Source organism: Streptomyces sp. NPDC059224 (assembly GCF_042754285.1).
GTDB lineage: Bacteria > Actinomycetota > Actinomycetes > Streptomycetales > Streptomycetaceae > Streptomyces.
Window position 1 is genome coordinate 1 of the sequence record NZ_JBHZAN010000005.1, and the last position, 56077, is coordinate 56077.

Annotated in this window: 50 protein-coding genes and 3 tRNA genes; 22 read left to right on the plus strand and 31 right to left on the minus strand. The window is 72.1% G+C overall.

Going from position 1 to position 56077, the window contains the following annotated elements; genetic code table 11:
* Nucleotides 1-170 precede the first annotated feature (170 nt).
* The 5 genes from ACFXI4_RS06495 to ACFXI4_RS06515 form a co-directional block, all read right to left on the minus strand.
* Nucleotides 171-1226 carry a LacI family DNA-binding transcriptional regulator gene (locus ACFXI4_RS06495; protein WP_384988646.1) on the minus strand — a complete coding sequence of 352 codons (1056 nt, stop codon included), beginning with the start codon at nt 1224-1226 and terminating at the stop codon, nt 171-173.
* Nucleotides 1227-1320: 94 nt separating this feature from the next.
* The gene (locus ACFXI4_RS06500) at nt 1321-2778 is read right to left on the minus strand and encodes a GH1 family beta-glucosidase (protein WP_384988647.1); all 1458 of its coding nucleotides are present in this window, start codon (nt 2776-2778) and stop codon (nt 1321-1323) included.
* Nucleotides 2779-2939: 161 nt separating this feature from the next.
* Nucleotides 2940-3860 (minus strand): carbohydrate ABC transporter permease, encoded by a 921-nt coding sequence (locus ACFXI4_RS06505; RefSeq protein ID WP_362728895.1) that lies wholly within the window; start codon nt 3858-3860, stop codon nt 2940-2942.
* A 14-nt stretch (nt 3861-3874) separates the two neighbouring features.
* On the minus strand, nt 3875-4864 hold the full coding sequence (locus ACFXI4_RS06510; RefSeq protein WP_384988648.1) for a carbohydrate ABC transporter permease: 990 nt from the start codon (nt 4862-4864) through the stop codon (nt 3875-3877).
* Between the two features lie 198 nt (nt 4865-5062).
* Nucleotides 5063-6379 (minus strand): ABC transporter substrate-binding protein, encoded by a 1317-nt coding sequence (locus ACFXI4_RS06515; protein ID WP_384988649.1) that lies wholly within the window; start codon nt 6377-6379, stop codon nt 5063-5065.
* 604 nt (nt 6380-6983) lie between these two features.
* Between ACFXI4_RS06515 and ACFXI4_RS06520 the strand changes: the two genes are divergently transcribed.
* Nucleotides 6984-8411 (plus strand): GH1 family beta-glucosidase, encoded by a 1428-nt coding sequence (locus tag ACFXI4_RS06520; protein ID WP_384988650.1) that lies wholly within the window; start codon nt 6984-6986, stop codon nt 8409-8411.
* 78 nt (nt 8412-8489) lie between these two features.
* Here the strand turns inward: ACFXI4_RS06520 and ACFXI4_RS06525 are convergent, their stop codons facing one another.
* The 3 genes from ACFXI4_RS06525 to ACFXI4_RS06535 form a co-directional block, all read right to left on the minus strand.
* Complete coding sequence (locus tag ACFXI4_RS06525; RefSeq protein WP_384988651.1) at nt 8490-9962, minus strand: cellulose binding domain-containing protein; 1473 nt, start codon at nt 9960-9962, stop codon at nt 8490-8492.
* Nucleotides 9963-10071: 109 nt separating this feature from the next.
* A complete protein-coding gene (locus ACFXI4_RS06530) occupies nt 10072-11523 on the minus strand; it encodes a sensor histidine kinase (protein ID WP_384988652.1) in 1452 nt (483 codons plus the stop codon).
* Nucleotides 11520-12230, minus strand: coding sequence for a response regulator transcription factor (locus tag ACFXI4_RS06535; protein ID WP_384988653.1), 711 nt, complete (start codon nt 12228-12230; stop codon nt 11520-11522). The genes ACFXI4_RS06530 and ACFXI4_RS06535 overlap by 4 nt, the downstream gene beginning before the upstream one ends.
* A gap of 98 nt (nt 12231-12328) precedes the next feature.
* Here ACFXI4_RS06535 and ACFXI4_RS06540 point away from each other — a divergent pair, with 98 nt between their 5' ends.
* The gene (locus ACFXI4_RS06540; protein ID WP_384988654.1) at nt 12329-12847 is read left to right on the plus strand and encodes a hypothetical protein; all 519 of its coding nucleotides are present in this window, start codon (nt 12329-12331) and stop codon (nt 12845-12847) included.
* A 6-nt stretch (nt 12848-12853) separates the two neighbouring features.
* Here the strand turns inward: ACFXI4_RS06540 and ACFXI4_RS06545 are convergent, their stop codons facing one another.
* Both ACFXI4_RS06545 and ACFXI4_RS06550 read right to left on the minus strand, forming a co-directional pair.
* Nucleotides 12854-13726, minus strand: coding sequence for a spermidine synthase (locus tag ACFXI4_RS06545; RefSeq protein WP_384988655.1), 873 nt, complete (start codon nt 13724-13726; stop codon nt 12854-12856).
* Between the two features lie 36 nt (nt 13727-13762).
* Entirely contained in the window at nt 13763-14170 is a 408-nt protein-coding gene (locus tag ACFXI4_RS06550; RefSeq protein ID WP_384988656.1) for a hypothetical protein, read from the minus strand.
* 255 nt (nt 14171-14425) lie between these two features.
* Between ACFXI4_RS06550 and ACFXI4_RS06555 the strand changes: the two genes are divergently transcribed.
* Entirely contained in the window at nt 14426-15868 is a 1443-nt protein-coding gene (locus tag ACFXI4_RS06555; RefSeq protein ID WP_384988657.1) for a hypothetical protein, read from the plus strand.
* 130 nt (nt 15869-15998) lie between these two features.
* Here ACFXI4_RS06555 and ACFXI4_RS06560 read toward each other — a convergent pair whose 3' ends face one another.
* On the minus strand, nt 15999-16595 hold the full coding sequence (locus tag ACFXI4_RS06560; protein ID WP_384988658.1) for a histidine phosphatase family protein: 597 nt from the start codon (nt 16593-16595) through the stop codon (nt 15999-16001).
* Between the two features lie 210 nt (nt 16596-16805).
* On the opposite strand from ACFXI4_RS06560, the gene ACFXI4_RS06565 reads away from it, so the two are divergent.
* The 7 genes from ACFXI4_RS06565 to ACFXI4_RS06595 all read left to right on the plus strand — a co-directional run bounded on the left by ACFXI4_RS06565 (nt 16806) and on the right by ACFXI4_RS06595 (nt 23221).
* Nucleotides 16806-17759, plus strand: a complete 954-nt coding sequence (locus ACFXI4_RS06565; RefSeq protein ID WP_384988659.1) for a phosphatase PAP2 family protein — start codon at nt 16806-16808, stop codon at nt 17757-17759.
* Nucleotides 17656-18870, plus strand: a complete 1215-nt coding sequence (locus ACFXI4_RS06570; protein WP_384988660.1) for a hypothetical protein — start codon at nt 17656-17658, stop codon at nt 18868-18870. Before ACFXI4_RS06565 ends, ACFXI4_RS06570 begins: the two co-directional genes overlap by 104 nt.
* Entirely contained in the window at nt 18861-20450 is a 1590-nt protein-coding gene (locus ACFXI4_RS06575; protein ID WP_384988661.1) for a hypothetical protein, read from the plus strand. Before ACFXI4_RS06570 ends, ACFXI4_RS06575 begins: the two co-directional genes overlap by 10 nt.
* Nucleotides 20447-21787 carry an AAA family ATPase gene (locus ACFXI4_RS06580; protein WP_362718516.1) on the plus strand — a complete coding sequence of 447 codons (1341 nt, stop codon included), beginning with the start codon at nt 20447-20449 and terminating at the stop codon, nt 21785-21787. The genes ACFXI4_RS06575 and ACFXI4_RS06580 overlap by 4 nt, the downstream gene beginning before the upstream one ends.
* A gap of 274 nt (nt 21788-22061) precedes the next feature.
* On the plus strand, nt 22062-22427 hold the full coding sequence (locus ACFXI4_RS06585) for a hypothetical protein (RefSeq protein WP_362718518.1): 366 nt from the start codon (nt 22062-22064) through the stop codon (nt 22425-22427).
* Nucleotides 22428-22545: 118 nt separating this feature from the next.
* Nucleotides 22546-23157, plus strand: coding sequence for a bifunctional DNA primase/polymerase (locus tag ACFXI4_RS06590; protein ID WP_362718521.1), 612 nt, complete (start codon nt 22546-22548; stop codon nt 23155-23157).
* Nucleotides 23148-23221 (plus strand) — tRNA-Lys (locus ACFXI4_RS06595). The genes ACFXI4_RS06590 and ACFXI4_RS06595 overlap by 10 nt, the downstream gene beginning before the upstream one ends.
* Before the next feature lie 71 nt (nt 23222-23292).
* Here ACFXI4_RS06595 and ACFXI4_RS06600 read toward each other — a convergent pair.
* Complete coding sequence (locus tag ACFXI4_RS06600) at nt 23293-24507, minus strand: M6 family metalloprotease domain-containing protein (protein WP_384988822.1); 1215 nt, start codon at nt 24505-24507, stop codon at nt 23293-23295.
* Nucleotides 24508-24857: 350 nt separating this feature from the next.
* Here ACFXI4_RS06600 and ACFXI4_RS06605 point away from each other — a divergent pair, with 350 nt between their 5' ends.
* A complete protein-coding gene (locus ACFXI4_RS06605) occupies nt 24858-26774 on the plus strand; it encodes a putative bifunctional diguanylate cyclase/phosphodiesterase (protein WP_384988662.1) in 1917 nt (638 codons plus the stop codon).
* Here ACFXI4_RS06605 and ACFXI4_RS06610 read toward each other — a convergent pair.
* The 3 genes from ACFXI4_RS06610 to ACFXI4_RS06620 all read right to left on the minus strand — a co-directional run bounded on the left by ACFXI4_RS06610 (nt 26744) and on the right by ACFXI4_RS06620 (nt 29456).
* On the minus strand, nt 26744-27841 hold the full coding sequence (locus ACFXI4_RS06610; RefSeq protein ID WP_384988663.1) for an LLM class flavin-dependent oxidoreductase: 1098 nt from the start codon (nt 27839-27841) through the stop codon (nt 26744-26746). The two genes, ACFXI4_RS06605 and ACFXI4_RS06610, sit on opposite strands and share 31 nt — an antisense overlap.
* An 89-nt stretch (nt 27842-27930) precedes the next feature.
* Entirely contained in the window at nt 27931-28662 is a 732-nt protein-coding gene (locus tag ACFXI4_RS06615) for an aspartate/glutamate racemase family protein (protein ID WP_384988664.1), read from the minus strand.
* Nucleotides 28659-29456, minus strand: coding sequence for an aspartate/glutamate racemase family protein (locus ACFXI4_RS06620; RefSeq protein WP_362718531.1), 798 nt, complete (start codon nt 29454-29456; stop codon nt 28659-28661). The genes ACFXI4_RS06615 and ACFXI4_RS06620 overlap by 4 nt, the downstream gene beginning before the upstream one ends.
* Before the next feature lie 158 nt (nt 29457-29614).
* On the opposite strand from ACFXI4_RS06620, the gene ACFXI4_RS06625 reads away from it, so the two are divergent.
* Nucleotides 29615-30568 (plus strand): D-2-hydroxyacid dehydrogenase, encoded by a 954-nt coding sequence (locus ACFXI4_RS06625; protein WP_384988665.1) that lies wholly within the window; start codon nt 29615-29617, stop codon nt 30566-30568.
* Between the two features lie 23 nt (nt 30569-30591).
* Nucleotides 30592-31998 carry an amidase gene (locus tag ACFXI4_RS06630; protein WP_384988666.1) on the plus strand — a complete coding sequence of 469 codons (1407 nt, stop codon included), beginning with the start codon at nt 30592-30594 and terminating at the stop codon, nt 31996-31998.
* 12 nt (nt 31999-32010) lie between these two features.
* Here ACFXI4_RS06630 and ACFXI4_RS06635 read toward each other — a convergent pair whose 3' ends face one another.
* On the minus strand, nt 32011-32505 hold the full coding sequence (locus ACFXI4_RS06635; protein ID WP_384988667.1) for a DUF3830 family protein: 495 nt from the start codon (nt 32503-32505) through the stop codon (nt 32011-32013).
* 47 nt (nt 32506-32552) lie between these two features.
* Between ACFXI4_RS06635 and ehuB the strand changes: the two genes are divergently transcribed.
* The 6 genes from ehuB (at nt 32553) to ACFXI4_RS06665 (ending at nt 36823) form a co-directional block, all read left to right on the plus strand.
* Nucleotides 32553-33482 (plus strand): ectoine/hydroxyectoine ABC transporter substrate-binding protein EhuB, encoded by a 930-nt coding sequence (gene ehuB, locus ACFXI4_RS06640; protein ID WP_384988668.1) that lies wholly within the window; start codon nt 32553-32555, stop codon nt 33480-33482.
* The gene (ehuC, locus tag ACFXI4_RS06645) at nt 33479-34195 is read left to right on the plus strand and encodes an ectoine/hydroxyectoine ABC transporter permease subunit EhuC (RefSeq protein ID WP_384988669.1); all 717 of its coding nucleotides are present in this window, start codon (nt 33479-33481) and stop codon (nt 34193-34195) included. The genes ehuB and ehuC overlap by 4 nt, the downstream gene beginning before the upstream one ends.
* Nucleotides 34192-34842, plus strand: a complete 651-nt coding sequence (ehuD, locus tag ACFXI4_RS06650) for an ectoine/hydroxyectoine ABC transporter permease subunit EhuD (protein ID WP_362716099.1) — start codon at nt 34192-34194, stop codon at nt 34840-34842. The genes ehuC and ehuD overlap by 4 nt, the downstream gene beginning before the upstream one ends.
* Nucleotides 34832-35614, plus strand: coding sequence for an ectoine/hydroxyectoine ABC transporter ATP-binding protein EhuA (ehuA, locus tag ACFXI4_RS06655; RefSeq protein ID WP_384988670.1), 783 nt, complete (start codon nt 34832-34834; stop codon nt 35612-35614). Before ehuD ends, ehuA begins: the two co-directional genes overlap by 11 nt.
* 269 nt (nt 35615-35883) lie before the next feature.
* Nucleotides 35884-36642: an IclR family transcriptional regulator gene (locus ACFXI4_RS06660; protein ID WP_384988671.1), complete on the plus strand. Its 759-nt coding sequence runs from the start codon at nt 35884-35886 to the stop codon at nt 36640-36642.
* A 107-nt stretch (nt 36643-36749) separates the two neighbouring features.
* Nucleotides 36750-36823 (plus strand) — tRNA-Lys (locus ACFXI4_RS06665).
* 55 nt (nt 36824-36878) lie between these two features.
* On the opposite strand, the gene ACFXI4_RS06670 is transcribed toward ACFXI4_RS06665, so the two are convergent.
* From ACFXI4_RS06670 to ACFXI4_RS06690, 5 genes are all read right to left on the minus strand, one after another.
* Nucleotides 36879-38549, minus strand: coding sequence for a long-chain-fatty-acid--CoA ligase (locus ACFXI4_RS06670; protein WP_384988672.1), 1671 nt, complete (start codon nt 38547-38549; stop codon nt 36879-36881).
* Between the two features lie 42 nt (nt 38550-38591).
* On the minus strand, nt 38592-39092 hold the full coding sequence (locus ACFXI4_RS06675) for a DUF3592 domain-containing protein (protein ID WP_384988673.1): 501 nt from the start codon (nt 39090-39092) through the stop codon (nt 38592-38594).
* 129 nt (nt 39093-39221) lie between these two features.
* Nucleotides 39222-39827 (minus strand): lytic polysaccharide monooxygenase, encoded by a 606-nt coding sequence (locus ACFXI4_RS06680; RefSeq protein WP_384988674.1) that lies wholly within the window; start codon nt 39825-39827, stop codon nt 39222-39224.
* A gap of 114 nt (nt 39828-39941) precedes the next feature.
* A complete protein-coding gene (locus ACFXI4_RS06685) occupies nt 39942-41072 on the minus strand; it encodes an SPFH domain-containing protein (protein ID WP_384988675.1) in 1131 nt (376 codons plus the stop codon).
* Nucleotides 41073-41121: 49 nt separating this feature from the next.
* Nucleotides 41122-42423 (minus strand): peptidoglycan-binding protein, encoded by a 1302-nt coding sequence (locus ACFXI4_RS06690; RefSeq protein WP_384988676.1) that lies wholly within the window; start codon nt 42421-42423, stop codon nt 41122-41124.
* A 186-nt stretch (nt 42424-42609) separates the two neighbouring features.
* Here ACFXI4_RS06690 and ACFXI4_RS06695 point away from each other — a divergent pair.
* The 3 genes from ACFXI4_RS06695 to ACFXI4_RS06705 all read left to right on the plus strand — a co-directional run bounded on the left by ACFXI4_RS06695 (nt 42610) and on the right by ACFXI4_RS06705 (nt 47077).
* Nucleotides 42610-42683 (plus strand) — tRNA-Lys (locus tag ACFXI4_RS06695).
* A 492-nt stretch (nt 42684-43175) separates the two neighbouring features.
* Nucleotides 43176-45143 carry a glycosyltransferase family 2 protein gene (locus ACFXI4_RS06700; RefSeq protein ID WP_384988677.1) on the plus strand — a complete coding sequence of 656 codons (1968 nt, stop codon included), beginning with the start codon at nt 43176-43178 and terminating at the stop codon, nt 45141-45143.
* Entirely contained in the window at nt 45140-47077 is a 1938-nt protein-coding gene (locus tag ACFXI4_RS06705; RefSeq protein ID WP_384988678.1) for a galactose oxidase-like domain-containing protein, read from the plus strand. The genes ACFXI4_RS06700 and ACFXI4_RS06705 overlap by 4 nt, the downstream gene beginning before the upstream one ends.
* A 112-nt stretch (nt 47078-47189) precedes the next feature.
* On the opposite strand, the gene ACFXI4_RS06710 is transcribed toward ACFXI4_RS06705, so the two are convergent.
* The 10 genes from ACFXI4_RS06710 to ACFXI4_RS06755 form a co-directional block, all read right to left on the minus strand.
* Nucleotides 47190-48218 (minus strand): glycoside hydrolase family 6 protein, encoded by a 1029-nt coding sequence (locus ACFXI4_RS06710; RefSeq protein WP_384988679.1) that lies wholly within the window; start codon nt 48216-48218, stop codon nt 47190-47192.
* Nucleotides 48219-48561: 343 nt separating this feature from the next.
* Nucleotides 48562-49233: a class F sortase gene (locus ACFXI4_RS06715; RefSeq protein ID WP_384988680.1), complete on the minus strand. Its 672-nt coding sequence runs from the start codon at nt 49231-49233 to the stop codon at nt 48562-48564.
* A 15-nt stretch (nt 49234-49248) separates the two neighbouring features.
* Nucleotides 49249-49815 carry a hypothetical protein gene (locus ACFXI4_RS06720; protein ID WP_384988681.1) on the minus strand — a complete coding sequence of 189 codons (567 nt, stop codon included), beginning with the start codon at nt 49813-49815 and terminating at the stop codon, nt 49249-49251.
* A 118-nt stretch (nt 49816-49933) separates the two neighbouring features.
* Nucleotides 49934-50713, minus strand: a complete 780-nt coding sequence (locus ACFXI4_RS06725) for an HAD-IIA family hydrolase (protein WP_362731659.1) — start codon at nt 50711-50713, stop codon at nt 49934-49936.
* A 99-nt stretch (nt 50714-50812) separates the two neighbouring features.
* Nucleotides 50813-50944 (minus strand): hypothetical protein, encoded by a 132-nt coding sequence (locus tag ACFXI4_RS06730; RefSeq protein WP_384988682.1) that lies wholly within the window; start codon nt 50942-50944, stop codon nt 50813-50815.
* Between the two features lie 99 nt (nt 50945-51043).
* Nucleotides 51044-51838, minus strand: coding sequence for a phosphonatase-like hydrolase (locus tag ACFXI4_RS06735; RefSeq protein WP_384988683.1), 795 nt, complete (start codon nt 51836-51838; stop codon nt 51044-51046).
* 5 nt (nt 51839-51843) lie between these two features.
* Nucleotides 51844-52968 carry a TIGR03364 family FAD-dependent oxidoreductase gene (locus tag ACFXI4_RS06740; RefSeq protein ID WP_384988684.1) on the minus strand — a complete coding sequence of 375 codons (1125 nt, stop codon included), beginning with the start codon at nt 52966-52968 and terminating at the stop codon, nt 51844-51846.
* Between the two features lie 140 nt (nt 52969-53108).
* A complete protein-coding gene (locus tag ACFXI4_RS06745; protein ID WP_384988685.1) occupies nt 53109-53864 on the minus strand; it encodes a GntR family transcriptional regulator in 756 nt (251 codons plus the stop codon).
* Nucleotides 53865-53914: 50 nt separating this feature from the next.
* Nucleotides 53915-54856, minus strand: a complete 942-nt coding sequence (locus ACFXI4_RS06750) for a hypothetical protein (RefSeq protein WP_384988686.1) — start codon at nt 54854-54856, stop codon at nt 53915-53917.
* A gap of 82 nt (nt 54857-54938) precedes the next feature.
* The gene (locus ACFXI4_RS06755; protein ID WP_384988687.1) at nt 54939-56060 is read right to left on the minus strand and encodes an ROK family protein; all 1122 of its coding nucleotides are present in this window, start codon (nt 56058-56060) and stop codon (nt 54939-54941) included.
* Nucleotides 56061-56077 lie beyond the last annotated feature (17 nt).

Sequence of the window (56077 nt, forward strand, 5' to 3'; positions counted from 1 at the left end):
GACAGGACCCTCGACAAGTCCCATCGTTGCAGGTCAGCAGCACTCTCCATTTATTTGATCAAGACTCGGACAGACCCACTCGCGAAAGCGCGAGGCTAAACGACGACGCGCCTCGGTTCCGCGCCGAAGGCGACCGGGCCGGAACCGGGGGCGCGACGCGCCCCCGCCAGCTAGGACGAGGCGCGGATCACCAGTTCGGTGGGGAGTACCGCGTGCCGGCGTTCGAGGCCGCGGACGGCCGCGGGGCGGCGGTCGGCGATCTCCGCGAGAAGGAGGTCGATCATCGCGCGGCCCATCTCCACGATGGGCTGGCGGACACTGGTGAGCGGCGGGTCCATGTGGCGGGCGATGGCCGAGTCGTCGTACCCGACCAGCGCCACGTCGTCGGGGATACGGCGGCCCCGCTCGCGCAGCACCTGGCGGGCGCCGGCCGCCATCACGTCCGAACCGGCGAAGACGGCGTCCAGGTCGGGGCGCCGCTCCAGCAGCAGGGACATCGCCCGGCGGCCACCCCGCTCGGTGAAGTCACCGGGGACGATGAGGAGTTCGTCCACCTCCCGGCCCGCGTCCCGCAGGGCGTCGCGGTAGCCGTCGACGCGGCGCTGGGCGCCGTACACGTCGAGGCGGCCGGTGATGTGCGCGATCGTCCGTCGGCCACCGGTCAGCAGGTGCTCGACGGCCGACCGGCCGCCGCCGTAGTTGTCGGAGTCGACGGACGTCAGCGTCTCGGCGGCGGAGCGCGGGCCGCTGATCACGGCCGGGATCTCCAGCTCGGAGAGCAGGTCGGGCAGCGGGTCGTCGGCATGGACGGAGACGAGCAGGACGCCGTCCACACGGTGGGCGGCCAGGTACTGGGCGAGCCGTTGCCGCTCCCGGTCGCCGCCCGCGAAGATCAGCAGCAACTGCATCTCGGTGTCGGAGAGTTCGGCGCCGACACCGCTGAGCATGTCGGAGAAGTACGGCTCCGCGAAGAACCGGGTCTCCGGCTCGGGGACGACGAGCGCGATCGCGTCGGTGCGGTTGGCCGCGAGGGCGCGGGCGGCGGTGTTCGGGACGTAACCGAGCTCCGCGACGGCCGCCTCGACGGCGGCCCGGGTGGCGTCGCTGACCCGCGGCGAGCCGTTGATCACCCGCGACACCGTGCCGCGGCCCACGCCAGCGCGGACGGCGACCTCCTCCAGGGTCGGCCGCCGGACACCCCGGCCCCGCTCGCCCTTCACCGTCATGGTCGCCGCCTTCCGTTCGCAGCATTCAGGCCAGGAATGTAACAGCCGTGATCGGGCCGTTCCCGGCCCCGTCGTCTCCCGGAGCCGGGCCGGGTCAGCCTTGCTCGCCGGCGGCCGGAAGCGCGTTCTGGCGGATCACCTCCGCGTACCAGTGTGCGCTGGCCTTGGGGATGCGGCGCTGGGTGCCGTAGTCGACGTAGACGGCGCCGAAGCGCTTCGAGTACCCGTAGGACCACTCGAAGTTGTCCAGCAGGGACCACAGGAAGTAGCCGCGGACATCCGCTCCGTCGGCGACGGCCTGCCGGACGGCGTCCAAGTGTGCGTGCAGGTAGGCGATCCGCTGCGGGTCGTTCACCCGGCCCTCGGGCGAGACGTAGTCGTCGAAGGCGGCGCCGTTCTCGGTGACCATCAGGGGCAGCTCCGGGTGCGAGGCCGCGAGGGAGGTCAGCAGGGTGTGCAGCCCGCTCGCGTCGATCGCCCAGTTCATCGCCGTGAGCTGGTCGTTGGCCAGGTGGAAGGTGACGTCGTCGGAGCCCGTCCACGGGGAGTGGTCGCTCGCGCCGTGGCCGTCGTTGCGGGTGCCGGCACCGCCCTCGACGGCCGCGGAGACCACGGTCGGGGAGTAGTAGTTGACGCCGAGCAGGTCGATCGGACGGGAGATCTCGGCGAGGTCGCCGTCGTGCACCAGCTCCGCCCAGTCGACGAGGTGCGCGGTGTCGGCGAGCAGGTCCTCGGGGTAGGCCCCGTCCAGGATCGGGCCGGTGAAGATCCGGTTGCCGACCGCGTCGATGCGGCGGGCGGCCTCGGCGTCCGCGGCGCTGCCGGAGAGCGGGCGCACCTGGTGCAGGTTGAGGGTGATGGAGGTCTGCGCGGTCGAGGGCAGGTTCTCCCGCAGCGCGCCGACCGCCTTCCCGTGGGCCAGGTTCAGGTGGTGCGCGGCGCGCAGGGTGGCCGCCGGGTCGGTACGCCCCGGGGCGTGCACGCCGGAGCCGTAGCCCAGGAAGGCGCTGCACCAGGGCTCGTTGAGCGTGGTCCACACACCGACGCGGTCCCCCAGGGCGCGGGCCATGATCTCGGCGTAGTCGGCGAAGCGGTGCGCGGTGTCCCGCTGCGGCCAGCCGCCCGCGTCCTCCAGTTCCTGCGGCAGGTCCCAGTGGTAGAGCGTGGCGACAGGGGTGATGCCCGCCGCCAGGAGCTCGTCGGTGAGCCGCCGGTAGAAGTCCAGGCCGCGCTCGACGGCGGGCCCGCGGCCGGTGGGCTGGACCCGGGACCAGGAGACCGAGAACCGGTAGGCCCTCAGACCGAGATCCTTCATCAGCGCCACGTCGCCCTGGTACCGGTGGTAGTGGTCGGCGGCGATGTCACCGGTGTCGCCGTTGCGGACCTTGCCGGGGGTGTGGCTGAAGGTGTCCCAGATGGACGGCGTGCGGCCGTCCTCGGCGGCGGCACCCTCCACCTGGTACGCGGCGGTCGCGGCCCCCCAGACGAAGCCGGGCGGGAAGGAGGTGTGGGAGGCCGACTGGGCAGTGGCCTCGGTTCGTACGGCGGTCATGGTGAGAACGCTCCCGGAGTGGCGGGGGAAGGGGGGTCGGACGGGGTCCTGCTGCGGGGAGAGGCACCGGGGCGGGGCGCACGGAAAGGCGCGCCCGGCCCCGGGGTACGGCCCGCGCGCGGCGGGCCGTACGGGACGGCGGGCGGTTCGGCGGTGCGGCGTCAGCCCTTGACGGCGCCCGCCATGATGCCTCCGACGATCTGCTTGCCGAAGATCACGAAGACCAGCAGCAGCGGCAGGGTGCTGATCAGCGCCCCGGCCATGACGATGCTCTGGTCGGGCGTGTAGGAGGCGCTGAGCTGCCCGAGCGCGACCTGGAGGGTGGGGTTCTCCTGGTTCAGGGCGAGGAAGGGCCAGAAGAAGTCGTTCCAGGCCTGTACGAAGGTGAGCATGCCCAGCACCATCATCGCGGGCCGGGCCGCGGGCAGCACCACGTTCCACACGATGCGGATGTTGGTCGCGCCGTCCACCTTGGCCGCCTCGATGAGTTCGTAGGGCAGCGCCTCCAGCAGGTACTGGCGCATGAAGAAGACACCGAAGGCGCCGACCAGGGTCGGGAAGATCACCGACTCCAGTTTTCCGCCCCAGCCGATGTCCGCCATCATCATGAACAGCGGGACCACGCTGAGCTGCGGCGGGATCGTCAGGGTGGCGATGACCGCGGTCATCAGGGCGCCCCGGCCGCGGAACCGCATCTTGGCGAAGGCGTAGCCGGCCAGGGTGCAGAAGAACAGGGTCGCCGCGGTGATGCAGCCCGACACGATCACGCTGTTGACGATCGCCTTGCCCAGGTTGGCCTGTTCCCAGGCGGTCTGGAGGTTGCTCCACAGCCTGCCGCCGGGCAGCAGCGGCGGGGGGCTGTCGAGGACCCGCTGCTGGTCGTGGGAGGCGGCCACCAGCGTCCAGTACAGCGGGAAGATCGAGCCCAGGCCGACGACGACCAGGACGAGATAGGTGAGGGGGCCGCCCTTGAGCTGCTGCCCGGCGCCGAGCTTGAGTCGTATGCGGTTCCTGCCCGGGGCGGTGACCGGCGGCACCGGGTCGAGGCCCGGCGCGGTCTTGGTGGGGCTGGTCGTGGTCATCGATTTCGCTCCCGTCAGGCCGCGCTCTTGCGCACGAACCGGCCGACGATCCAGTTGATCAGGGCGATGAGCAGCAGCAGGACGAGCATGGCCCAGGCCACCGCCGCGGCCGGACCGAGATGCCCCAGCTTCCAGCCGTAGTTGTAGAGGTAGATGCTGAGGGTTTCGTACTGGTGCTCGTTGCCGCCGGTGGAGCCGAGCGTGCCGCCCTGGAGCAGCAGCGGCTCACCGAACAGCTGCATGGAACCGATCGTCGAGATGACGATGGTGAACAGGATCGTCGGCCGCAGCGAGGGGACGGTCACCTTGCGGAACTGCTGCCACCGGGACGCCCCGTCGATGGAGGCCGCCTCGTACAGGTCGGTGGGCACGGCCTGCATGGCCGCCAGGTAGATCAGCGCGTTGTAGCCGGTCCAGCGCCAGATCACGATGACGGAGATGGCGATCTTCGAGGTCCATTCCCCGTTGCCCCAGTCGGTGTTGCCGATGCCGACGAAGTGCAGCACCCAGTTGAGGATGCCGCCGTCGGCGCGGAACACCAGGGCGAAGACCAGGGCCGCGGTCGCCACCGACGTGGCGTACGGGGTGAGCACGACCGTCCGCCAGAACGTGCTGGCGCGCAGCTTGTAGTTGAGCAGGTGGGCGAGGCCCAGGGCCACGAGCAGCTGCGGGACGGTCGAGATGACGCCGATCAGGAAGGTGTTGGTGACGGCCGTCCAGAACTCCGAGTCCTGGAGGATCTTGGTGAAGTTGTCGAAGCCGACCCACTCCGACGTGCTGAGGCTCGTCATCTCCACCCGGTGCAGGGCGATCCAGCCCGTGTACAGGAGCGGGTAGAGCCCGAACGCGCCGAAGACGAGGAAGAACGGTGCGATGTACGCGTACGGGGACGCGAGGTCGTCGAAGCGCCACAGCCGGCTGCGCCAGGTGCCGCGTCCGTCCGCCGCGGCACCGGGGCCGGCGGGCGGGGTGGGGGCACCCCGTGTGGGGGTTGTCGTTGCCACGGGGGATTTCCTTCCTGGGGTTTCGGCCGGGGTACGGGGGCGGGGCGGGGGCGTCGGGGTTTTCCACCGCACCGGACCCGGCCTGGGGGACGCGGCGCGCCGGTGTCCGGCGCGCTCTGCCCGCGCGCCCGGCACCGGAACCTCGTACGGCACAACGCGCGGTGCGGGCGGCCGGTGGGCCGCCCGCACCGCGGGTCGTCAGCCGATCACCTTGTCGATCGCCTCGGTCGCCGCCTTCCAGGCGTCGTCGGGCTTGGTGCCCCGCTGCTCCATGTTGTTGATCTGCGTGGAGATCGTGTCCTTGATCGTCGCGTCCTTCGGGCCGAGCACCGCCTCGGGGATGGACTTGGCCTCGTCGGCGTAGATCTGGCCGATCGGGGCGTCGTTGAAGTACGGGAGCTTCGCGTCCTTCACGCTGGCGAGCTCATAGGCGCCCTTGTTGGACGGGAAGACACCGATCGCCTTGAAGACCTCGGCCTGCTGCTCCGGGGCGGTCAGCCACTTGACGAGGTCGGCGGCCTCCTTGGTGTGCTTGCCGCTCTTGGGGACGGCCAGGAAGGAGCCGCCCCAGTTGGCCGCGGTCGAGCCGGGGGCCTTGGCTATGTCCCACTTGCCCTTGAAGGCGTCACCGGAGTTGGTGGAGATCTGTCCGGCCATCCAGGCGGGGCAGGCCACGGTGGCCACGCTGCCCTTGCGCAGCGCCGCCGTCCAGGCGTCGGTGAACTGCGCGAGGCCCTGGGTCAGCTTCTTCGACGCGGCCTCGGCGGCCAGGTTCCAGCCCTGCTGCACGGAGGGGCTGTCCTTGTAGATCGCCTTGCCGTCGGCGTCGTAGTACTGCTGCGTGGAGGAGCTGACCACCGCGTTGTACATGGCGCTCGCGGAGTCCATGAAGTAGGTCCCGGACGGGGCCTTCTTCTTGTACTGCTCGCCGAGCTTGAGGTAGTCCTCCCAGCCGCCCGCGACGGCCTTGGCGACGGAGTCGCGGTCGCTGGCCAGGCCGGCCTTCTCGAAGAGGTCCTTGCGGTAGCACAGGGACATCGGGCCGATGTCGGTGCCGGCGCCGATGACGGTGCCGTCCGCGGCGGTGGCCTGCTTCTCCTTCCAGGAGACCCAGTCGTTCACGTCGATCGTCTTGCTGAGGTCGGTGAACTTGGCCGCCTGGGTGTCGACGACCTCCTTGATGCGCCCCACTTCGATGCCGGTGACGTCGGCCAGGCCACTGCTCGTGTTCAGCTGCTGAAGGAGCTTCGGGTAGTAGTCCTGCTCGTTGGCGGTGGTCTCTTCCTTCACCGTGATGTTCGGGTGCAGCTTGTGGTACTTGGCGAACAGGTCGGCTTCCTTGTAGCCGAACTGACCGAAGTCGGCCACCTTGAGAGTGATGTTCCCGTTGGAGTCCGAACTGTCCGAATCGCTGTCGCTGCTGCAACCGGTCAGCAGCAGAGCCGATGAGGTCAGGACCGTTGTGGCCAGGACCGCCGCTCTGCGGCCACGACCGCCGGTACGGGTGATGCGCATTCCACTACTCCTTGTTCCAGTGGGAACGGGATCTCAGGAATCAGACCGCCGGGGTCCGACGGTCCGGACCTGCCCTCTCGGTGCGAGCAGCGGCCGGCCCACAGCACTCGGTGTGCGGTGAAAAGGTGCTGGTCAACGGGGTACGTCAACGACAGAGGGAAGGACCATGGGGTGGTTCGGTGCACACGGGAGAGGTTCCCCGATTGCCCGTGGGACCGCTCCCATGCGGCATGCCGGAAGACTGGTTCCTGTCGGGCCACCTGTCAAGACTTGAAAACGGCGTTGTTGCCCAAGCGTGTTCGGTACGTCACGGGAATGTGTCGCCCCGCGGAGTTTCACCGGCCGGACACCGGCCCGTCTCCTCCCGGAATCATGCAGGTCAACGGCGCGACGATCCCAGGCACCCCAGGAGTCGCAGCCCAGAAGCGGGCGACGCCGGAGTTTTCCGCCCCGGAACGCGCGGCGCCCGGAACGGACGCCGGAAGGTGAACGATGAGCTTCCCGGACCCCCGGCCGGAGGCAGGTGGACCACAGCCGGTCTCGCCCTTTGCCGTGGGAGCGCTCCCATGCATAATGAGGTCCTACCGACCATGGGAGCGCTTCCATGCCCGAACCGCTGACCGTGACCTTTCCTCCTGCCTTCCTCTGGGGCGCCGCGACCTCCGCCTACCAGATCGAGGGGGCGGTGCGGGAGGACGGCCGCACCCCCTCGATCTGGGACACCTTCAGCCATACGCCGGGCAAGACGGCCGGCGGTGAGACCGGTGACATCGCTGTCGACCACTACCACCGCTACCGCGACGACGTGGCGCTGATGGCGGACCTCGGTCTGAACGCCTACCGGTTCTCCGTCTCCTGGTCCCGCGTCCAGCCGACCGGGCGCGGCCCCGCGGTCCAGGTCGGCCTGGACTTCTACCGCAGGCTGGTCGACGAGCTGCTGGCCAAGGGCATCAGGCCCGCGATCACCCTCTACCACTGGGACCTGCCGCAGGAGCTGGAGGACGCGGGCGGCTGGCCGGAGCGGGACACGGCGTACCGGTTCGCCGAGTACGCGCGGATCGTCGGCGAGGCGCTCGGCGACCGCGTCGAACAGTGGATCACCCTCAACGAGCCCTGGTGCAGCGCCTTCCTGGGCTACGGCTCCGGCGTGCACGCCCCCGGCCGTACCGACCCGGCGGCCACCCTGCGCGCCGCGCACCACCTCAACCTGGCGCACGGCCTCGGCACTTCGGCACTGCGTACGGCGATGCCCGCCCGCAACCAGGTCGCGATCAGCCTGAACTCCTCCGTCGTGCGGCCGCTCTCGCAGGACCCCGCCGACCTGGCGGCGGTCCGGACCATCGACGACCTCGCCAACGGCGTCTTCCACGGCCCGATCCTGCACGGTGCGTATCCCGAGTCGCTGTTCGCGGCGACGGCCGCGGTGACCGACTGGTCCTACGTCCGGGACGGCGACCTCACCGCCGTCAACCAGCCGCTGGACGCCCTCGGGCTGAACTACTACACGCCCGCCCTGGTGTCTGCGGCGTCCGGCACGGCGGCCGGCCCGCGCTCGGACGGGCACGGCGGCGGCGACCACTCCCCCTGGCCGGGCGCCGACGACGTGGCCTTCCACCAGCCCCCGGGCGAACGCACCGAGATGGGCTGGACGATCGACCCGACGGGCCTGTACGAGCTGATCATGCGCTACGCGGCCGAGGCCCCGGGGCTGCCGCTGTACGTCACGGAGAACGGCGCGGCCTACGACGACAAGCCCGACCTGGACGGCGTGGTCCACGACCCCGAACGCGTCGCCTACCTGCACGGCCACCTCTCCGAGGTCCGCCGCGCGATCGCCGACGGCGCCCACGTCCGTGGCTACTACCTGTGGTCCCTGATGGACAACTTCGAGTGGGCGTACGGCTACGGCAAGCGGTTCGGGGCGGTGTACGTCGACTTCGCGACCCTCGCCCGCACCCCGAAGTCGAGCGCGCGCTGGTACGGGGAGGCGGCCCGCACCGGGTCGCTCCCGCCGGCCCGGCCCTCGGCCTGACCCGGCGGCGGCGCGCGGCACCCGGCTGGGCGCGGCACACACAGGGGAGTGCCGCGCCCGTCCGTCGGCCGGTGGGGGTCAGCCGACGGCCGCGAACGCCTTCGCGAAGGCGTCCTTGTCCTGGGTGATCGAGCTGCACGTGGCGTCGGCGGTGGGCCTGGCGCCGCCGGCGCACTGCTTGTCGCGGGTGGCGGACCACATCGACAGGCCGCCGAGGCCCTTGGACTTGGCGAAGCCGACGAGCTGGGTGGCGTCGTCCACCTTGAAGACCTCGGTGGAGACGTCGTTGACGCCGATCATCGGGGTGACCGCCACCGCCTTCCAGGCGGCCTGGTCCGAGAGTCCGAGCACGCTCTTGACCTGGGCCTGGGTGGCGGTCGCGGCCTGGGTGGCGTAGGTGCCCATGTCGCCGTTGTACGAGGGGCCGTAGTCCATCGCCATGATGTTGACGGTGCTGATCCTCACACCGTTGGCCTTGGCGTCGGAGAGCAGGTTCACGCCGTCCTGGGTGAGGCCCTCCGGCATGACCGGCAGGGTGAAGGAGACGTCCAGGTCCGGATGTGCGGCCTGGAGCTCGGCGATGGCCTTCGCGCGGTTGGTGTTCGCCGTGGTGTTGGGCAGCGCGCCGCCTTCCACGTCGAAGTCGGCCTTGGTCAGCTTGTAGGCGTCGACGGCCTTGCCGTACGCCGCCGCCAGCGCGTCCGCCGAGGAGCAGGTGGTCGCCAGCTCGGAGCCGGAGGCGCCGCCGAAGGAGACCCGGACGTCACCGCCCTTGGCGCGCAGGGCGCCGATCTGGGCCGCCACGCCGTCGTTGGCCAGGTCGGTCACCCCGCCCCACTTGGGCGTGCAGCCGCCGCCGTCGGTGACGAAGGCGAGGTTGTAGTTCTTCACACCGGTCGCGTCGGCGGCCGCGAGGAGGTCGAACGCCGGGTAGAGGGAGGTGTCGACGTAGGGGGCGAAGCCGGCGGAGGCGGTGGTGCCGGTACCGCTGCTCTGGGTGGGGGACGCGGTGGCCGTCGCCGTCGCGGTGGCCGTCGCCGTGGGGGTGGCGGAGGCCGTGGCGGTCGGGGTCGGGGTCGGCTTGGCGGACTGCGTCGGGCGGCCGCTGGGCTCGGGGGTCGCCGTGCCGTCCGCCGAACAGCTCGCGTGGTCGATGCGGCACCCGGTCGGGTTCCCGCTGCCGTTGACCACGAAGCCGATGGTGACCGACTCGTCGGCCGCGAGGCCGTCCGTGTCCCACTTCGGCGGCTTCACGGTGACGTGCTGCCCGCTGACCGTGGACTCGGCGTTCCACAGCGAGCTGAGCCTCGCGCCGGCGGGCAGGTCGAACTCCAGCGTCCAGTCCTTCTCCGTGGCACCGCTGTTGTTCGTCACGACGTACTGCGCGGTGTACCCGGTCGACCAGTCGCTGGTCTTGGTGTAGGCGGCGCCGACCCCGGCCGCCTGCGCGATACCGGTGAACAGGAACGCCCCGCCACCGACCACGGCCGCGGCGACCAGTCCGCCTATCGCCTTGTTCCTGCCACTGATGCTGCGCCGGTGCGTGCTCATGCGCGTGCCTGCCTTCGCCTGCCGATTGGGGGGGTGCGGCAGCACGCTAGCGACCGGGAATCGGACAAACGGCCTGATAGGTACGGTCGTTGCGGATCTTAGGGTGCGCTTAAGGAAGGGATCGGGACCGATTAAAGGTCGAGACCATTTTCTCCGGTGGTTCCCCGGTCCCTCTCCTGCCCGCCTCCCCCTGCTGCCTGCGCGAACGGCGCCGGCGCATCGAGCCCCGATGCCCCTTCCGCTCCGGTTTCCCGCCGTCCAGCTGGATCCATATCCGCACCTCGGTCCCGCCGAGCACCGACGAGCCGATCCGTACGTCGCCACCGGTCGACTCGGCGAGCCGGCGCACGATGTCCAGGCCGAGGCCGGTCGAACCGGCCGCTCCTGATCCGCGTCCGCGAGCCATCGCCGACTCGGGGTCCCCGATGCCCTGCCCGGCGTCGGAGACCAGCACGATCACCGCGTCGTCCCCGTTGTGCACGTCGACCGCGAAGGCGGTGCCCTCGGCGGTGTGCCGGAAGACGTTGCCGAGCAGCGCGTCGAGCGCGGCGGCCAGGTCGGCGCGGGCCACCGGTATGCGTACCGGCCGCTCGACACCGGCCACCCGCCACTTGCGTCCCTCGTCCTCCGCGAGCGCCGACCAGAACCCCATCCGCTCGCGCACCACCTCGGCCGCGTCGCATCCGGCGCCCGGACCGGCGGCCGCCGTCTGCGGCTTGGCCTCCCGGGCGGTCCGGATGATGGTGTCGACCTCGCGCTCCAGCTGGGCGACGGCGGCCCGGGTCTGCTCGGCGGCCGGCCCGTCCCCGAGCGAGGCCGCGTTGAGCCGCAGCACGGTGAGCGGAGTCCGCAGCCGGTGGGACAGATCGGCGGCCAGTTCCCGCTCGTTGGCGAGCAGTTGGACGACCTGATCGGCCATCGAGTTGAACGCGGCCGCCGCCAGCCGCAGTTCGGCCGGCCCCTCCTCGGGCACCCGCGCCCCCAGCTTGCCCTCGCCCAGTTCGTGCGCGCCCTCGACCAGCCGCTGCGCGGGCTGCACCATCCGCACCCCCAGCCGGTCGGCCACGGCGACCGAGCCGACGATCAGTGCCAGGCCGACGGCGGCCAGCACCGCCCAGGCCGTGGAGACGCCGTTGGTCACCTCGGACTCGGGGACGTACACCTCGACGACCGCGATGGCGCCGGAGCCCAGCGCCACGGGCTGCAGCAGGGTCGAGCCGCCCGCCACCCCGGTCGTGGAGGCACGCCCCAGCTTCCGGACGGCCGCTATGTCCCGGTCGGCGGCGCGCTGCCGGCCGATGTCGACGGCCGCGCCGTCTGCGGACGCGGGTATGTGCACGGCCATGCCCCGGTCCGCGCCGGCCGAGGCCACCACCCGCTCCAGCTTGTCCCGGTCGGTGGTGATGGACAGGGCGGGTGCGACGGCGGCCGCCTCCCGCTCGGCGTTGGAGAAGGCGCGGTCCCGGGCCATCTCCTTGACCACCAGCCCGAGCGGGACCGCGAAGGCCACCACGACCATCGCGGTGACCGCCAGACAGACCTTGACCAGTGCCCATCTCATCCGACCGGCCCCGCTTCCCCGCCCGGCGGCTCCAGCTTCACACCGACCCCCCGGAGTGTGTGCAGATAACGCGGCCGGGCCGCCGTCTCCCCCAGCTTCCTCCGCAGCCACGACAAGTGCACGTCGATGGTCTGGTCGTCCCCGTAGGACTGCTGCCAGACCTCCGCCAGCAGTTCCTTGCGCGGTACGACGACCCCGGGCCGCCCGGCCAGAAAGGCCAGCAGATCGAACTCGCGCCGGGTCAGGTCCAGCCGCGCCCCGTCCAACTCCGCCTGCCGGCGCAGCGGGTCGACGGTCAGACCGCCGACCCGCAGCACGCTGGACGACGCCGCCTCGCCCCCGCCCGACCGCGCCCGGCGCAGCACGGCGGACATCCGCGCCGACAGGTGCTCGACGGAGAACGGCTTGGTCAGGTAGTCGTCCGCACCCGCGTTGAGCAGCCGGACGATCTCCGTCTCGTCGTCCCGGGCGGTGGCGATGATCACCGGCACGTCGGTGATCCCGCGCAGCATCTTCAGGGCCTCGGAGCCGTCCAGGTCCGGCAGCCCGAGGTCCAGGACGACCACGTCGAAGCGGAAATGGGCGACCTCGCGCAGCGCCTCCAGGGCCGTACCGACGCTGCGCACCGTGTGCGAGGCGTCGGTGAGATGCCGGATGAGCGCCGAGCGTACGAACTGGTCGTCCTCGACCACGAGCACACTTGCCATGCGCCGCACCGTACGCCATGCGGCAGGCGCCGGTCGGGGCCTGTGGACAACCCGGGTCGGGTGCGCACGGCGGTTCCCCTGGGGCAATATGGCCCGCGATGCGCAGAGGACTCGTACACGTACTGGCCTGGCTGCTCGCCACGGGCGGAGCGGTCACGCTGTCGTGGTGGGGTGTCCACACGGTGATGGCGGGCACGGCCTACGACCCGCCGCGCGCCCTGCCCGTCACGGCGGCGGACGACGGCCCGACGACGCAGGGTTCCAAGCCGCTGGCATCGGCCACGTCCCGTCCGCCGAGCCCCTCGCCGACCGCCTCGTCGCGCCCGCCGGCGACCGCGACCCCGACGCCCGCCCGCACTCCGACGACCGCCCCGACCCCGTCCGCCGCCACGTCCGGCACGGTCAGGGCCTACGACACGGACGGCGGCCGGGCGGTCTTCGACCTGGGCGACACGAGCGCGACGCTCGTCTCCGCGACTCCGGGAACGGGCTGGTCGATGCAGGTCTGGAAGACGGAGACCTGGATCCGCGTCGAGTTCAGCAGGAGCACGGACCGGGTCTCGGTGTTCTGCACCTGGCACGACGGGCCGCCGCACGTGCAGGTCGAGACCTACTGACGGGCTTCACCGGAACACCGAGGGCGGCGGCGAGGGCGAGGCCACGGCCACGGCGTCGCTCACGGCGACGGCTCCGCCCGTGAAGTCCCGCAGGGCCCGGCCGTGTTCGAGACGTCCGGGGTGGGAGTCGGAAGCACAGCGCCGGGTCAGCTCCCCGACCGGCAGCGGTACGTCGGCCGCCACGAGCACCGCGTTGCCGAACCGCTTCCCCCGCCACACCCCCGCGTCCGCCACCACCGCGATCTCCGCGAACCGCGCGCCCGCCGTGGCGATCTGCCCCTTCAGGTGCGCGAGCGGCGGTCCGTCCGCCAGGTTCGCCGCGTACGTTCCACCGGGGCGCAGCGCCCTCCGCACCTCGTCCAGGAACTCCGTGGACGTCAGGTGCGCCGGTGTCCGCGCCCCGCTGAACACATCCGCTATGACCAGGTCCGCCCATCCCTCCGGCACCTTGCCCAGCCCGTCCCGGGCATCCGCGGACCGCACCCTTATCCGCGCGCTCGGATCCAACGGCAGTTCGCGCCGCACCAGTTGGACGAGGGCCGCGTCCCGCTCGACGATCTGCTGCGTGGACCGGGGCCGGGTCGCCGCCACATACCGCGCCAGCGTGAACGCCCCGCCCCCGAGGTGCAGCACCTGCACCGGCCTGCCCGGCGGTGCGACCAGGTCGATCACATGGCCGAGGCGGCGCTGGTACTCGAAGGAGAGGTACGCCGGGTCGTCGAGGTCGACGTGCGACTGGGGGGCGCCGTCGATGAGCAGGGTCCAGGCCCGGCCCCGCTCGGGGTCGGGTATGAGCTCGGCGAGGCCGCCGTCGACGGTCTCGACAACGGGCTCGGTGGCGGCAGCCGACCGGCGCCGTGAGTTCCTGGACTTGCCCATTCCGCCATTTTCGCAGGCCGCGGCCGTACCGGAAATTCAGCAGCAGCCGTCCGCCGCCTCGATCAGCCGGGCCGCCTCCCCGAGTGCCCGGCGCAGTACCGCCGGGTCCGTCGCCAGGTCGGCCTCGCCGGGCGGCAGCAGCCAGTCGGAGCCCGCGACCGGCGGCTCGGGGTTGAGCCGCAGTCCACGCCCGTCGGTCCCGGTGCAGGTGCTTCCGGGTACGTCCCAGGCCGCCGCCGTACCGGCCGGCACCACGAAGCCGAGGGTGTCGCCCCCGTCGTCGTGCAGCACCGGCCCCACCGCGTCCCCGGCCCCGCGGCGCAAAATGTCGACCGCCTCCAGGCCCTGCCGGGCCGGCACCGTCACGAGGTCGCACCCCGTGCCGTCCGCCGCCGAAGCCGGCGGCGCCGTCGCCCAAGGATCGTTGCTCTGGCTGGTCTCCATCCCGGCCTCCACCGCGCAGCCCTCTTGCCGTCCATGACCTCCAACGCGCCACCGCGTCAACGGCTACGGCGTAAGTCAGCCGCAAAGGATGGCAGTTCATGGCAGATCGTGCATGAGATATCCGTTTTGTAGCTAAACCCTGCGTCACGGACCCAACACAGCAGGTACGTTCTTGCCCGCCGGAAACTTGGGTCCACTCGGACAACTCAGCATGAGTCCGGCATGGTTCGACGGTTCGCACGAGAGGACCCGGCCATGGCGTCGTCAACCACGACCTCGTCGCAGCCCGATCGGCCGGTACGGCCGAACCACGCCTTCCGGCGGCTGCGCGGCCGGCACTCGCCGGCCGAGTTCGCCGCGCTGGTCCGGCGTGCCGCCCGCGAGATCGGCGAGCGGGTGAGCTGTGACGCGCGCTACATCGGCCGGGTCGAGGCGGGTGAGATCCGCTGCCCGAACTATGCGTACGAACGGGTGTTCCTGCACATGTTCCCCGGCCGCACGCTCACCGACCTCGGTTTCGCGCCCCGCTCGGCCGTCCGCGGACGCGCGTCACGGCCGTCCGAGGACGCGCCCCTCGCCCCCGCCGCCGGTGAGACGCGCGAGCCGGCCGGGCCGTACGACCCGCAGGACAGGTTTCAACCGCAGGACACGTACGAGACGCACGACAACTACGAGGAGAGCGACGTGCTGCGTCGCCTATTCATGACCGGCGGAGGCGCCACCGTGGCCGCCGCCACGCTGGGTCCCCTGGGGTCCACCATCGACGCCGTGGCGGCGAACCGGCCGGTACACCGCGCCGGGTCCTCGCACGCGGCCGCCCTGGAAGAGGCGGTCCGCCGGATCCGGCTGCTCGACGACCGGCACGGCGCGGACGGCCTGTACCGGCGCGCGGCGGCTCCGCTGCGCGCGGCGTACGCGCTGCTGGACGCCGGCGCGACCCGGCAGACGACCGCCGACCGCCTGCACTCGGGCGCCGGTGAACTGGCCATCTCGGTGGGCTGGCTGGCCCACGACTCCGGCCGCTTCGACGACGCCCGCTCGCACTACGCGGAGGCGCTGGCGACGGCGCGGATGACCGGGGACCCGGGACTGGAGGCGCACGCCTTCTGCAACACGGCCTTCCTCGCGCGGGACGCGGGGCGCCCGCGGGAGGCGGTGCGCGCGGCGCAGGCCGCGCAGCGGGTCGGCCGGCCGCTCGGCTCGGCCCGCCTGATGTCGCTGCTCGCGCTGCGCGAGGCGGGCGGCTGGGCCGGGCTCGCCGACCGCACCGGCTGCGAGCAGGCCCTGGCCCGCGCGCAGACCCTCTTCGAGCGGGGCCACTCGGACGCCGATCCCGAGTGGATGAGCTTCTACGGAGAGGCCGAGCTGGAGGGTCTGGAGGCGCAGTGCTGGTCCACGCTGGGCGACTGGCGGCGGGCCTCACGCCATGCGCGCAGGGCCGCCGAGCTGCAGGATCCTCACTTCACCAGGAACATCGCGCTGTACACGGCGGAACTCGCGGACGACCTCGCCCGCGGGGGGCGCCCCGACGAGGCGGCGATGGCGGGACTGCGGGTCCTGGACCTGCTGGGCCAGGTCCAGTCGTCCCGTATCCAGGGGATGCTCGCGGGTACCGCACGGGTGCTGCTGCCGCACCGGCGGGCCGGCGGGGTCCAGGCGTTCCTGGACCGGCACGCGTCGACTCCGAGGGTGGGGTAGCAGCGGGACGGGGCGGCCAGGGCCGGCGGTCGACCGCGGACCGGTGGGGGTTGGTCGCGCTCACGGCGCGGAGCCGCACACCGACGCGGCCCCGCGCCCCGCAAGGGTGCTGCGGCCCCGGGCGTCCTGGTCAGGCCGCCAGGTGCCCCAGGTCGTTCCAGGTCTCGATCGCGGGCTCCCCGTAGGCCCACCCGAGCACCGACAGTGAGGTCGGGTTCAGCCGGATCCGCGCCGCGAAGTCCAGCGGAAGGCCCAGCCACCGCGCCCCGACCGACCGCAGCACATGCCCGTGGGCGAACACCAGTACGTCCCGGTCGGCGGCGCGCGCCCACGCCACCACCTCGTCCGCCCGCGCGGTGACCTCCGCGACCGTCTCACCCCCGGGAACCCCGTCGCGCCAGATCAGCCAACCCGGCCGGGCCGCCTGGATCTCCGCCGGGGTCAGGCCCTCGTAGGCGCCGTAGTCCCACTCCATCAGCGCGTCCCACCGCTCGGCCCGCTCGCCGAACCCGGCGAGTTCGCACGTCTCACGCGCGCGTGCCAGCGGGCTGGTGCGTACCTCGGCGTCCGCGAGTCCGTCGTACGGCGGCCGGTGCAGCCGCTCGCCCAGCAGCTTGGCCCCTCGCCGGCCCTCCTCCAGGAGCGGTACGTCGGTCCTGCCGGTGTGCTTGCCGGACAGCGACCACTCCGTCTGTCCGTGCCGGGCCAGCAGGATGCGCGGTGCCATGGAGGACGAACCTTTCGGGAGAAATTCGGAAGCGGGACACCTCCATCATCACCCACGCCGGGAACGCGCAGGGAACGGGCAACCCGGCGGGCGGTCCCCGCGTCTTTGAGGGCTGAGCGCCCTGCATGGCCGGGAATGCGCGCAACGTAAAGTGTCACGGTCGGCCGCCGGGTGCCGCGCGGACAGCGACCAGAAGGGGGAGGCAGTCGGATGCCGCAGACCGAGAAACCGGGCACCGAGGTGACTGCGCCGACCCGACTGCGCTGGTGGACCGAGTTGCCGCTGATCCTGCTGGTGTACGGCTGCTACACGGCCGGCCGCCTGCTCGCGCGGGGCGACACCTCGACCGCCGTCGACCACGGCCTGACGATCCTGCGTATCGAGAAGGCCCTGCACCTCAACGCCGAGCACCCGCTCAACCGCCTCTTCACGCGGGAGGCCTGGCTCGGCATACCCGCCGACTTCTGGTACGCCTCCCTGCACTACGTGGTCACCCCGGTGATCCTGGTCTTCCTGTTCCGCAGGCGCGCCGAGATCTACCGGCGGGCCCGCACCTGGCTGATGACGTCCACGTTCATCGGGCTGATCGGCTTCACCCTGCTGCCCACCTGCCCGCCCCGGCTGCTGGAGGCGAGGTACGGCTTCGTCGACACCATGGCGCAGTACAGCTCGTACGGCTGGTGGGGCGGTGACGCCAGCGCCCCGCGCGGTATGGGCGGCATGACCAACCAGTACGCGGCGATGCCGAGCCTGCACTGCGGCTGGGCGCTGTGGTGCGGGGTCATGCTGTGGCGTCACGGCGGCAGCCGCCTGACGAAGGTGCTCGGCGTGGCCTACCCGCTGCTGACCGCGCTGGTGGTCATGGGCACCGCCAACCACTACCTCCTGGACGCGGTCGCCGGCGTGTTCGTGATGGGCGTCGGCTACCTGCTCTCGCCGTACGTGACGCGAGCCGCGAACCTCGTCCTGGTCCGCGTGACCGGGGGCACCTCACTGGTCGCGGCCCGCTCCGGCGGCGCGGTCTCCCCGGTTGTCAGTGGTGGATGCCAGACTTCGGCGGGTGAGCGAATCCCATCGCAGCGCGAGTCCCGGCTCGCCCCCGGAGCCGAACCGGACGCCTCCCCCACCGACGCGGGGGACGGCGCTCCGGCACCAGCTCGCTGAGCTGCGCGGCCCCGACGTCCCCGCCAAGGCCCTCGACGCGCGCGCCCTCGCGGCGCTCGCCGCGAACCCCGGGTGCAGGCGGCGGGCGATCCTGGACGGCGCCGGGGTGGACAAGACCGCGCTGGCGAGCGCGCTCGGTGCACCGTCGGCCTTCGGCCAGTCCCAGTTCGCGCTGACCCGGGGCAACGCCTTCGAGGCGAAGGTGAAGGCGGACGGCGGGGCGGAGTTGCTGCGGCTGGTGCGCAAGCACCTCGACCCAGGCGCCGAGCCGGCCGACCGGGCCGCGGTGCCCGACCTGTCCGCGATCGGTCCCGAGGGGCGTACGGCCCGTACGGCGCTGGCGCTGCGCGAAGCCGCCGTGCCGGGCGACACGGACAGCGAGAAGAACGGCGACGCGGGCGGCTGGGTTCTTCTCGACCATCCGATGCTGGCCCTCCAGGTGGCCGGTTCCCCGGCGTTCCTGGAGCCCGACGCGGTGGTCGTGCACCCCGACGGCAGCTGGACGGTCGTCGAGATCAAGTCCTTCCCGATGCTGGACGGTTCGGCGGACCCGGCCAAGGTCGGGGCGGCCGCCCGGCAGGCCGCGGTGTACGTGCTGGCCCTCGAGGAGGTCGCCGCCCGGCTCGACCCCGCCCCGCGGGTACGCCACGACGTCCTGCTGGTCTGCCCCAGGGACTTCTCCAACCTGCCCACCGCCGCCGCCGTCGACGTCCGCAAGCAGCGCGCCGTCACCGCCCGCCAGCTGGCCCGGCTCACCCGCATCCAGGACATCGCCGACACCCTCCCGGAGGGCACCTGCTTCGCCCCCGGCCTGCCCGCCGAGCAGCTGACCGCGGCCGTCGAGGCGGTCCCGGCGGCCTACGCACCCGAGTGCCTGTCCGCCTGTGAGCTGGCCTTCCACTGCCGGCAGCGCTCCCGCGCGGCCGACGAGGTCACCACACTGGGCCGCGCGGTCCGGGCCGAGCTGGGCGGGCTGACCACCGTCGAGGACGTCCTGTCCGCGGCGCGCGGCGACAGCGGCGACCCGGACGACCCGGCGGTGGCGGCCCTGCGCCGCGCGGCGGCCCTGCGGGCCGAGGCGCTGAGCGCACAGGAGGCCGTGTGTCCCTGATCACCACCCTCGCCCGTCTCGAAGCCGTGAGCACGGGCACCGCCCAGCCCGCCGCCACCGTCCGCCACCGGCACCTGTCCCGGCACCCGCTGGTCTTCGTGCCGCTGACCACCTCGGGTGAGGCCGGAGCGCCCCTCGGCGCCCTGGTCGGCACCGACCGCGACGCCCCGCGGCTGCTGGTCGTACCGCAGCCGCGCGACCGTGACCTGCGGTTCGCGTTCCTCGCGGAGCTCGCCGACGTCGTCCTGCCGTACCTGGAGTCCTTCGCCGGCCCGGTCGAGGCCGCCGAGCGCACCGAGACCGACCCGGAGACCGGCAAGCGGGTCAAGGTCGAGGTGGAACTGTGCGCGGACGCACCCCAGTTGATCGTCCCGGGCCGTGCGGCCGTCGAGTACGTACGGCTGCTGGGGCGGTCGATGCGCTTCAGGCGTACGGCGGAGCAGGACCCGGAGACGCCCTACCCGGCCCCGCCCCGGGTGCCGTTGCTCGGCCGCTGGCTCACCCACTTCGGCGAGCGCGCCCGCGTCCCCGGATCCTCCCTCCTCCTGGCCATGACCGACCTGCTCTCGGCGCACTGGGCGACCGGGCAGTCGGGCGTCGAGGACCAGCACCTGGGCGCGCTGCTCGCCTGGATCAGCCCGCCGGACGGCGGCACCGGCGCGGAGGCGGCGCGCGTGGCCGAGCTGGCCCGGGACGGTGACGGTCAGCTGCTGTGCCCGCCGGCCGGCCCGGCCACCGACCCGGCGTTCGACAACAAGCTGCTGGCCCCCGCCTTCGAGCGGTACGACCGCGCCCGTACCGCCCTGGCAGGCGCCGAGGACGGCCTCCAGGCCGACGACCGGCTGGCGATCCTCACCGCCGCCGAGCGGGAGATCCGCGACCTCGTCGCGAGCCGGACCCGGCCCACCTGGGACGCGGTCTGGCGCGGCCTGGACCTGCTGCACCGGCTGCCGGAGGGCGCCCGGGTCGAGGAGCGGTGGACCCGCGACCGCTGGTCGTTCACCGGCCACCGGGACCGGGTGCTGGCCGGTGAGCCGCCGCAGCCGCGCCGGGACGACGCGGTCACCGCCGCCAACAAGCTGGCCACCCGCGAGCGCGAACAGGCCCGGCTGGACGCCCAGGAGGCGCTGGACGACCCGCTGGTGATGGCGGGGCGCCGGCTGGCCGGGGAGGCGTTCGCGGGCGAGGTCCTCGACGTCGTCATGGCGTACAGCGAGGGCAAGCGGCCCAGCCCGCGCCCGCTGGTGACCGTGCGCACGGAGGACCGGCCGCATCTCGGGGAGCGTGCGAAGGCGTACCGCTCACTGGGCGGCAAACCGCAGTCGATGGAGTTCGCCGGGTACGAGGCCGAGGGGGTCCTGGTGCTCCGGGTCCTGGACAAGATGGGCCGGGGCAGGGAACCGGAGGCGGGGTCGGTCCCGGAGAAGGGCGACCGGCTCACCTGGACCCTGTTCGAACACGAGCAGCGCGGCGGGGCGAAGCTGCCCGACCCGGAGGCGACCCCGTGGACCCACGGCGGGCCGCCCGGCGAGGCCGCGGCGGAACGGGCCGACACGGTGACCGAGGAGGACGTGCTGTGACCGCCGACGTCGGATTCGACCCGGGTGCGGCCGCCGGCCGTGCCACCGACGCGATCCTCCACGACACCCTGCACGGCACCGACCGGGGTGTGGTCGTGGACTCCCCGCCGGGCGCCGGCAAGTCCACGCTGGTGGTCCGCGCCGCCCTGGAACTGGCCGCCGCGGGCCGCCCGCTGATGGTGGTCGCGCAGACCAACGCACAAGTGGACGACCTGGTCCTCAGGCTCGCCGAGCAGAACCCGGAGCTGCCCGTCGGCCGGCTGCACAGCAGTGACGCCGACCCGTACGACAAGGCGCTGGACGACCTGCCGAACGTGCGCAAGTCGGCGAAGGCGGCCGACCTGCGGGAGGCGCCGGTGGTGCTGTCCACCGCCGCGAAGTGGGCGCATGTCACGGTGGACGAGCCCTGGCGGCACGCGATCGTCGACGAGGCGTACCAGATGCGCTCGGACTCGCTGCTGGCCGTGGCCGGACTCTTCGAACGGGCGCTGTTCGTGGGCGACCCCGGCCAGCTGGACCCGTTCGCGACGGTGGGCAGCGAGCAGTGGGCGGGCCTGTCGTACGACCCCTCGGCGTCGGCGGTCTCCACCCTTCTCGCCCACAACCCGGACCTCCCGCAGCACCGCCTCCCGGTCTCCTGGCGTCTGCCCGCCTCCGCCGCCCCGCTGGTCTCCGGCGCGTTCTACCCGTACACCCCGTTCCGCAGCGGCACCGGCCACGGCGACCGGCGGCTGTCCTTCGCCGTCCCCTCCGACGGTTCCGGGCCCGACCGGGTGATCGACGAGGCGGCGGAGTCCGGCTGGGGCCTGCTGGAGCTGCCCGCCCGGCACACCCCGCGCACCGACCCGGAGGCGGTCCGGGCGGTGGCGCTGGTGGTACGACGACTCCTCGACCGGGGCGGAGCGGCCCTGTCCGAACGCTCGCCCGATCCGTCCCCCCTCACCGCCGACCGGATCGCCGTCGGCACGGCCCACCGGGACCAGGCGGCGGCGGTCCGCGCGGCCCTGGCGGAACTGGGCGTGACGGACATCACCGTCGACACCGCGAATCGCCTCCAGGGCCGCGAGTACGACGTGACGGTCGTCCTGCACCCGCTCTCCGGCCGCCCCGACGCCACCGCCTTCCACCTGGAGACCGGCCGCCTGTGCGTCCTGGCCTCCCGGCACCGCCAGGCCTGCATCGTGATCTGCCGCGCCGGCGTGACCGACCTGCTGGACGACTACCCGTCGACGGAACCGGTCCAGCTCGGCACGCTCGTGAAGTTCCCGGACGGCTGGGAGGCCAACCACGCGGTCATGGCCCACCTCACCGAACACCGAATCCCCTGGCACCCCTGACACCCCTCCGAACAGACCACCACCACGACCCACCCCACCCGCCGGACGGAGTCCGGCACACCGCCGCAGGCGGCGAACAGAAACAGCCCGGACGGCTGGGAGGCCAACCACGCGGTCATGGCCCACCTACCCGCCGGGTGGCTGTGGCGGCGCCGGCAGAAGCGTCTGTGAGCGGAGAGTCAGACGGCGGCCTTGGGGTGGCCTTGCGTGGGCGCGAGAGAATGGACGGTGGCCATCGAGCCGTAGGCACCGAACCGTACGAGGAGGACCAGACATGGCGGAGCCCACGCCGCGTCGGAACGAACCGCGGCTACGCCCCGCGCACCTGCTCTTCGAGCCGGTCGCAGCGGTCGCCGACCCGGAGCACTTCTTCGGCCTGGAGTCGATGGACGACCCCGGGGCGCTGCTGGCGCGCGCGACCGAGCTGACCCAGGCGTTCCGCGTGGCCACCGACCGGGCGGTGGAGTTCCAGGCCATGGCCGCCGCCCAGCTCGCCGATCCGCGCCGCTTCGACCGGCTGACCCCGGCCGACATCGCCGCGCGGGCCGAGTGGACCGAGGACTACGCGAAGAAGATGGTCGAGTTCGGCCGGGACCTGCTGAAGGGCAGCGAGGACGCGGAGCCGGCGGAGCCCGTCTAGCGGCTCTCGGCATATGCCAGACGGGTGCCAGGCGGGCAAGATACCTCTTCCGCTCCGCCCCGTCCCGGTTTTCCGCAACTCACCGCGAGCACCGACTCACCGTAGGTATCAATTCCCTATGAGCCGCACACCGCACGAGACGCCCCTGCACGGCCCCGGCGACCGCTCCGACACCGCCGGGGTCACCTCCGACGGAGCCGCCTGGCTCGCCTCGGCAGGAACGTATCCGCGGAGCACGCTCGCCTTCTGGGGAGAGCGGCCGGACGCCCCGGTCGTACTGCCCTGCGGCGCCGTGTTCGACGTGGTGAACACCCCGGCGGTGTTCGGCCGCCGCATGCTGGACCGGCTGTGGGAGGAGGGGCCGGGCTCCGGTCCGGTCGCGGTGCTCCGGGGCCGGATGCTCCTGTTCGCCGCCCCCGGCACCGCCGCCCGGCTGCCGTCGCTGCTGGACTGGGAGGAGTGGGGCGGCCGCGGCCAGGCCGTACCGCCGCTGCTGTGCCACGGCACCGGAGACGCGGTGACCGTCCCGGCGCTGTACGGCGACGACCGGTCCCCCGCCCCGTCCGGCACGCGCTGGCTGGTCGCCCCGGACACCCGGCACCCCTGGCTCCCGGGACCGGAAATCCTGCTCTGGGCCGCGGTACGGGCGGCCCGCTCGGCCGTACGGATATCGATTTTTCCTCCCGCCGATCAGGATGCTAAGGTCTACGACGTCAGCAGGCGCCGCTAGCTCAGTTGGTTAGAGCAGCTGACTCTTAATCAGCGGGTCCGGGGTTCGAGTCCCTGGCGGCGCACGCGAAGTAGACCGGAAGGCCAAGCTCCTGTGAGCTTGGCCTTCCGTGTTTTCGACCCCGTCAGCCGTGGATCAGGCGGGCTCCCCCGGAGTGATCTTCACGTTCCACGCGCCGGACGGCGTCCGCCCCTCCACGTCGACCCGCACCCCGTCCCCCGGGACCGTGAAGCTCTCACCGAGGGCGACGGGAGCGTCGGCGAGCGGCGGGTAGACGGAGTTCTCCCAGCACGCCTCGGTGCGCGGGTGGGCGTCGATCACCTCGATCGGGCCGCCGCCGGAGGCCGTCTCGTCGCGGACCCGGTAGACGAGGACACCCTCCCGGCAGGCCGCACTGTCGTTGCCGGACGTGCCCCGCGCCTCGAAGGCGAGCACGGTGTCGGGTCCGGTGCGCACCACCGCCAGCTTGGTGCCGTCGCCGAGCCCGAAGGCCGGCGCTCCCGCGGCGCCCTGCCCCGGCGCCCCCGGCCCGGCGGACAGCGGCTCCAGGGTCAGCCGGGCCGGACCGGCCCCCCGTACGCACACCACCTGGCGCGGATCCAGCCATCCGAGCTTCCACTTGTGCCAGGCGAGGAAGTCCGGGGAGAGCCCGAACTGGCTGCCCATCAGATCCCAGTCGCCGACGTAGGTGTCCCAGTCGCCCTTGCCGTCCACCGGGCGGCGGTAGAGGTCGGGGAGGTCGAAGACATGCCCGGTCTCATGGGCGAGAACCAGCCGGTCCGGCGGATGCTTCTCGAAGACGGTGACGACCCGGCGGACGTCCGTGCCGTCGGCGTGCACCGGGACGTCCATGTTGACCACCTTCGTGGCGTCGGAGTCGACCCCGGGCGCGTCCGGGTCGGCCACGAAGTACACGACGTCGTAGCGCGAGAAGTCCACCTCGGGGTCGGCCACCGCGAACGCGTCCCGCAGGTAGGAGGCCCGCAGCAGCAGGCTCCAGTCGCGCTTCATGCCGTAGGCGACCGAGGTCCTGGGCATCCGCAGCCAGTGCGTCAGCGGGTGCGGCCGGATGGTGAACTTCCCGTAGGAGGCCTGCTCGAAGTAGCGGCTGGTGGCCGGGAAGTGATCGGCGGCCAGCTCCGCGGGGGTGGTGTGCGGGGGCGCGTCCGGGAAGGAGAGGAAGATCATCACGGCCGAGAGCGGGCGGGTGGGGCGGGTGTAGGCCGCGTTCCAGGTGTCGACACCCTCGGAGTGGTGTGCGCCGGTGCGGTGCAGGGCGCACGGGGCCGTGGAGAACGGCTCGGCGACCGACGGTCCGGTCAGGACGGTCGTTGCGACGAGCGCCGACATCGTGGTGAACACGGCGGCGGTGCTGCGCAGCAGGAGACGCGGCACGGATGGACCTCCGGGGCGGTTCGCGGGACACCGCCACCCAGCCTGTGTGATTTTGTCACCATATGACCCGTTTATCTGCACCAGAAGGGTGAGAAACCCGAACGGCCGACACCCCGAAAAACTCACGGAACGTCACAAGTGACCAGACGACTCAAGAACCCGTCCAGGTGCGGGCAGAAACGATCTGTCAGAACCGGTGCTTCATCGTGGACACTGGACAGTGGCTGGAAGGCCCTCGGGCCAGCCTCTATGATCGGCACACTTTCCTGCACGGACAGAGATCGAGTGCACTGCGGGAGCGAGCGGTGAGCGGAACGTCCGAAGGGCCGACGCCCGCGGCAGACCTCGACCGGTCCGCCGTCACAGAGAGTGACAACGTTTGTCGGAAGTCGTACAGCGAGACGACCGGCCCGAAAGCAGGCGGGACAACAGGGACAGCCACGTCGACCAGGACGACGGAGACGGCGGACGGGACACCGGATCCGAAGACGTACGAGCACGTCTTCACGGCCGCCGCGCTGCCGATGGCCGTCGTCGACCGCGAGGGCCTGGTCAGCACCGCCAACTCGGCGTTCGGCACCCTGATCGGCGCCGACCCGGCCGGCCTGACCGGGCGCATCGCCGCGGATCTGGTGGACCTGGCCTCCGACGCCCGTACCTGGCACGCCTATCGCGAGGTACTGCGCGGCCGGCAGGCCAAGCTGCGCTGTGCCCGCCGGATCAAGCATCCCGACGGGTACTCGCTCTGGGTCCAGGTCACCGTCTCACCGCTGGCGAAGGACACCCCGGGGGTGCTGATGTCGGTCTCCGACATCAGCGCCCGCCGCGAACTCCAGGCCCGGCTCAGGCACTTGCAGATGCACGACCCGGTGACCCGGCTGCCCAACCGGACGTTGTTCTTCGAGCGCCTCTCGGCCGCGCTGGAGGCGGAGTCCTACGAACAGAGCGGTACCGGCCGAATCGGCCTGTGCTACCTGGACCTTGACGGTTTCAAGGCGGTCAACGACACCCTCGGCCACCGGGTCGGCGACCGCCTGCTGGCCGCCGTCGCCGAACGGCTGACCCGGATCGCCGACGACGCCGGCTTCGCGCGGGCCGGGGTCCCGCTGGTGGCCCGGCTGGGCGGCGACGAGTTCGCCCTGCTGGTCGAGGACTCGACGGGCACGGAGCAGCTGGCCGATCTGGCCGAATCGGCGCTGGCGGCTCTCCAGGCACCGTTCGACCTGGCCGGCCAGCGGCTCTCGCTGTCCGCCTCGATCGGGGTGGTGGAGCGTCACGCGGCGGGCACGACGGCCACCGGCCTGATGCAGGCCGCCGACACGACCCTCTACTGGGCGAAGGCCGACGGCAAGTCCCGCTGGACGCTCTTCGACCCGGAGCGCAACGCCCACCTGGTCACCCGGCAGGCGCTCTCCTCCACCCTCCGCCCGGCCATCGAACGCGGCGAGTTCGTGCTCGAGTACCAGCCGCTGGTGGGCATGGAGGACGGGCGGCTGAGCGGAGTCGAAGCCCTCGTCCGGTGGAATCATCCGGAGTTCGGCACGCTGACGCCGAATCGGTTCATCGGACTGGCGGAGGAGGACGGCTCGATCGTCCCGCTCGGCCGCTGGGCCCTGACCACCGCCTGCCGGCAGGCCCGCCGGTGGCAGCTGGACCACCCGGGCGAGCCGCCGATCTTCGTGAGCGTGAACGTGGCCGTGCGCCAGGTCTGGGATTCCGACCTGGTCGCGGACGTGGCGGAGACCCTCGCCGAGACCGGTCTGGCGCCGCATCTGCTCCAGCTGGAGCTGACGGAGTCGGCGGTGATGGGCTCGGCCGGCCGGCCGCTGCAGGCCCTTCAGTCCCTCAGCGACATGGGCGTCCGCATCGCCATCGACGACTTCGGCACCGGCTACTCCAACCTCGCCTACCTCAGCCGGCTCCCGGTGTCGGTCCTCAAGCTGGACGGATCCTTCGTCCGGGGCTTCCAGTACGACGACCCGGGCGACCGCCCGAACCCCGCCGACGAGGTCGTGGTGGAGGCGATGATCCAGCTGGCCCACCGGCTCGGCCTGACCGTCACCGCGGAGTGCGTCGAGACCTCGGCGCAGGCCTCGCGGCTGCGGCACATCGGCTGCGACACCGGACAGGGGTGGCTGTACTCCCGGCCGGTGACGCCGGATCGTATCTCCGAGCTGCTGGGCACCCGGACCTACGCGGAGACCCCGGTCGGCAAACCGTAGGCGTCGGCGATCAGCTCGTAGGAGCGCAGCCGCAGGTCGCCGCGGTGGGCGTGCGTGGTGAGCATCAGCTCGTCTGCGCCGGTGCGCTTCTGCAGGTCGTCGAGACCGGCGCGCACCTCGTCGGCGGTGCCGTGCACGATGTTGGCGGTCCAGGAGTGCACGAACTCCTCCTCCATCGGGGAGAACTCGTGCTTCTCCACGTCGTCCGGGTCCGGGAACAGACCGGGCCGCCCGGTGCGCAGCCGCAGCATGTTCACCGCGCCGGCCCGCACCTGGCGCCGGGCCTCGCGCTCCTCGTCCACGGCGAGCGCGGAGACACCGATGAGGGCGTAGGGCTCGTCCAGGACGGCGGACGGGCTGAAGGACTCGCGGTAGAGGTCCAGGGCCGGGATGGTGTTCTGCGCGGAGAAGTGGTGGGCGAAGGCGAACGGGAGCCCGAGCATGCCGGCGAGCCGGGCGCTGAAGCCGGAGGAGCCGAGCAGCCAGACCACCGGCCGGTGCGGGGACTGCACACCGCCGGGGCTGGTGCTCTGGACGGGGCCCGGGATCGCGTGGATACGGCGGTAGGGGTGGCCTTCGGGGAAGTCGTCGTCCAGGAACCGGGTGAGTTCGGCGAGCTGCTGCGGGAAGTCGTCGGCGCCCTCGTTGAGGGTCTGGGTCCGGCGCAGGGCGGCCGCGGTGGCGCCGTCCGTGCCCGGCGCCCGGCCGAGACCCAGGTCGACCCGCCCCGGGGCCATCGCCTCCAGCGTGCCGAACTGCTCGGCGATGACGAGCGGCGCGTGGTTGGGCAGCATGACACCGCCCGAACCCAGCCGGATGCGCTCCGTGTGCGCGGCCAGGTGCGCGAGGATGACCGCGGGCGAGGAGGAGGCCACGCCCGGCATGGAGTGGTGCTCGGCGACCCAGTACCGGTGGAAACCACGCGCCTCGGCGAGCCGCGAGAGCTGCACGCCGGTGCGCAGGGCGTCGGTGGCGGTACTGCCGGTGCCGACGGTCACCAGATCCAGTACGGAGAGGGGGACGGGGGCGGTCCCGTGGGCGGTGCCCCGGATCTCGTCTGCCGACACGGTGGAGCCTCCTGTTGACGACCTTGAGCTGTCTGGAGGGCGGTAACAGGAGGATGGCTCCGTTTATTCCCCGCAGCGACGCACTCCCGTCAGGCCTGGACGATCGGCTGACGGGTGAAGAGGGCCCCGAGCGCCGGTTCGTTCACCCGGCGGTCGGCCAGCCGCAGCCCCTCCCACACGGTCACCTGGTTCGCCGTGAGCACCGGCTTGGACAGCGCCTTCTCCAGGAGGGGAAGATGCGCCGCCGTGTGCAGGGCGGTGTCCGGGAGGAGTACCGCCTCCGCGCCGGAGTCGTCCGCGGTCCGCGCCAGCGTGAGCACCTCCTCCTCCCCCCACGTGCCGACCTCCGCCGCCGTGACGATCCCCGACGAGCGGACCCCGGTGACCTCCAGGCCTCCGGCCCGCAGGAAGTCCGCGAAGAGCAGGGCCACGTCCTCCGGGTAGGTCGCGCCGACCGCCACCCGCCGTACCCCGAGCTCGCGCGCCGCGTGCACGAACGCGAAGGACGTGGACGACGCGGGCATCCCGGCCGACCGGGCGAGGTCACGGATCTGCTGGTGGGCGCCCTCCCAGCCGTACACGAAGCTGCCGCTGGTGCACGCCCACACCACCGCGTCCGCGCCCGCGAGCCGCAGTTCGTCCACCCCGGCCGCCAGCCGCTGCGCCGATCCCATCTCACGCAGCGCGTCCACCCGGTGCGCGTCCTCGCCGATGTCGGTGTGGACGACGTCCAGCCGGATGTCGCTGCCGAGGAGCTGCTCGATGCGCGGGTAGTCGTCCTCCGCGGAGTGTCCCGGATAGAGGATTCCGAGCGCTGTCATGTCCACCCTTCCTGCTGTTCTTCCGGCAGTACGGGCCACTCCCGGGGCGCCGAACCGTCCGGATGACGGACCAGCGTCTGATAGGGCCCAACGGCTCGGGTACCCAGCCTGCGCAGCGCCGCCCACATCGTGACCTGGTTGGCCGACAGAACGGGCACGCGCAGCTCCGCCTCCAGCTGGGGGATGACGTCGTAGGTGGGCAGGTTGGTGCAGGAGATGAACAGGGCGTCGGCGGCCCCGGGCCGTACCGCCTGCCGGGCCATGGCGACCACGTCCCGGTACGGCACCTGCCAGATGTGCCGGGTCAGCCCCATGAACGCGCAGCCGGCGACCTGGACGCCCGCCTCGGCGACGTACTCCTCCAGTACCCGCGTCACCGAGACGGTGTACGGCGTGACCAGCGCGAGCCGCCGTACGCCCAGCTCGGTGAGCGCGTCGAGCAGCGCCCCCGAGGTGGTGAGCGCGGGCACCGCGCCGGACCGGGTCATCGCCTCGCACATCGCGCGCTCCCCGGCGATCCCGCCGACGAAGCTGCCGGAGGTGCAGGCGTAGGCGATCACCTCGGGCGCGACGGCGGTCAGCGCGCGCACCGCCTCCCCGAGCGTCTCGTGCTCGCTGACCAGCCGGGCCAGGTCGAGGCTGACCTCGACCGGCACGAACGGCGTCCTGGTCAGGTGCAGGGACACGTCGTCGGGCACCCAGCGCCACAGCTCGCGGTCCAGGGCGAAGTCGAAAGGCGCCACGACTCCGACACCGCGCTGGGGACGGGGTCCGCCCAGAAAGGAGACGTCCATGGGAAGTCACCGGCCTCACGGGAAGTAGAGGGGCAACGGTCGATGGTCACGCCCGTGTTGACGAAGGTAGGTTCGGGTGCGAGCGTGGTCAATCCGTGCATCTCAGACGCTCGATCCGCCCATGTCAGACGCTGCCGGACGCCGGGAGACCGCCCCGAATGACGCCGCCCGTCCCCACTCTGCTGGTCCTCGACGCCGACCCGCCCCCACGGCTCGGCCGGCTCACCGGCCGTGCCCGGATCGTGCACACGGACGCGGCGGGCCTGGCGGGCCGGCTGCCCACGGCCGATGCCCTGCTCGTCTGGGACTTCACCTCGCACGCCGTCCGTGAGGCCTGGCCGGGCGAGGGGCCGCGGCCGCGCTGGGTGCACACCGCCAGCGCCGGCGTCGACCATCTGATGTGCCCCGAACTGGCCGCGTCCGAGACGGTCGTGACCAACGCGCGCGGGGTCTTCGACCGGCCCATCGCCGAGTACGTGGCCGCGCTGGTCCTCGCGATCGCCAAGGACCTGCCGGCATCCCTCGGCCTCCAGCGGGAGCGGACCTGGCGGCACCGCGAGGCCCGCCGGGTCGCCGGCACGCGCGCGTGCGTGGTCGGCTCCGGCCCGATCGGCCGGGCCGTCGTCCGCACCCTCAAGGCGCTCGACATCACCACCGCGCTGGTCGGGCGTGTCCCGCGCACCGGCATCCACGGCCCCGACGACCTGGACCGGCTGATGTCCCGCGCGGACTGGGTGATCGCCGCAGCGCCGCTGACCGAGCAGACCTTCGGCATGTTCGACGCGCACCGCTTCGGCGTGATGCAGCCCTCGGCCTCGTTCATCAACGTCGGCCGCGGCCAACTGGTCGACGAGGACGCGCTCGTGACGGCGCTGACCAGGCGCTGGATCGCCGCCGCGGCCCTGGACGTCTTCACCACCGAGCCGCTTCCCGCCGACAGCCCGCTGTGGGACGTGCCCGGCCTCATCGTCTCGCCGCACATGAGCGGGGACACCGTCGGCTGGCGGGACGAACTGGGCACTCAGTTCCTGGAGTTGTACGAGCGGTGGGCGGCGGGCAGGTCTCTGGTGAACGTGGTCGACAAGAAGCGCGGTTACGTGCCCGGTCACTGACCCTCGGGAGGGTGGTGCCCCTCATGCAGCTCACCGATCTCACCGCCCGGCAGCTCCTCGACGGCTACCGCGCGGGCGACTTCGGCCCGCAGGAGGCCACCCGGGCGGTCCTGGAGCGGGCGGCCCGGATCCAGCCGGAGGTCAACGCCTTCGTCCGCCTCACCGAGGAGGACGCCCTGGCACAGGCGGCGGAGTCGGCGCGGCGCTGGCGGCGGGGCGAGCCGAAGGGCCTGCTCGACGGCGTCCCGGTGACGGTCAAGGACATCCTGCTGATGCGCGGCCATCCGACCCTGCGCGGTTCCAGGACCGTCGCGGCGGCGGGGAGTTGGGACGAGGACGCACCCTCGGTGGCCCGGCTGCGCGAACACGGCGCGGTGTTCGTCGGCAAGACCACCACCCCCGAGTTCGGCTGGAAGGGTGTGACCGACTCCCCGCTCTGCGGCGTCACCCGCAACCCGTACGACCCCTCGCGCACCGCCGGCGGATCGAGCGGGGGCAGCGCGGCGGCGATCGCCCTGGGCGCCGGCCCCCTGTCCCTGGGCACGGACGGCGGCGGCAGCGTGCGCATCCCGGCGGCCTTCTGCGGAGTCTTCGCCCTGAAACCGACGTACGGCCGCGTGCCGCTCTACCCCGCGAGCGCCTTCGGCACGCTGTCCCACGTGGGGCCGATGACCCGGGACGCGGCCGACGCGGCCCTGCTGCTGGACGTGATCGCTGCGCCGGACGCCCGGGACTGGTCGGCGTCGGGCCCCGCCCCGGGTTCCTTCACGGCGGGGATCGACGGGGGCGTGCGCGGACTGCGGGTGGCGTTCTCACCGACGCTGGGCGGTCAGGTGGCGGTCCGTCCGGGGGTCGCGTCGGCGGTCCGCCGGGCGGTGACGGGGCTGGCCGGGCTGGGTGCGTACGTCGAGGAGACCGACCCGGACTTCAGCGACCCCGTGGAGGCGTTCCACGCCCTGTGGTTCGCGGGGGCGGCCCGGGTGACCCAGCGTCTCTCCCCCGCGCAGCGTGAGTCGCTCGATCCCGGGCTGCGGGAGATCTGCGGCCAGGGGGCCGGGCTGAGCGCGCTGGAGTACCTGGCGGCGGTGGACGTCCGGATGGACCTGGGCCGCCGGATGGGTCTCTTCCACGAACGGTACGACCTGCTGGTGACGCCGACGCTGCCGATCACGGCGTTCGAGGCGGGGGCGGAGGTGCCGAAGGACTCCGGGTTCCGGCGCTGGACGGGGTGGACGCCGTTCACGTACCCCTTCAACCTGACCCAGCAGCCGGCCGCGACCGTACCCGTGGGGGTGGACGGCGACGGGCTGCCGGTGGGGCTGCAACTGGTGGCCGCCCGGCACCGGGACGACCTGGTCCTGCGGGCGGCCCACGCGCTGTACGAGGCGGGTGTCGCGCCGGTGCCGCCGGACCACGCCGTCGCGGTCTGACGCGGCGCGCGGTCACGCCCTGCGGAAGGCCAGGGTCTCCCCCGCCGCCCCCGTCCGCCACAGGTCGTTGCAGGCCTCGGCGAGTTCCGGCAGGCCCGCCACCACCTCACCCCAGACGATCCCCGGCACCCAGCCCACATCGCCGTTGATCAGCAGGTTGTTGCGTTCGTAGAAGAGGGCCAGGTCGACGACCGTGCTGCCGGGGCGCACCTCGCGGTCGTAGCCGTAGGCCTTCGTGCCCAACTCCGCGCCAGCGAAGGAGAAGTAGCAGAGATCGCCGGGAACGGGGGTGACGGTCGGGTTCTCCAGGGGCGGCTCCGTCACGGCGAACGGCGGGAAAAGAGCGTAGATCTCGTTGCGGGCGTACTTCGCGTGGTAGACGTCGCCGGCGAGCGGCAGGGCCTCCCAGACGGCGGCACAGGTCACCGGGGCCCGGTCGTCCAGCAGCCGGGCAGTGGCACGGACCTCGCGGGTGACCAGCGAGACTTCGATGAATCGATCGGCCATGCCCTCCATGATGCATAACTCGATTGGCCCCGGGTAGCCGCGCCGCCATGGCTCCACCACTTGGGAACGAGACGGACACATCTGGGTATGAATCCAGACAAACCAGGCGCACGGTGCTCGCGGGTGCCGCCGCCATCGGCGCACTCGCCGCGGCCGGCTGCACCAGGGTCGCCACCGCGGCCGGCACCGACGGCGGTGACCTGCTGCAACGGCTGCGCGCCCAGGGTGTCGTACGGCTCGGAATCGCCGGTGAGATCCCCTTCGGGTACATCGACAAGGACGGGCATCTCACCGGTGAGGCACCGGAACTGGCAAAGGTGATCTTCAAGCGGCTCGGGGTCGGCACGGTGCAGCCGGTGCCGACCGAGTTCGGTTCGCTGATCCCGGGGCTGAACTCGCAGCAGTTCGACGTCGTGGCCGCCGGGATGTACGTCAACCCGGAGCGCTGCGAGCAGGTGATCTTCGCCGATCCCGACTACCAGATGCTCGACTCGTTCATCGTGCGCAAGGGGAACCCCAAGGGGCTGCACGACTACAAGGACGTCGTCGCCAAGAAGGCGAGGTTCGCCACCGGGACCGGGTACGCGGAGATCCAGTACGCGGTCGAGGCGGGGTACAAGGAGAGCGACATCCTGATCGTGCCGGACCAGGTCGCCGGGCTGAACGCGGTCGAGGCCAGGCGCGTGGACGTCTTCGCCGGGACCGCGCTCACCACCCGCGAGGTGGTCAAGAAGTCCGCCAAGGCCGAGTCGACCAAGCCCTTCACGCCGCTGGTCGACGGCAAACCGCACGTGGACGGCGGCGCCTTCGCCTTCCGGTCGGCCGAGACGAAGCTGCGGGACGCCTTCAACGGGGAACTGCGCAAGCTCAAGAAGAGCGGCGAACTGTTCCGCATCCTGCGGCCGTTCGGCTTCACCGAGGCCGAGATGACCGACCTCACGGCCAAGCAGCTGTGCGGGGGAGGGAAGAACGGATGACCTCGGGACTCTGGGAGCTGGTGCTCAAGGGCGTCTGGACCACCGTTCAACTCCTCCTGCTGAGCGCGCTGTTGATGACGGCGGTGGCCTTCGTGGTGGGCGTGGCGCGGACGAACCGCCTGTGGATCGTCCGGTTCCTCGCCGGCCTGTACACCGAGGTGTTCCGTGGCACCTCGGCGCTGGTGATGATCTTCTGGGTGTTCTTCGTGCTGCCGGTCGCCTTCGGCTGGCAGCTGGTGCCGCTGTGGGCGGGCACCCTCGCGCTCGGGCTGACCTACGGCGCGTACGGCTCGGAGATCGTGCGCGGGGCGCTGAAGGCGGTCGACCCGGCGCAGCAGGAGGGCGGGATCGCGCTCAGCTTCACGCCCTGGCAGCGGCTGCGGCTGATCCTGCTGCCGCAGGCGGTGCCGGAGATGATCCCCTCCTTCTGCAACCTGCTGGTCGAACTGCTCAAGGGCACCGCGCTGGTGTCCGTCACCGGCATGGGCGACCTGGCGTTCAGCGGGAACCTGGTGCGCCTGGCACTGCAGGAGAGCGCGCACGTCTACACGTACCTGCTGCTGATCTACTTCGTGATCGCGTTCGTCATCACCCGGCTGATGCGCGGCCTGGAGAAGCGGCTGAAGGCCGGGATAGGCAAGGACCCGGGCAGCGAACAGAGCGCACGTGAGGTCAGGCGTGCGCAGACGACCGGGGTCGGTGGTGTCGCGTGAAGTGGGACTGGAGTGCCGTCAGCGAGTTCATGCCGCACTTCTGGGACGGCCTGCTGGTCACCCTGGAGGCGCTGGTCCTCGGCTCGCTGATCTCGTTCTCGCTGGGGCTGGTGTGGACGCTGCTGATGCGCACCCCGGCCAGGTGGGTGCGCTGGCCGGTGGGCGTGGTGACCGAGTTCGTCCGCAACACCCCCCTGCTGGTGCAGCTGTTCTTCCTGTTCTACGTGCTGCCCGAGTGGGGGGTGACGTTCTCGGCGCTGACCACCGGCGTCTTCGCGATCGGCCTCCACTACTCGACGTACACCATGCAGGTCTACCGGGCCGGTATCGAGGCCGTGCCGGCCGGCCAGTGGGAGGCGGCGACGGCGCTGAACCTGCCGGCGCGGCGGACCTGGACGGTGGTGATCCTGCCGCAGGCGCTGCGCCGGGTCGTGCCGCCGCTCGGCAACTACGTGATCTCGATGCTCAAGGACACGCCGATCCTGATGTCGATCACCGTGCTGGAGATGCTCGGGCAGGCGCGGCTCTTCTCCCAGCAGCACTTCCAGTTCACCGAGCCGGTGACGGTGATCGGCGTCGCCTTCATCGTCATCTCCTACCTCGCCTCACTTCTCCTGCGCACCCTGGAGCGTCGCCTTGTCCGTTGAGACCAGCAAGCAGCCGAGTACCACCGATACGACGTCCGCCGAGCTGATCCGCATCGAGGGGGTGACCAAGCGGTTCGGGGACAACACCGTCCTCGACGGGCTCGACCTGTCCGTGCAGGCGGGCCGGCACGTCACCCTGATCGGGCCCTCCGGCTCCGGCAAGACCACGATCCTGCGGATGCTGATGACCCTCACCAAGCCGGACGCGGGCACCATCACCGTCGACGGGCAGCGGCTCTTCCCGGCGTCGGAGAAGGAGCTGCGGGAGGTCCGCAAGCAGATCGGGATGGTCTTCCAGCAGTTCAACCTGTTCCCGAACATGACCGTGCTGCGCAACCTCACCGAGGCCCCGGTGACCGTGCTCGGCCTCTCGAAGGACGAGGCGGCGGAGCGCGCCCGGGAGCTGCTCGACCTGGTGGGCCTCGCCGACAAGGCCGACGAGCGGCCGACCCGGCTCTCCGGCGGCCAGCAGCAGCGGGTGGCGATCGCCCGGGCCCTGGCCATGCGTCCGAAGGTGCTGCTCCTCGACGAGGTGACCTCGGCGCTCGACCCGGAGCTGGTCGCGGGCGTCCTCGATCTGCTCAGGGACATCGCCCGCACCACCGACATCACCATGCTCTGCGTGACCCATGAGATGAACTTCGCCCGGGACATCTCCGACCAGGTCCTGATGTTCGACGCGGGCCGGATCATCGAGGCGGGTCCGCCGGAGCGGATCTTCAGCGAGCCCGAGCAGGAGCGGACCCGGGAGTTCCTCAGCGCGGTGCTGTAAGCGTCGCACCATGAACCGTCGTAAAGGATTCCCGGCACGGTGCCGTGATTACAGGAAGCGAACGCTCGATCACCCGAGGTCCGGCGCTCAGCGCATTCCACTGACATATGCCAGCAGACCTTCGCCGCAGATGGGAGGGCCGCAATCTCGTCAACCCCCCCTCCGTTTCGGGCTTCCGGCCGTTATCGTGGAGAGGATCCGCTGTCCGGACCACGGCCCAAGCAGTGCTGCCGGAGCAGCATCGCCGAGCGAGCGCAGGGGGACTCACCGTGGCGCTGAAGCGCGAGCCGACCGCCCCGTACCACTCCGCCCAGGACGCGCTGCGCGTCCTGGAGACGGTGGCGGGGCAGGCCGACGGCGTCACCGACACCGAGCTGGCCGGCCGCACCGGCCTCGACCCCGAGCGGCTGACGGCGCTGCTGCGCATGCTGCGCCGCGAGGGCTACGTGGAGCAGGTCACCGACGGCGCCTACGTCACCGGTGAGACCCTGCGCCGGCTGGGTTCCGCGCACGACCGGGAGCACGCGCTCGGCGAGCGGCTCCAGCTGACCCTGGACCGGCTGCGCGACTCGGTCGGCGCGGCGGTCTACCTCAGCCGGTACGTCGACGGCGAGGTGCGGATCGGCCCGTACGCGGCCGGGCCGGGCACCCCCGCGGTCAACGAGTGGGTGGACTTCCGCTCCTCCGCACACGCCACCGCGATCGGCAAGAGCCTGCTCACCCAGCTCGACCACAACGGCCGCCGCGACCACCTGTCCCGGCACAAGATGGCCCGCCTCACCTCGCGCACCATCACCAGCGACAAGCTGCTGCTCTCCCGGCTGGCGGCCCAGCCGCCGACCGTGCCGGTCCTGGACCTCCAGGAGTACGCGATCGGCACGGTGTGCGCGGCGGTGCCGATCACCGCCGGTTCGTCGGTGGGCTGCCTGGCCCTGTCCCTGCCGCTCGAGCACGCGCACCGGCTCCGGCAGGCCGCCGAGGCCCTCAACCGCGGCGCCGCCCCGCTGCTGATCTCCCTCGCCATCTGAGCCGACGGCTTCCCTCCGGGGCTGGTCGGAAGCACCCCCGCGGAGCAGGTAGTATTTTCCTCGTCGCCAACCGCGAGACGCAGATCGAACGGTTCGGCGGGAGTCATGCGCCGCTAGCTCAGTTGGTTAGAGCAGCTGACTCTTAATCAGCGGGTCCGGGGTTCGAGTCCCTGGCGGCGCACGATGACGAGGGCGACCCTCCTCCGCGGAAACGCGGACGAGGGTCGCCCTCTCTGTCATTGCGCGGCTGCACCGCGCGCGGTGGGGGCTCCGCCACCCACCCCCTCCTCCGGCGGGTCCCTCGGCGAGACGAGTGGCCCTTCGGCGTCCTCGGCGGTCAGTCTGCGGTAGGTCCGCTCGCCCGGCGGCCGCCACCACACGGGGTCGGCGCAGCGCACCCCCTCCCGCCGCAGCACAGCCCGCTGGATCTTGTTGGTCGCCGTCACCGGCATCCGCTCCACCACCCGCACGAACCGGGGCGCCATCTTCGTCCCCAGGTCGGGCTGGGCCAGCAGGAACTCGGCGAAGTCCAGGGGCTCGAACCGCCCGGCGACGGTCGCCATCACCTGGTCCCCGGTCACCGGGTCCGGCACCCCGTACACGGCGACGGCGTCCGCGCCCTCGTACCGCGCCACGATGTTCTCGATCATCGCGGCAGCCAGGTTCTCCCCGTCCACCCGGATCCGGTCGTCGGTACGCCCCGCGAAGTACAGATAGCCGTCCCCGTCCCGGTAGAACAGGTCCCCGGTCCAGTACCAGCCCGCCCGCCGCCGCTCGGCGTCCGCCTCCGGGTTGCGCCAGTACCCCTCGAAGGGGTTCGGCGCCCGGTTCACCAGCTCCCCTATCGCCCGCTCCCCGTTGAGCAGCCGGCCCCCGGAGTCGAAGGCCGCGGCCGGACACTCCTCTCCCGTCTCCTGGTCGAGGACGACGAGACCGGGGGCCGCCCGCCCCACCGCCCCGGCGGGTGTCCCCGGCGACCACTGGATCGCGGCCCCGCCCTCGGACGACCCGTACCCCTCGACCAGCCGTACCCCGAACCGCTCCTCGAAGGCGGCCGCGTCCACCGCCCCGGCCTCCGTGCCGAAACCGAGCCGCAGCGGATTGTCCCGGTCGTGGTCGCGCGGCCCGGTGGCGAGGATGTACTGCACCGCACGGCCGACATAGGTGAAGTAGGTCGCCCGGTAGCGCCGTACGTCGGAGAGGAATCCCGACGCCGAGAACCGCCGCCGTAAGGCCACCCCGGCGCCCGCGGTCAGCGCGGGCGCCCAGTCGGCGATCACGGCGTTGCCGTGGAACATCGGCATGCAGACGTAGTGCACGTCGTCGGGCCCGACCCCGAACTGTCCGGCGAGCGACCGTCCGGCCGCCGCGAGCCTGCCCTGCGAGCAGAGGGCGGCCTTGGGGGCACCGGTGGAGCCGGAGGTGAAGTAGAGCAGGATCCGGTCGCCGGGGGTGGCCCGCGAGGCGTCCGGGAAGGCGCCGAGGTAGGGCGCGAGCAGCGTGCCGTACGCCGGGTCGTCGGTGACGAGGAGACGGACACCGGGCAGTTCGAGCCCGTCGAGCAGCGGGAGATGGGCCCGCTCGGTCACCAGCACCGGGCACTCGGTGTGCCGGATGTCCCGCGCGAGCTCCGCGCCCCGCCGGGTCGGGTTGACGCCGGCGACGGCCGCCCCGGCGAGCGCGGCGGCCCCCAGCCAGAGCGGGAACTCCGGGGTGTTGTCCAGCAGCACGCCCACATGGGGCACGGTGCCGGCCGGCAGCAGGTCCCGCAGCAGCGCCGCACGGGCGGCGGCACCGCCGGCCACCTCGTGATGCGTCAGCATCTGCTCCTCGAACCACAGCCCGGGCCGGTGGTCACCCCACCGGGCGGCGACTGCTTCAGCGATCGTGCCCCTGCCGGAGTCCATGGAGACGCAGAATAATTGACACTCCGTCAGATATCGAGACGTTCACGGAGTCCAGTCCGCGCCCCCCGGCACCGGGTCCGGAGCCGTCTGGTCCGCCGAGAAGGCGATGTGCACCCCGATCATGAAGGCCACCGCGATCCCGATGAACACCAGGAGGAACACCACCAGGCAGCCGGTGCCCACGGCCAGCTTCCCCGGCGCGGGCGAGTGTGCCGTCGCCCTCTCCGGCATCTCCGGCAGGTAGTACACCGTCACGAAGTCGCCCTCGACGACGGTCGAGCGCACACCCGCCTCGTCGATGCGGACGGGACGCCCCTCGGCCGTGCGGAATTCGAGCACGTGATGCAGGGTGGTGCTCACCGGCGTCTCCCCGCCGCCGCTGGTCGTCGTGTACGTCCGCAGACAGCGCGCCTCGGCCGTGCGGCCGTGCCGCCACGTCCGGCTGATCCGGCGCGACCGCTGCAGCGTCTTGACCATCCCGAAGACCCCGAGCAGGACGAAGATGCCGGGAATGACGTAGAAGAACGCTTGCAGCAGGCCCATGGCAGTCCCCCGGTTGCGAACACCGGTCCGACCGACCGGCGTGGCGGGAACGTACCCCTGTGACCTGCTGCAGGGCCTCAAGCGAAGCTCAGATCGGCCGGGTGTTACACAGTCGTCGAGCAGCGCCGGTCAGAACGTGACGTCGGAGCAGGCGTAGAACGCGTTGCCCGTGTCGGCGATCGTCCAGACCGCCAGGATCACGTGGTGACCGCTCAGCCCCGACGGCAGCGTGCCGCTGTGGCTGAGGGTGGCCGGCGGACGCTGGCCGTTGTAGGGGACGGTGAGGAACGGGGTGGTGTTGAGGTCCGACCGGGCGAGGGCGTGGTTCTGGTTCCAGCCCTGCTTGGTGACGTAGTACTTGAAGTCGGTCGTGGCGTGCATCGCGGTGAACTGCCAGCGGAAGGTGTACGACTGGCCGCCCGTCACCCTGGTCGTCGGCCAGGCCCCGCCCGCCGGGGTCTGGGGCGAGCTGAGCTGGGCGAACCTGCTCAGCCCGCCGTTGCAGAGCTGACCGTCGGCGGGACCGGCGGCCGGGAAGCCCTTGGGACCCTCGACGCTCTGCGGCTCCCACTGGATGTCGCCGCAGTTGGCCACGGTGCCGTTGGCGCAGAGCTTCTGCCTGCTGATGGGGAGGTCGGTGTAGCCGTGTCCGCTGGCACCGCCGGTGGAGAGCGCGAAGGCTCCGGCGGTCGCCGCGCCGAGCACCACGGCCGAGATCTTGGTCCGTTTACGCATGCTGCCGCTCCTGGAGAACGTGGGGGAGGTCCTGTGAGGCGTGCAGGTCTAGACCAAGTCCCAGATTATTGCCATCAGTTGACCGTGTCCATATCAAAGACGCATCCCTGTCCGTCAGGGTCCGGAGTCGGAGCGTCCCGAGCAGAACGCCACCGTCAGGTCCCGCACCAGCACCTTGCGCTCGTAGTCGTCGAGTTCGACCAGGCCGCGCATGGTCAGCCGGGTCACCGTGTCCTCGACCGAGTCCACGACGGAGGCGAGCATCCCGGCCCGCTGCTGGGCGTCGAGCGCGGCGATCCGGCGCCGGTGCATTGCCGCGGCGACCTCCGGGGCGTACTCCACCCGTACCGGCTGCACGGAGAACACCTCCAGGCCGATCCCGGCCGCGTCCCGCGCCACCAGCCGGGTCAGCGCGTCGGCTGCCATCTCCACCGAACCCCGCGTCCTGCCCGGCACCTCCACCGGCACCCGGGCCAGCGCCGCCTCCACGCACTCGCGCAGGTAGGTCTCGTGGTCGTCGAGGCCGAGCACCGCCCGCGCCGTGTCCCGCACCCGCCACACCACCAGGACGACGACCCGCAGCGCGACCCCGCTGCCGTCCGCCGCCGGCATCTCCTCACTGCGCCAGTGCCGCAGCCGGACGTCGACGCGGCGGCGCAGCAGCAGCGGGTTGACCCAGAGCAGGCCGGTGCGCCGCACCGTCCCCCGGTAGCGGCCGAACAGGCCCAGCACCCAGGCCCCTCCGGTCCTGCCGCGGGCCAGCCCGGCGAAGCCGAACATCCCGAGCGCGCCGGCGCCGGCGTACGCGGCCCACTGCGCCGGGCCGAGTCCGGCGCCCGCGTACGCCGGAAGGCGCAGTGCGTGCGCCGCGAGCGGGGGCAGCACTCCGGCCCACCAGGAGGTGGCGAGCCCGCCGGCCGTCCCCGCCAGCCCGGCGGCCACCCCGGCCGCGCCGGGCAGCACCCCGGCGGGACGCTCGACCAGTTCGGGGTCCACGGCGGCGACCGGCCGCGGCTTGGCCGGTGCCGGGCGGCGCAGCCGGGGCTGTTCGCCGGTCCCCTGCCGGCGGCCCACCACGGCGGGCCGCAGCGGCACCGACACCGGGTCCGGGTCGTCGCGGAACAGCAGGTGGACGGGGATCTCGGTGGTGGCCTCGTTCTGGATCAGCCGGGGGACGGGCCGGGCGAGCGGCCCGCCGTCCAGGGGGTCGTCCGATTCAGGGGTGTGTGCGGTCGTGGTACTCATGCCTGCCTCCAGCCTCCGCGCCAGATGCGTCACGTGATCGTTCGGATCGTTACAGGAACAGGCGGCGCCAGGTCTCCGGCCCCGGATAGCCGTCGGCCGCGCCGCCGCGCCAGCCCTGGGTGCGCTGGAACGCCTCCACGGCCCTGCGGTCCGCCTCGCCCCAGGCGGGTCCCGGGCCATCGGTGTAGAACCGGCCGAAGCCCTTCTCCACCAGCCGCCTGCCGAGCCGGGTGACGTGGTCGTTGGTGGCGCCCGGCCGGAAGTAGTTCTTGCCGGGGTAGCCCGGGACCCCGTGCGAGGCGGGGGTGGTCGTGCCGGTGATGGCGGGCTTGATGTTCTTGCCCTTGCCGGTGGCGAGGAGTTCCCAGGTGCGCGGTCCGGGCAGACCGTCGGCGTCGGCGCCGGTCCAGCCCTGGGCGGCCTGGAAGGCCCGGGTGGCCTGCTGGTCCGCGGCTCCCCACAGCGGACCCGGGCCCTTGGTGTAGTGGGCGCCGGCCCCGCGGGCGATCAGCAGCCGGCCGAGCAGGGTGACGTACTTGTTGTCGGCGCCGGGACCGAAGTAGGCCGCGCCCGGGTAGGGCACCGCCGTCTTGCCGGCCTCGGCGCCGGCCGTGCCCGGGTCCGTGGTCAGGCCCTTGTAGCGGTAGGGCACGTACTTGGCGGAGTTGCTCCAGTAGGCGTAGGGCGTGGACTGGCGGCGGGCGTTCGGAGGCGTCTGCTCGTACGCCGTGTAGGCGGTGTGCGTGTAGTCCGTCCAGCCGCCGAAGATCACGACGTGGGAGCCCTTCTCGGGGTTGTCCGGGTTGTGGAAGAGCAGGATGTCGCCGGGCTGCAGCTCCTCCTTGGTGATCTTCGTGCCGAACTGGTCGAGGCTGCCCGTCCACTCGTTCCCGGTCAGCCCCCAGGCCATCGAGACATAGCCGGAGCAGTCCTGCCGGTATCCGTCCGTCCAGTAGAGGGACATGCTGTACGGCACCTTGGCGGTGACCCAGACCTTGGCCCGGTTGATGATCTGCGTGCGGGTGGTGGGGGGTGTGGTGAGGGGGCCGCTGACGGGCTTGCCGCCGGGACCGTGCAGGGGGGACTTGGCGCCCTGCGGGGTGTCGGGCTCACCGTCCGCGGGGGTGGCGGACCGGTGAGGGGCGGGCGGAATGCTGTGGGCGGCGGCCGTCGGGGTGCTCGCGGCGAGGGCGGCGGACGCGGCGGCGGCCACGACCAGGACGCCCCGGGCGGCCGGATGCCCGCCGAAACGCCCGGGCAGCGGGTGCGGGCCGACCCGACGCCAGTGGGCGCATCCGGTGCATTCGCAGTCGCTGGCGGGGTCGAATTCCTCGAATACCGGGGCCGGCATGCGATTCCCCTCACACTTAGGGTTGATACGTCCGGGACTGTGCACATTAATCACTTTCCCAACTGACGCCCCGGTGCGCATGCTGACGGTCCGAATGATGTACGGCAGGGGGCGGACGGGGGTCCCCCCGGTGGCCGCAGGTCGGGAGCACCGCCCCCCGTCAGGTAGAGTTCTCGCTGTCAGCAGGCGCCGCTAGCTCAGTTGGTTAGAGCAGCTGACTCTTAATCAGCGGGTCCGGGGTTCGAGTCCCTGGCGGCGCACAGACACCCAGAAGGCCCTCCGCAGCAGCGGGGGGCCTTCTCGCGTACATCCCGTCGGTCCTGCGCGGCCACTTCGACACCAAGTGCATCGCCATGTCGACCAGCGACACGGTTGATCCACTATGTCAACTACCGACACGGTCGATCCACGCAATCGCCACAGATTACACAATGAGTGCCTATGATCAGTAAACACCGTGTTTCGCTCTTGCGATCATGCTTGGCGCCGTAGAAACCTGGATGTCCAAAGTGCCGATGATTCGCGGCACTTGGGGGGTAGATAACCGGTTGCCAGATCTGCGGGGTTGAGGGGCCCCTGTCATGAATCGGTGCCGAGGGGGCCACCATGCAACCGGACGGTCACGGTCCGTGTCCATTCCGGTGGAACGGCCGCGCCCCGCCATGGACGCGCCCGGCCCGGACCCAGGGGGATCCGACCGGGCGGTGAGACCGACGGACACGCGCCGATCCGCGCGTGTGGGGGGATGACTCATGACGTCGACGCCGACAGGCGCCCGGCAGGAACAGGAACACGACCCACCACGGACGTACGACCCGGCACAGCTGCGCGTACCCGCGCAACGCGGCACCACCGGCGCCCTGCGCCGGATCAGGGGGACACTGCCGAGATACGACTACGAGCACTACAGCAGGCTTGCCGGCCCCCTCACCCAGCCCGATCCCAGCACCCCGTACCGGGTGCAGTACCGCTCACTGCTCGCCCAGGAACCGCACCGGCTGCGCGCCGCCCTGATGCTGGGCGCGGCCCCGCTGCTCTCGCTGGTGCTGCTGACCTGGCTGCTGCAGCCCGAACACTGGACCCACCGCGACTACCCGGCCTACGACTTCCTGCCCGCCCTCGACATCGTGATGCTGGTGTCGATCGGCCTGATCGAGTTCTTCCGCTGCATGAACGTGCTGTCCAACGCGCACGCCACCCTGGTGGCCCGCGACCCGGTCCCGGTGGTCCCGGAGACCGGCACCCGGGTCGCGTTCATCACCACGTTCGTGCCCGGCAAGGAGCCGCTGGACATGGTCACCCGGACCTTGGAGGCGGCGGTCCGCCTGCGCCACCGGGGACTGCTGCACGTCTGGCTGCTCGACGAGGGCGACGATCCGGAGGTGAAGCAGGTCTGCGCGCGCCTCGGCGTGCACCACTTCACCCGCAAGGGCGTCGAGAAGTGGAACCGCCCCGAGGGCCCGCACCGGGCGAGGACCAAGCACGGCAACTACAACGCCTGGCTGGAGGCGCACGGCGACGGGTACGACTTCTTCGCCTCCGTCGACACCGACCACGTCCCACTGCCCAACTACCTGGAGCGGATGCTCGGTTACTTCCGCGACCCGGACGTCGGCTTCGTCATCGGCCCGCAGGTGTACGGCAACTACGACACGTTCGTCACCAAGGCCGCCGAGTCCCAGCAGTTCCTCTTCCACGCGCTGATCCAGCGCGCCGGCAACCGCTACGGCGCGCCGATGTTCGTCGGCACCTCCAACGCCGTACGGATCAGCACGCTCCGGCAGATCGGCGGCCTGTACGACTCGATCACCGAGGACATGGCCACCGGCTTCGAGATCCACCGCACCAGGAACCCGGCGACGGGCCGGAAGTGGCGCTCGGTGTACACCCCGGACGTGCTCGCGGTCGGCGAGGGCCCGAACGCCTGGACCGACTTCTTCACCCAGCAGCTGCGCTGGTCCCGCGGGACCTACGAGACGATCCTCAAGCAGTACTGGAGGGGCCTGTTCACGCTGTCGCCGGGCAAGCTCTTCAACTACACGATGATGATCATCTTCTACCCGATGTCCGCCCTGAACTGGATCCTCGCGGCCCTGAGCTGCGCGCTGTTCCTGGGCCTGGGCGCCTCGGGCGTGAACATCGACCCCACCGTGTGGCTGATGCTCTACGGCAACGCCTCCGCACTCCAGATCGGCCTGTACGTCTGGAACCGGCGGCACAACGTCTCCCCGCACGAGCCGGAGGGCTCCGGCGGGGTGGCCGGCATGGTGATGTCGGCGCTGTCCGCGCCGGTCTACGCCCGCTCGCTGCTGGACACCGTGTTCCGCCGCAGGAGCAGGTTCGTGGTCACGCCCAAGGGCGAGTCGGCCAGCCCGGACACGCTGTTCGGCACGTTCCGGATCCACTGGTTCTTCATCCTGGTCTTCGGCGGCTCGCTCGCCGCCGGCTTCGCCCTCGGCCACGCGCACCCGGCGATGGTCACCTGGGCGACGCTGGCACTGCTCATCACGGCGGCCCCGGTCTTCGCCTGGCAGTACGCGCTGCGCAAGGAGAACAGGGCACCCGCGGCCGCCCAGCCAAAGGACGCGGTGCCGCCCGGGTATGTCCGCACGGCGCACCCCCCGCAGCAACGGCCCACCTGGACACCGGCGACCACCGGCGGCAGCCAGGAGGAGACCGTGCGGACCGCGCTCGGCGGACCGGGAGGGCGTAAGGAATGACCGACCGCACCGGCGGCCGCCGGGCTCGTCGTCTCGCGATCGGCACGGCGGTGGTGCTCGTCCTGGCCGGGATGAACGGGCCGTGGGTGTACCGCTTCGGGACCGAGAAATACCACGAGTACAAGATCGACAGACCGGAGTACAAGGCCGCGAACGGTCACTGGGACATCATCGAGTTCCCGAAGGAGTACCGCCAGGACACCATCCACGCGGTGCTCCTGCACACCGGGAAGGTGCTGCTGGTCGCGGGCTCGGGCAACAACCAGGACAACTTCGACGCGAAGACCTACGACAGCCGGATCTGGGACCCGGTCAAGGGCACCGTCAAGAAGGTGCCCACCCCGGCCGACCTGTTCTGCACCGGCCACACCCAGCTCGCCAACGGCGACATCCTGATCGCCGGCGGCACCAAGCAGTACGAGAAGCTCAAGGGCGACGTCAAGAAGGCGGGCGGCGTCATGATCCTCTACAACGAGAACCCCGACAAGCCGATGACGCTGCCCAAGGGCACCCGGTTCACCGGCAGGGGGAACGGCAGGACGTTCCTCTCCGCCGACGCGGCGCTGATCCCGCGCGCGACCAAGGTCTTCGACAGGAAGACCGGCAGGTTCCTGCGGAACAACCCCGGTTACGCGCGGGTCGTCGTCGAGGCGCCGAAGGAGGGCTCCCGGTACCGGACCGGCACCCAGGACAACTACCGCATCGAAGGGCTGACCGGCGCCGACGCCCGCAACACCTACGGCATCGCCAACAAACTCGGCATGGACAAGCGGGACTTCGAAGGCATCAAGAACGCCTACGAGTTCGATCCGGTCGCCGAGAAGTACATCAAGGTCGACCCGATGAACGAGGCCCGCTGGTATCCGACGCTCACGACGCTGTCGGACGGCAAGGTCCTCAGCGTCTCCGGGCTCGACGACATCGGGCAGCTGGTGCCGGGCAAGAACGAGGTCTTCGACCCGGCGACGAAGACCTGGACGTACACCCGGCACAAACGCCAGTTCCCGACCTACCCGGCGCTGTTCCTGCTGCAGAACGGCAAGCTCTTCTACTCGGGCTCCAACGCCGGGTACGGACCGGACGACGTCGGGCGTGACCCCGGGATCTGGGACGTGGACACCAACCGGTTCACGAAACTCGCCGGGCTCAGCGATCCGGACCGGCTGGAGACCTCCGGGACCGTGCTGCTGCCTCCGGCCCAGGACGAGAAGTACCTGGTCGTCGGGGGCGGTGGGGTCGGTGAGTCCGCGTTGTCCACGAACCGGACGCGGCTGATCGACCTGAAGGACGCCGACCCGAGGTTCGTGGACGGACCCACCCTGGAGAAGGGCACGCGGTACCCGCAGATCTCGGTCCTGCCGGACGACTCCGTACTGGTGTCGGGGGGTTCCGAGGACTACCGGGGGCGCGGTGACTCCGACATCCGGCAGGCGCGGATCTACGACACCGCGGCCAACTCCTTCCGGAGGGTGGCCGACCCCCTCGTGGGCCGCGACTACCACTCGGGGTCGATCCTGCTGCCGGACGGGCGGGTCATGTTCTTCGGGTCCAACCCGCTCTTCGCGGACAAGGCGAACACCAGGCCCGGGATCTTCGAACAGCGGATCGAGATCTACACGCCGCCCTACCTGTACCGGGACTCACGGCCGACGCTCAGCGGCGGACCGCAGACCATCGCGCGGGGCGGGTCGGGGACGTTCACCTCGCGGCACGCGTCGACGATCAGGAAGGTGCGGTTGATCCGGCCGAGCGCGACCACCCACGTCACGGACGTGGACCAGCGCTCGGTCGCCCTGGACTTCAGGACGTCGGGGCACCGGATCACGGTGACCGTGCCGGAGAACCGGAACCTGGTTCCCTCGGGGTGGTACATGATTTTCGTGGACGACGATCAGGGGACGCCGAGTGTCGCGCAGTGGGTGAAGGTGCCTTAGCGCTCCGCGCTGCCGCCGCGCTCCCGCGGGCAAGTCCTTCGGGCGGGAGCGCGGTGGCTGGCCTCGCCCACGCGGCGGAGCCGCATATGGACGGGGGCCCCGCCCCGCGGCCCTAGGTGTGTGACGCCCGCGCCAGCTTCAGAGCGTAGGTGGGCCACCAATTGCCCGCCTGCGGGCCCCCCTTGCACGTCCCGTCCGACTCCCCCGGGCGCTTGACCCACAGGTAGGCGTCCGCCAACGGGTCGGCCGTCCTCGTGGTGGGCGTCTCCCCCAGGGCGCGGCCCGGTGGGTTGCACCAGCGCTCCTCCGGGTCGCCGCCCGTGTAGGGGCCGTTGCCGTTTCGGCTGGTGTCGATGACGAAGTGTTTGCCGCCCACCTTCGCCGAGAGCTGCTTGCCGTAGGTGATGGAGTCCTCGGTGGAGTAGAAGTTGGAGACGTTGACCGCGAAGCCGTCCGCCTCGGTGATGCCCGCCTGCCGCAAGGGCCGGTAGATCTGGTCGGGGTGGCCCCAGCCGGCGTTCCCGGCGTCCAGGTAGACCTTCGTGTTCCTCAGGGTCTTGAGCTTGGTCACCGCGCCGCGCAGCAGGTCGTAGCGTTCCTCGGCGAACCGCGCCTGGGTGCAGCCGTCGACGAGGTGCAGTACGGCGTCCGGTTCGAGGACGACGGTCGTGGAGCGGTCCTGGATGCCCCGGGCGACCCCGTCGATCCACGCCCGGTACGCGTCGCCGTCGGCCGCACCGCCCTGGCTGTACTGGCCGCAGTCGCGGTGCGGGATGTTGTAGAGGACCAGCAGGGCCGTGCGGCCGGACCTCTGGGCGGCCTCGGTGAAGCCGCGTGCCTCCTGCTCCGGATTCTCCGGGCCGATCCACTCACCGGTCGGCTGTTCCGCTATCTTGCGGATCTGCCCGGCGTCGGTGTCCTTGCCCACCTTCGCGTAGGCCTTCACCTGACGGGCCGCGCTGGAGTCGGGGTTCACCCAGAACGGGTCCGCCCCCTCGGGCTGCTGGGTGATCGCCACACCCGGATCCGCGGTGTCCGGCCGGTCGTCGCCACCGTGGCCCGAGGAGCAGCCGGCGAGCAGCAGTGCCGCTCCCAGTGCCCACGTCCAGACCGGCGGCCGGGCCCCCCTGCTGTCGTACATCCAATTCCCCCCTGGGTGCACTTGGCCAAGGCCCAATCGTGACATACCCACCGCACTCGTCACGAGATCGCCCGGTCCTGTCGGTGAGCTGTTACGGCCCGGGCCGAGGGCGAGGAGGAGGCCGGGCGAGCGCGAACCTAGGCCCGGATGCCGGTTCCCCTCTAGAGTCACTTGAGGGCGGCCCGGCCCCCGCCGTGTCCTCCCAGCCTCCCGCGCCCGCCACCGGGGTACTCCCGCAGCCCGGGCGCGCGCGGTCGAGGACCGGCCCGGCCGGCGGTCTCAGGGGAGCGGACCGTCGACCGGGCCAGGTGTGACAGGTGTGCCAGGTGCGGGTTCCCGCGGTCTACGCGGTGGTTCCGGTCAGGTACGCGGAGACGACCACGTTCGCCGTGTAGCTGTGGCTGGTGCGGTCGAAGGTGCCGCCGCAGGTGATCAGCCGGAGTTCGGCGCGGCCCGACTCGCGGGCGCCGTAGGCCTGTTGGGCGTCGAAGTGGTCGCGGGGCAGGACCCGTACGTCGTCGATGGTGAACTGGGCGACCGTGCCGTCGGAGCGGGCCACGCGGATCGTCTCGCCGGGACGCAGGGCGCTGATCTTGTAGAAGACCGCGGGCCGGGTCTCGGTGTCGACGTGCCCGACCAGGAGTGCGGTGCCGGCGGCGCCGGGTTCGGTCCCGGAGCCGTACCAGCCGACCACGCCGGGCTGGTCGAAGGGCGGCGGGTCGACGGCGCCCGTGCCGTCGAGGCCGCGGGCGACCACGGGGGCCTGCACGCCCAGGTCCGGAATGTCTATGCGCTCGGGCGCGGCCGAGCCCAACGGTTCGGCGGCGGGCGGGAGTCCGGCCCCGACGGGGCGGCCGACCGCGGCCACGTCTCCCGTGGTGGGGCCGGATATGCCGTCGGGCACCTCGGTCACCCCGCGGCCCCACAGCCAGAGCCCGAGCAGCAGGATCGCCCAGGCCACGCCGGTCAGCAGCCGCCCGGTGCCGGCGGGTCGTTCGGTGTCGTCGTCGGACATGGTCGTGCTGTCTCCTCAGCGTGAGCCGCGGCTCCGCCGGGCGCCGAGCAGCCCGACGGCGGCCGCGGCGAACCCGGCGAGAACGAGACCGGTGACCGCCTGCGCGGTGTCGGGACCTGCCGAGCGGGGCTCGACCGAGGCGAACGGGGCGGTGCCGCCGCCGCCCGCGGGCACGGGCGCGACCGGCGTGGCGGGCAGGACGCCGGATCCGTCCGGCTGTCCGGCCTGCGACTGCGCGAGGGCCGACTGCCCCACGACGGTGACCGTGCCGCCGACCACGGCGCCGCCGCAGCTGACCTTCACGTCGTAGGTGCCGGCGCCGCTCGTGGAGCGGATCTGGCCCTCGCCGGTCAGGGTGCCGTCGTAGCCGCCGAGGCGGGCGTCCGTGACGAAGGCCGCGGAGGAGGCGGCACCGGTCGTACCGGTGCAGCCGCTCACCCGCAGCGCCACGGCCGAACCCGGGGCCGGGGAGGCCGGGGTCACGGTGACGCCCCGGCCGTCCGCCGCTCGGGCGGCCGCCGGGGAGAGGCCGGCTGCGCAGGCCAGGATTCCGGTACAGAGAGTGAGGCGAAGTGAGCCCATCGTGAACCTCCAGATATCTGGAGACTCCCCCGCACCCGGCGCCCCCGCATCCCCGGGGGGCGCCTTTTTGCTCCGTACGGGTGAGACACGCGTGGGATCAGGTTTGCTGCCCGGCCGGTCAGATCCGGTCGACGAGGTCCGCGATGGAGTCCACGACCTCGGAGGGACGGAACGGGTAGCGGTCGACGTCGTCCGGCTGGGTGACGCCGGACAGCACCAGGAAGGTGCGCATCCCGGCTTCCAGGCCTGCCAGGACGTCGGTGTCCATCCGGTCGCCGATCATCGCCGAGGTCTCCGAGTGGGCGCCGATCGCGTTCAGACCGGCCCGCATCATCAGCGGGTTGGGCTTGCCGACGAAGTACGGCTCCTTGCCGGTCGCGGCGGTGATCAGCGCGGCGACCGAGCCGGTGGCGGGCAGGTCGCCCTCGGCGGACGGGCCGACGTTGTCGGGGTTGGTGGCGATGAACCGGGCCCCGTCGTTGATCAGCCGTACGGCCTTGGTGAGCGCCTCGAAGGAGTAGGTGCGGGTCTCGCCGAGGATGACGAAGTCGGGTTCGTGGTCGGTGAGGATGTAGCCGATGTCGTGCAGCGCGGTGGTCAGTCCGGCCTCGCCGATGACGTAGGCGCTGCCGCCGGGCCGCTGGTCGTCCAGGAACTGGGCGGTGGCCAGGGCCGAGGTCCAGATGTTGTCCACCGGCACGTCCAGGCCCATCCGGCGCAGCCGTGCGTGCAGGTCACGGGCGGTGTAGATGGAGTTGTTGGTGAGGACCAGGAAGGGCTTCTCGGACTCCCGCAGCTTCTTCAGGAAGGCGTCCGCTCCGGGGATCGGGACGCCCTCGTGGATGAGGACACCGTCCATGTCGGTGAGCCATGACTCGATGGGCTTGCGGTCTGCCATGGGGTGCGTCTCCTGGCGTGCGGATGGCGTACATGCGGTCGAGCCGTCATGCGTGGACTGGGGCGCCGGAACCACGGCGTACCGACGCCCACAGCCTAGTCAGGACTGCGTGAGTGCGACCCCGTCGATCACCCGGTACCAGTTGCTGCCGCCGGTGCAGCGGAAACGGATCCGGGCCGTGGTGGCGCCGGCGGGAATGCGGAGGGTGACGGTCTCGGTGCGGGAGGGCACGTCGGCGGTGCAGGTGCGCGCGCGGACAGGGGGCGGCGAGGTCGTACGGCACGAGGACCTCGCCCCTGCCGGAGCCGGACCGCCCGGGCAGGGACCCCATCACCTCGCCGGGTACTTCGGTGAGGTCGAGCGAGCCGAGGAGCACGTTCGCGTCGTACTCGACGCCCACCGAGTCGACGCGGGTGCCGCCGGTCGTCCGAGGACTCCCGGCAGGTCCGCGACCGAGTCCAGCACGTGGGTCGCCCCGGCCGCCCGCAGCGCCTGCGCGTCGTGCGCGCCGGTCAGCACCCCGGCGACCAGGCCGGCGCCGGCGCGGACGCCGGTGAGCATGTCGTACGAGGTGTCGCCGACGACCGCGATCCGGCGGACGTCGTCGGCCGCGGCCGTGCGCAGCAGCGCGGTGAGGACCATGTCGGGGTACGGCCGCCCGCGGCCTCCCGCGTCGGCGGGGCACAGGGTGAGCGGCACCAGGTCCCGCCAGCCGAGGGCGGCGAGGATCGCGTCCTGGGTGGCGCGGGCGAATCCGGTGGTGAGGACGACGGTACGGCCGCCCTCCCGGAGCTTCTCGATGGTCTCGCGGGCGCCGGGCAGGGCGTGCACCCGGCCGCCGTCGACGAGTTCGGAGTAGGCCGCCTCGAAGGCCCGGTTGGCCTCCTGGGCCCTGGTCTCCTCCCCGAACAGGTGCCGGAAGACGGAGATCTTGGACTCGCCCATGGTGGCCCGGACGTAGTCGGTCATCTGGTCGGGGTCGGCGCCGAGACGGCGGGCCGCCGCCGCGAACGCCTGCTCGACGAGCCCGCCGTCCGCGACGGTCGTACCGGCCATGTCGAGCACGACGAGCCGGATGTCCTCGGTCGTCTCCGCCGTGTCTGCCATGTCCGCCATGTCTGCCATCTCTCTCACCAGCCCAGTTCGTTCGCGGTCGTCTCGGCCATCGCGGGCGAGCAGGTCATGCCGCGCCCGCCGGGCCCGGTGACCAGCCAGACCCCGTCGGCCAGCTCCTGCCGGTGCACGACCCGGGTGGTGTCGGTGCACTGCGCGTACACCCCGGCCCAGCGGTGCCGGATGCGCGGCAGCGGCCGGCCGAGGAGGGACTCGACCACCCCGGCGAGGTGCTCGTAGGGCTCCTCGACGGTGTCGAAGGCGAAGGGGTGCTCGTACTCGTGGGTGTCGCCGATGGTCAGCCCGCCATCGGCGCGCTGCACCATCAGCAGCTGCATACGGTGTTCGGCCGCGGTCCGCGGCTGCGGCTGCCCGGCGTCGAGCTCGTCCAGGGCCGGGGAGGCGTACGCCGGGTAGTAGCGGAAGCTGTCGGCGTCGGCGACCGAGGTGGGGAGGGGTTCGCCGAGCGGGTCGGTCTGCATCATCTGGAGCCGGACCCGGCGCACCGGCAGGCCGGGGCCGGCCAGTTCGCGGACCAGGCCGCCGAGCCAGGCGCCGGTGCACAGGACGACGGTGTCGGCGTGGTGGATGTCGCCGTGGTCGTCGCGGACCGTCCCCGGGCCGGTCACCTCGCGGACCTCACGGCCCGGCAGGAAGGTGTAGTCCGGGGACTTCAGCAGCTCGGCACGGAGCGCGAGCTGGGCGGTGCGCGGCTCGACGGCCGCGTCCCGCTCGCAGTACAGGGCCGCGTCGAAGGCGCCGCGCAGGGCGGGGTTCAGGGCGCGGGCCTCGGCGGGCGTGAGCAGCTTGTGGCCACGGGCGGCCGCGTCCGCGCGGGCCACGGCGGCCTCGGCGACGGCGAGTTCGCGCGCGCCGCGCACCGGGGTCAGCGACCCGTTGGCGCGGAAGCCCAGTGCGGGGAGCCGGCCGCCCAGCTCCTCCCAGAGCTCCCGGGCCCGCAGTGCGGTTTCGAGTTCCTCCCCGCCCGCGCGCCCGCTCACCCAGATCTGCCCGAAGTTGCGCAGCGAGGCGCCGCGGGCCTCGGCCTCGCGCTCGATCTGCACGACCTCGTGGCCGCGTTCCACTGCTTGCCAGGCGTGCATGGTGCCCACCACGCCTGCTCCGACGACTGTCACTCTCACGACCGCAACGCTCCTCGCGACGGGGGAACCGGATGGACCGGCTGACAACGAGAGCGTGAACCGGTCAACACGTTTGGGCTAGACCCGTTACCCTTTCGCGATGACCAGAGGAGGGTGAAAAGGGCACAGATCGGCACTTCTCAGCCGCGCAGATGAGCCGTGAACGAGAACCGGTCCCCCCGGTACAGCGACCGCACCCGCTCCAGCGGCAGCCCCCCGGTGTCCCGCGACACCCGGTGGATCAGCAGCATCGGCAGGGCCGGCGGGGTACCGATGAGGAGGGCCTCGCGCGGGGTGGCCAGCACGGTCTCGATGCGCTCGTCGGCGTCCCCGAAGGCGATGCCCTTCTCGTGCAGGTAACCGTAGAAGGAGGAGTCGGGCTCGAAGTCGGTGTCGAGATGCGGCACCCGGGCCACGGCCACATAGGTGCTCTCCAGGCCGACCCGCTCGTCGTCGGCGAGCAGCACGCGCTCCAGGTGCCAGACGGACTCGCCGCGTTCGAGACCGGTCTCGGCGGCGAGGGCCGGCGGGCAGGGGAAACGGTCGAGGGTGACCAGGCCGCGGCCCGGGGTGCGGCCCTGCCGCCGGACGCCCTCGGTGTAGCTGGCGAGGGAGAGCGGCTGCTCCAGCTTGGGTCCGGCGACGACCGTGCCGCGTCCCTGCCGGCGCAGCTTGCCCTCCAGCACGAGCTCGCGCAGCGCCTGCCGTACGGTCTCGCGGGCGACGCCGTACGCCTCCGACAGGTCGCGCTCGGTGGGGATGACGTTGCCCTCCCCGAGGTCACCGACGAGATGATCGATCTGCGCCTTCACCGCGTAGTACTTCGGGATGCGGCCGTGCTCCGGGATGCCGGCGCGGACGGGGGCGCCGGGGGCCTGGTCGTTCGGGTAGTCCACGGAGGGATGTTCGCAGACAGCGCTCTCGCCGTCGGTCAGGGGGACACCGCTCACCGCCGTCTGCGGGCCAGCAGAAACGCGGCGCCCCCCACGGCGAGCAGGGCGACGGTGGCCGCGAGCAGCCCGTGGGCCGCGCCCAGGCCGGTGCCGGCCAGTTCGCGGGCCTGCTCCTCGGCCTCGGCGGCGAAGGGCAGGGTGGCGCCCGGGGATGCGGTGGGGCTGCCTCCGGAGCTGCTCCCCGGGCTGCTCCCGGGGCTGCTCCCGGGGCTGCTCCCGGGGGAGGACTGCGGGGAGGACCGCGCAGAGGGCTCGGGAGCTGTCCCCGGGCCGACCTCGGCGCCGATGGAGGGCACGGCGGGGGCGAGGCTCGCGGGCGGCGGCTCGCCCCCGATGCCGAAGCGGTAGCCGTTCGACTCCCCCACCCACTCCCCGTCCGCCCCCCGCCGCTGGACGACCGCCGCGTTGGCCGTCACCGCGTTCGGTACGGCGTCGGAGGCGACGGCGAGTCTGACCTTGACCGAGACGGTCGCCCCGGGCGCCACGGTGAGTCCGGGGAAGCCGTCCCCGTCGAACACGCCGACCAGCTCGGACTCGTCGGTCTCCGTCAGCGGTACCGGGCGGGTGCGCGGGCCGTCGTAGAACTCCAGCTCGGCCTGGGACGGCTTGAGGGTCCGTTTGTCGTCGACCAGGACGACGACCGGGTGGACGTCGGTGCAGGTGCGGCCGGTGGTGTTGGTGAGGTCCAGGTACCAGGTGCCGTAACCGCCGCCGGCCTCGTAGGACGAGGGGCCGTCGTGGATGCGGGTGGCGAGGGGGAAGCCCTGCTCGTCGGCGCCGGCGCAGGAGGCGTCGGCGGGGGCGGTGCCCTTCGACGACGGCAGGGGCGCGGACGTCACCGGCGGCAGGGGTACGGCCGTCGCCGGCGGCACGGGGGCGAGAAGGGCGGCTGCGGCCACGCAGAGGGACAGGGACGTGCTCAGTCGCATGATCATGTGATCATGCCGGGCGCCCCGGGGTCCGGGGCGCCGCCACTCCGCGCGGGCGCGGCAACTCCGCTCGATCGGCCCCCTGCCGTCAGCCGGTCGAGCGACCGAACAACGGGGCGAGCAGCAGCTGGGCCGCGCCCTCGGCGACCCGTCGGTCGCTGCCGGGGGCGAGCCGGACGGGGACGGTCGTACCCAGGCCGCCCTCCCGGCGGGCACGGGCGTCGAGGACGGCGGCGACCCCGCGGACGAAGGTCTCCGGGGCGGCGGCGATCGTACGGCCGCCGAGCAGCACGAGGTCGATGTCGAGCAGCGCGGCCAGGTTCGCCGCTCCGGCGCCCAGCACCCGGGCCGCCTCGTCCGGGTCCGAGCGGCCCACCGCCGCCAGGCACAGCGCCTCGATGCAGCCCCGGTTGCCGCAGTGACAGGGGGGTCCGTCCAACTGGATGACCTGGTGCCCGAACTCCCCGGCCCCGGTCCGCGCCCCCCGGTGCACGCTGTCGCCGATCACCAGTCCGGCGCCGAGGCCCGTACCGAGGTGCAGGTAGGCGAAGGAGCCGCCCTCGCCGCCGACGGCGAGCCCGAGGGCGGCCGCGTTGCTGTCCTTGTCCACGACGACCGGCACCCCGAGCCGTTCCGCGAGCGCGTCCCGCAACGGGAAGCCGTCCCACTCGGGGAACCCGGTGACCCGGTGCAGCACCCCGTGGATGTGGTCGAGCGGCCCGGGTGCCGCGACCCCGACCCCGAGGACCTCCTCGGGCACCTCCTCGCGCAACTCGCCGACCAGCTCCGCGGCGGCCCCCAGCACCGCCGCCGCCCCCGCGCCCAGGTCCAGTGCGCCCTGCCGTTCGCCGACGACCGTGCCGACGAGGTCCACCAGCACGGCACGCAGCTCGTCCCGGTCGAGCTGCAGCCCGACCGCGTGCCCGGCCTCCGGCACCAGGCGCAGCACGGTGGCCGGCTTGCCCCCCGTGGACGCGCGCCGCCCCGCCTCCGCGGCGAAACCCTCCTCGCGCAGCCGGGCGGTGATCTTGCTGACCGCCTGCGGGGTGAGCCCGGTGCGCCCGGCCAGTTCGAGCCGGCTGATGCCGTCCTCCCCCGCCGTGCGCAGCAGGTCCAGCACCAGCGCGGTGTTGTGACTGCGCACGGCGAGCAGATTCGCTCCGGCCGGGCCCGGGCGGCCGCTCCTCGTCGTCCTGTTCACGCCACTCATTCTCCCTGCCGCTTGCA

Coding starts and splice junctions, on each gene's coding strand:
- ACFXI4_RS06615 (WP_384988664.1), bottom strand. CDS start 28,662: ATGACAGCGCTCGGAATCCTCTATCCGGGACACTCCGCGGAGGACGAC.
- ACFXI4_RS06620 (WP_362718531.1), bottom strand. CDS start 29,456: ATGGACGTCTCCTTTCTGGGCGGACCCCGTCCCCAGCGCGGTGTCGGA.
- ACFXI4_RS06505 (WP_362728895.1), bottom strand. CDS start 3,860: ATGACCACGACCAGCCCCACCAAGACCGCGCCGGGCCTCGACCCGGTG.
- ehuC (WP_384988669.1), top strand. CDS start 33,479: ATGACCTCGGGACTCTGGGAGCTGGTGCTCAAGGGCGTCTGGACCACC.
- ACFXI4_RS06525 (WP_384988651.1), bottom strand. CDS start 9,962: ATGAGCACGCACCGGCGCAGCATCAGTGGCAGGAACAAGGCGATAGGC.
- ACFXI4_RS06555 (WP_384988657.1), top strand. CDS start 14,426: ATGGCGTCGTCAACCACGACCTCGTCGCAGCCCGATCGGCCGGTACGG.
- ACFXI4_RS06600 (WP_384988822.1), bottom strand. CDS start 24,507: ATGTCGGCGCTCGTCGCAACGACCGTCCTGACCGGACCGTCGGTCGCC.
- ACFXI4_RS06545 (WP_384988655.1), bottom strand. CDS start 13,726: ATGGGCAAGTCCAGGAACTCACGGCGCCGGTCGGCTGCCGCCACCGAG.
- ACFXI4_RS06560 (WP_384988658.1), bottom strand. CDS start 16,595: ATGGCACCGCGCATCCTGCTGGCCCGGCACGGACAGACGGAGTGGTCG.
- ACFXI4_RS06715 (WP_384988680.1), bottom strand. CDS start 49,233: ATGTCCGACGACGACACCGAACGACCCGCCGGCACCGGGCGGCTGCTG.
- ACFXI4_RS06550 (WP_384988656.1), bottom strand. CDS start 14,170: ATGGAGACCAGCCAGAGCAACGATCCTTGGGCGACGGCGCCGCCGGCT.
- ACFXI4_RS06755 (WP_384988687.1), bottom strand. CDS start 56,060: ATGAGTGGCGTGAACAGGACGACGAGGAGCGGCCGCCCGGGCCCGGCC.
- ACFXI4_RS06705 (WP_384988678.1), top strand. CDS start 45,140: ATGACCGACCGCACCGGCGGCCGCCGGGCTCGTCGTCTCGCGATCGGC.
- ACFXI4_RS06540 (WP_384988654.1), top strand. CDS start 12,329: ATGCGCAGAGGACTCGTACACGTACTGGCCTGGCTGCTCGCCACGGGC.
- ACFXI4_RS06535 (WP_384988653.1), bottom strand. CDS start 12,230: ATGGCAAGTGTGCTCGTGGTCGAGGACGACCAGTTCGTACGCTCGGCG.
- ACFXI4_RS06625 (WP_384988665.1), top strand. CDS start 29,615: ATGACGCCGCCCGTCCCCACTCTGCTGGTCCTCGACGCCGACCCGCCC.
- ACFXI4_RS06530 (WP_384988652.1), bottom strand. CDS start 11,523: ATGAGATGGGCACTGGTCAAGGTCTGTCTGGCGGTCACCGCGATGGTC.
- ACFXI4_RS06710 (WP_384988679.1), bottom strand. CDS start 48,218: ATGTACGACAGCAGGGGGGCCCGGCCGCCGGTCTGGACGTGGGCACTG.
- ACFXI4_RS06500 (WP_384988647.1), bottom strand. CDS start 2,778: ATGACCGCCGTACGAACCGAGGCCACTGCCCAGTCGGCCTCCCACACC.
- ACFXI4_RS06520 (WP_384988650.1), top strand. CDS start 6,984: ATGCCCGAACCGCTGACCGTGACCTTTCCTCCTGCCTTCCTCTGGGGC.
- ACFXI4_RS06670 (WP_384988672.1), bottom strand. CDS start 38,549: ATGGACTCCGGCAGGGGCACGATCGCTGAAGCAGTCGCCGCCCGGTGG.
- ACFXI4_RS06590 (WP_362718521.1), top strand. CDS start 22,546: ATGAGCCGCACACCGCACGAGACGCCCCTGCACGGCCCCGGCGACCGC.
- ACFXI4_RS06630 (WP_384988666.1), top strand. CDS start 30,592: ATGCAGCTCACCGATCTCACCGCCCGGCAGCTCCTCGACGGCTACCGC.
- ACFXI4_RS06680 (WP_384988674.1), bottom strand. CDS start 39,827: ATGCGTAAACGGACCAAGATCTCGGCCGTGGTGCTCGGCGCGGCGACC.
- ACFXI4_RS06585 (WP_362718518.1), top strand. CDS start 22,062: ATGGCGGAGCCCACGCCGCGTCGGAACGAACCGCGGCTACGCCCCGCG.
- ACFXI4_RS06700 (WP_384988677.1), top strand. CDS start 43,176: ATGACGTCGACGCCGACAGGCGCCCGGCAGGAACAGGAACACGACCCA.
- ACFXI4_RS06735 (WP_384988683.1), bottom strand. CDS start 51,838: ATGGCAGACATGGCGGACATGGCAGACACGGCGGAGACGACCGAGGAC.
- ACFXI4_RS06675 (WP_384988673.1), bottom strand. CDS start 39,092: ATGGGCCTGCTGCAAGCGTTCTTCTACGTCATTCCCGGCATCTTCGTC.
- ACFXI4_RS06635 (WP_384988667.1), bottom strand. CDS start 32,505: ATGGCCGATCGATTCATCGAAGTCTCGCTGGTCACCCGCGAGGTCCGT.
- ACFXI4_RS06495 (WP_384988646.1), bottom strand. CDS start 1,226: ATGACGGTGAAGGGCGAGCGGGGCCGGGGTGTCCGGCGGCCGACCCTG.
- ACFXI4_RS06750 (WP_384988686.1), bottom strand. CDS start 54,856: ATGATCATGCGACTGAGCACGTCCCTGTCCCTCTGCGTGGCCGCAGCC.
- ACFXI4_RS06720 (WP_384988681.1), bottom strand. CDS start 49,815: ATGGGCTCACTTCGCCTCACTCTCTGTACCGGAATCCTGGCCTGCGCA.
- ACFXI4_RS06690 (WP_384988676.1), bottom strand. CDS start 42,423: ATGCCGGCCCCGGTATTCGAGGAATTCGACCCCGCCAGCGACTGCGAA.
- ACFXI4_RS06515 (WP_384988649.1), bottom strand. CDS start 6,379: ATGCGCATCACCCGTACCGGCGGTCGTGGCCGCAGAGCGGCGGTCCTG.
- ACFXI4_RS06685 (WP_384988675.1), bottom strand. CDS start 41,072: ATGAGTACCACGACCGCACACACCCCTGAATCGGACGACCCCCTGGAC.
- ACFXI4_RS06725 (WP_362731659.1), bottom strand. CDS start 50,713: ATGGCAGACCGCAAGCCCATCGAGTCATGGCTCACCGACATGGACGGT.
- ehuB (WP_384988668.1), top strand. CDS start 32,553: ATGGCTCCACCACTTGGGAACGAGACGGACACATCTGGGTATGAATCC.
- ACFXI4_RS06565 (WP_384988659.1), top strand. CDS start 16,806: ATGCCGCAGACCGAGAAACCGGGCACCGAGGTGACTGCGCCGACCCGA.